Here is a 57,671-nt window from a genome sequence, read left to right as displayed (position 1 = left end):
GAAAATGGGGAAATGGCTCGTTTAACCCATTTGGGTGTAGAAGTTTATAGTTTTGCGGGAGAGCGTTTACATAAAGTTCCTCGGATTCTGAATTGGAGTCCCACTCTGGTTGAGAAGCATATCTTTAAACATTTTATGTTAAAAGAAATCCATGAACAACCGGGAGTTGTTCGGGATTGTTTGCAAGCCTATTTAGATCCAGAATTGGAGTTAGAACCGGAAAAAATAACTGAAAAATCTAAAGCAAAAAAACGCCCTTCACCGATTCATTTAAGTGTTCCTTCAAGCTGGTATCAAGATTTAGAACAAATTGAAATTCTAGCCTGTGGAACCAGTTGGCACGCTAGTTTAGTCGGGAAATATTTGTTAGAACAAATCGCCAATATTCCTACTGCGGTACAGTATGCGTCTGAGGCCCGTTACGCACCGACTCCCCTACGACCCCATACTTTAACGATTGGGGTTACGCAGTCAGGAGAAACGGCTGATACCTTAGCTTCCTTAGCTATGGAACAACAACGACGGGTTAATACCCCGGCAAAATACGCGCCTAAACTATTAGGAATTACGAACCGTCCTGAAAGTTCTTTAGCCCAATTAGTTCCCCATATTATTGATACCAGAGCCGGAATTGAAATTGGGGTAGCTGCAACCAAAACCTTTGTTGCTCAATTAGTTGCCTTTTATTTATTGGCTTTAGATATTGCTTGGCATCGTCAAAGTTTGCCGGAATCTCGCTTACTTGAAATTATCAAGGATTTGCGACAACTTCCGGCTCAAATGGAACAGTTATTACAGGGTCAAGAAAAACATATTGAGGAGTTAGCCTCTGATTTTAATGAAACCCAAGACTTTATCTTTTTGGGCCGAGGAATTAATTTTCCCATTGCTTTAGAAGGGGCATTAAAATTAAAAGAAATTAGTTATATTCATGCGGAGGGATATCCGGCGGGAGAAATGAAACATGGCCCCATTGCTTTATTAGATGAAAAAGTGCCCGTAGTGGCGATCGCCATGCCCGGAACAGTGTATGAAAAAGTGATTTCTAATGCTCAAGAAGCCAAGGCAAGAGATGCTCGTTTAATTGGGGTGATGCCCCTAGAAGAACTCGAAGCCAAGGAAACCTTTGATGATGTTCTAGCTGTTCCGATCGTGGATGAAATTTTATCGCCGATTCTAACCGTAATTCCTCTGCAATTATTAGCCTATTATATTGCAGCCCGAAGGGGTTTAGATGTGGATCAGCCTCGAAATTTAGCTAAGTCGGTAACGGTTGAATAAAACCTCTGATCTTCAGTTATCAGTTAACTTTTAGACTGATAACTGATTAATGATAACTGATTACTGATAATTAATAATTTATGTCTCAATTTTTATCTTGGCTTCCTGATAGCCCCATTGTTTCTTTTACGATTTTATTATTAGTTTCCTTAGCGATTCCTCCTTGGTTTGAACGATTAAAATTACCAGGACTGGTGGGATTATTAATCGCAGGAGTTGCCTTAGGACCCCATGGATTAAATTTACTAGAACCGACTTCTGAAACTATGAAACTATTTTCAGATATTGGTAAAGTTTATTTATTATTTGTAGCAGGATTAGAAATTGATCTCGAACAATTCCATAAAAACAAACATCGGTCTTTGGGCTTTGGATTGGCGACATTTCTTGTGCCTCTGATCACGGGTATATTAGTCGCCTTTGCTTTTGGATTTGGGCCTAATGCTGCTATTTTAATGGGTTCTATTTTATCCTCCCATACCCCTATTGGTTATCCAATTATTCAACGGTTAGGATTAGTTGATGCCGAATCCGTTGTCGTTAGCATTGGGGCAACTGTCTTTACAGATATTAGTGCTTTATTTGTGTTAGCTATCTGTGTTTCAATTCATGCTGGTGAGTTTACTGTGCAAGGATTGATTTGGCAATTTTCATTATTAGGAATTTATTCAGCGATTGTTTTATTGGGATTTAGTCGCTTAGGAAAAATCTACTTCCAACGCACAGGAGATGATGAAAGTAATCAATTTCTCTTTGTTCTAATGGTTTTATTTGTGGCATCTGTGGGAGCGCAAATCATCAAAGTTGATATGATTGTGGGGGCATTTTTAGCGGGGTTGGCAATTAATGAAGTGGTGGGAAATAGCCCCGTTAAAGAAAAAGTGGAATTTCTCGGGAGTGTATTGTTTATTCCCTTTTTCTTTGTGGCTATGGGACTATTATTAAATGTTCCGATTTTTATTTCTACATTAATTAATAGTTTTGAATTGACTTTATCGATTGTTTTAGGATTGATTGGGAGTAAATTTATTGCGGCTTGGATTGCGAAAAAACTTTATCGTTATAACTGGAATGAAACCATGGTGATGTGGTCGTTATCCCTACCACAAGTCGCCGCCACTTTAGCCGCCACCTTAGTCGGTTTACAAGTGGGATTACTCACAGAAGCTATCTTTAATAGTGTGATTGTCATGATGGTGGTAACTTCCACTTTGGGGCCATTATTAACTCAAAAATTCGCCCCGAAATTGCGCTTAGTAACTCCCTTATTAGAAACCTCTGAATCGCTGTTATGGTGGGAAAATCGCTCTCAAGTTTCTCTACTCGAATCCGCCACTCCCTTTCGAGTTGTTGTTCCCGTTTCTAACCCTAATACAGAACGCTATTTAATCGAAATGGCAGCGTTAATTGCCCGTCATGAATCCGGGGGAATTATCCCTTTATCGATTGCAACTCAAGCCCAAATTCATCTGGATGAACCGGAATTACAATCAGCCCTAATTAATAGTCGAATTTTACTAAATCAAGCCTTAAAGGTTGGGCGAGAATTTAATGTAGAAACTAAACCCCAACTGCGGATTGATAGTGATGTTTCCACGGGAATTGTGCGTACGGCCTGTGAACAAAATGCCAGTCTAATTGTCATGGGATGGGGTCATGATCTGAGACTGCGAACCCGACTCTTTGGAAATGTGATTGATAGTGTTTTTTGGTCTAGCCATTGTCCGGTCGCAGTCATGAAATTATTAAAAGAACCTACTGCAATTAAAACAATTTTAGTTCCGGTTAAAACCCTAACACTACCAACAATTCGTACAATTCGTTTTGCTCAACTTTTAGCAGATACTAACCAAGCAAAAATTACGGTATTACACGTTTATTCTCCTCAAGCTCAACCGGAACAAATTGCCACAATTCAAGCCGAACTCAATCAAGTTATACAGAATGCGGACTCTCAAGTGCTATCGGAGATTAAAATTATTTCTTCTAATGATATATCTTCTGTGATTTTGTCAGAAACCCAACAAATTGATCTGATTATCTTGCGATCGCAACGTCGTCGCACCGCCGGAGGATTGGAAGTTAGTAGTGTCACCAGCGAAGTGATTCATCAACTCCCTTGTTCAATGATTCTATTTGGAGAACCCCACGAATAGAAAAAGAGATGGGCTGTGGCTCATCTCTATAGGGAAAATGAATAAAAATTAATGGTCTTAATTTTCAGGTTGCTGTACAATTAACACAGAACATTTAACATGATGAACAACATAATTACTCACGCTCCCTAAGAACAATTCGGCTAATTCTGAACGATTGCGTCTGCCAACAATCACTAAATCAGCACCCCATTTTTGGGTCATTTCTCGAATCCAATACCCCGCTTCTCCCACTTGATATTCGGTTTCAATTGTAACTCCCTGCCGTTCGGCATAACTGATAAAAGTTGACAACCACCCCGAGACTTCATCAATTTCTTTGTCAATTAATTCGTGTTGAATTTGGGCTACTTGATTTAACCGTTGACCATATAAGTCCCCCGGGGAACCCAAAATCATCGGTGATACACTAATACAATGAAACAGTTTTAACTGACTTTCGTACAGTTTCGCTAGTTCTACACCTTGACGAAAAACAAACTCTGCTTGGGGAGTTCGATCAATTGAAACTAAAATTTTTTGATAGTCCATTTTTTTGTCCTGCTTAATTGGTTTTAACTCCGTTATCGGTGTGGTAAAATGCAAAAAATTTTTATGTAAAAGGAATTAATTCCCTGTCCCTATCTTAAACTATAGATTAACATTTTTGGTTCAAGGAATGCTACATTTGAAGGTTGGGCGATCGCTGACCCGGTTCAACCTCGCCTCAACTAATCTGTTTTGTTAATACATGAAGATTATGAGTCAAAACTACCGCATTACTCTACTTCCTGGCGATGGAATCGGCCCTGAAATTATAGCGGTGGCGGTCGATGCGTTAAAAGTCGTTGGCAAGCAACTGAATATTACCTTCAATTTTCATCAAGCCTTGATGGGAGGAGCCGCCATTGATGCTACCGGAGAACCCCTACCGCCGGAAACCTTAGAACAGTGTCTCAAGAGTGATGCGGTGCTGTTAGCAGCAATTGGGGGATACAAATGGGACAATTTACCCCGGCATCAACGGCCAGAAACTGGGTTACTGGGGTTACGGGCTGGATTAAAATTATTTGCTAATTTACGTCCAGCTACAATTTTACCCCATTTAATTGATGCTTCTTCCTTGAAAAAAGAGATCGTGGAAGGGGTGGATATTATGGTTGTCCGCGAACTCACCGGGGGAATTTATTTTGGACAACCCAAGGGAATTTTTCAGACGGAAACGGGGGAAAAACGCGGGGTGAATACCATGGCCTACACCGAATCTGAGATTGATCGGATTGGCCGGGTTGGGTTTGAAACGGCCCGGAAACGTGGGGGTAGACTCTGTTCTGTAGATAAGGCCAATGTCTTAGATGTGTCTCAGTTATGGCGCGATCGGATTATCTCACTTTCTTCCGAATATTCCGATGTTGAACTATCTCATTTATATGTTGACAATGCCGCGATGCAGTTAGTTCGTGCCCCCAAACAGTTTGATACGATTGTGACGGGGAATTTATTTGGTGATATTCTCTCCGATGTGGCGGCCATGTTAACCGGAAGTATCGGAATGTTACCTTCTGCGAGCTTAGGAGAATCTGGCCCTGGGGTGTTTGAACCCGTGCACGGCTCGGCCCCCGATATTGCCGGACAGGATCGGGCTAACCCCCTAGCTCAAGTCCTGAGTGCGGCGATGATGTTACGCTATGGCTTAGATCAACCCGTGGCGGCGGAAAAACTAGAAAATGCGGTTTTAAAAGTCTTAGATTGGGGATATCGTACCGGAGATATTATGTCTGAAGGGATGAAATTAGTCGGTTGTCAACAAATCGGAGAAATGTTGTTAAAAGCCCTAGAAGAAAATTAGTTCACAGCCCCAATAATAAAGAGCGCTCTCCCCCTTTCAGTTCAACAGAGCGCTCAGTCCCCAAAATTTCATCACAAAAGTATTTTATCACAACAGTCTCAAAAACGATAGTACCGTGGGGTAGAAAAGTTTACAGGATAACACGAGAACACCAGAACACCAGAAAAACAATTTTCAAACATCGACTTCTTGAACACAATAACGGGCGCGTCCTTGCTGTTTAGCATCATACAAAGCCAGATCCGCAGCGGCAATTAAGCTGGAGGAGGGGACTAGGGACGAGGGGATGGTACAGGCTACTCCTAAACTCAAAGTTAGCCATTGACTCACCCTAGAATCGGCATGGGGTAATTGCAGGTGGGCAATCGCATTTTGAATGTGTTGCGCCAGATTAATCGCCTCATCCCTAGTAGTATTCGGCAAAATAATGGCAAATTCTTCACCGCCATATCGAGCTAATAAATCCGCAGAATTGTGTAAAATCTCCTCAAGGGCTTGAGCGACTTTTTTCAAACAGCTATCTCCAGCCAAATGTCCATAGTAATCATTGTATTGTTTGAAGTAGTCAATATCACATAAAATCAAAGCCAAATCACCTTTTTCTACTTGTAAACGTTGCCATTCCTGTTCTAAATATTGGTCAAAACGACGACGATTAGCAACTTGAGTTAAACCATCAATGGTAGCTAGGCGGAGTAATTGTTGGTTAGCGACTTGTAATTCTTGATAGAGTTCAGACTGTTGAATCGCGATCACTAATTGATCCGCGATCGCACAAGTTAACTCAATTTCCGACTCTTTCCAACCCATGGCATCCTGATGTTTCAGTAATCCCAAACAGCCCCAAATTTCCGATCCCACCCGTAAAGGAATCGGTAACCAACTTCCTAAAATTCCGGTTAAACATTGAATTTCCTCACAATTAGGAAGATCAAAATCATCAATTTCTAAACAATAGAGTTGTTGAATCTCAGACAAAATCGGAGAATTAATATCACCATCATAACTACAGGAAGCCACCTCTTGCCATTGTTTAGTTTCGGGAAGATATTGCAAAATACAAGCTCTCTCCAAATGGAATAAATTGATAATTTCAGTAATAGCCATGGAAAAAATTGTATCCAAATCCAAAGATTGGCGAATCACTTGAATTACCTGATTTAAGATTTGGGCGCGACGGGCTTGATCTTGAGTTTCTTGATAGAGTTGACTTTGTTGAATCGCAATCCCCACCTGTTCGGAGATTTGTCTAAGTAAGTTAGCCTCCCATTTTAACCAACGGCGTAAACCTTGATTTTGATTAACAATTAAAAGTCCCCACAGATGATTCCGTTCAAATAAAGGAACCATAATCGCAGAATCAATGTCCCAATATTTTAAAAACTCAAACATTTCTGGATGAATCGGATCATGATTGATATTATTGATTACTCTAAGCCGACCTTGACTAAATTTTTCATAGGATTCTAAAGAAATTAAAGGCGTCTCAGATTGTTTGGTTTTCAACAATTCATTCGAGTTGGTTTGGGCAATAATTTTGCCTCGATAATCTGGAAAAATTCGATAAATAAAAACTTGATCACATTCAAGTAATTGTTGAACTTCCATAACTGTTGTATTCAGAATATCGTCTAAATTCAAAGACTGACGAATTTTATGAGTAATCTCCCAAATTAAATGTTCTTGAACAATCAGTTGACATAAGGTTTTTTCGGCTCGTTTTAGGGGAGTAATATCTTGATAAGTCGATAAAAACAACGGGTTTTCCTGATTTTCCATCATTACCGTAGATAAAAGCAAGGTTTTTAACTCTCCCTTTTTAGTGGGAATTGTCGTTTCTGCATTAAAGATTGAACCGGTTAAAGCTACCTGTTTTAATCGGCTTTGAGCCTGACTATAGGATTCAGAACTCGGATATAATAAGGCCAGAAAATCCTGATGAGATTGAGCATCTTCTAAAGAGTATCCCGTGATTTCTGTCATTTTAGAATTAAAAATATAAAAATTACCTTTTTGATCACTCAGGGTAATTCCACTACCAACGGTTTCAATGACTGTTTTTAAACGATTTTCGGTGGTTAATAGTTGTATTTCCGCTTCTTTGCGATCGGTAATATCCACGAAGTAACCAACAATTTCAGAAACATTTTTTGCTTTATCTTTGATTAGGCGCATTTCCACTCGTAACCAGCACAAGTTTCCATTAGCGTGTACAAATCGAGCTTCATGAATATGGCTTTCTTTCGCTAATAATTGCCCAAAAGCATTTTGCCATTGATCTTGATCAGAAGCAGGAACATAGGTATGCCAAATATCCTTTTCCCTCAACAATTGCACAACATCATATCCTAATAAAATTTTAACGTTGTCACTAATAAATGTGATTTGGTAGTTGGGTTGAGGTTGACAACTGAAAATTACTACCGGACTGTTATGCAGAAGTTTGTTAACCCGTTGTTGAGTTTTTATCCCCGAATTGGTAAGCTTCTGATTGTTCGGTGTTGGTTTGATCGAATCTGATTTTTTAGTTGGAGAACATTGGTACTGCATAGAATTAAGTTGATGAATAATCCACCCCATTCAAGTTCTGATCAAACTCATACTTTTCTCGGCTAATCAATACGAATTGATCTACTGTCATTATTTTCATTTTCATTAATGTTAAAAATGTCAGTATTTTAGAGAGTAATCAATCTTAGCCTAAATATTCTTGAGTTTTCCTCTGTCTATGGCTAGGAAAATTGGCTTATTTTTTTTAAAATAATACATTTTCCGACGAGGATTATTCCCCCGTGTTCACCGTTCAACATGGGGCAAAAAATGGGTTGGTATGCAAAAAAGAATTGATGTGGCAGGCAGTATTATGATCAAACTTCAAGCTGGGCTTGATGAGGTACTGGAGATTTTATCCCGATAAACTCCCGGTTTTTTTGACAGCAGTTATCGTTGAACTGATACGCTATCGTCAAAGTTTGCAGGTGGTTGGACAAGAGCAAAATCAGGATGTTCTACCTTTGATTCAAACCGGGTTAGTTACCGTTCCCAACAGAGTTTGGCTGTTTTGAATATTAGAGTTTGACTTAACTGGCTCTGATCCTAGCATATTGTGGGTCTGTTGGCATCTATTCTGACTTTGGGATGGAGTTGATTCAAATTAGGATCAAGATAATCGTCACGCTTCTCAGTTTTTATCCGACTTTTTATCCTGTGGTCATGTTCCCAAAGATGGGAATTTATATCGAAATTGTAATCTTTCATTTGAGGGGTTATACCCCTCAAAAACCTTTATTTTTTCACAAATTCTAACGTTTTAATAATACCTTTATCTTGATCCTGATCAGTTGATATTCTCCTTGATCTTTTAATAATTGATAATCAGAATTTTGTAATCCAAGTTTGGTTATATCTTTGGGTCTGGTAATAATTAAAACCGTATTAACCGGAGTATCTAAAGGAAATAATTTTAATAATCTTTGCTGAATATCATAGGTCATAAATTCTATAGTTTGTTGGGTATAATAGACCAGACTTGGTTTAAATACCCCAATCACTAATAGGGGTTCATTTGGTTGATGAACTTGGCGCACCGTAGTTGATAATTGTCTCAGGGGTAAGTGTCTTTGAGTATCTAATAATTGACCCACAGGTAAAGCTGCTAAACCCATAAAAGCAAAGAATCCTAGGGCATTTCCCGCCCAAACTGCCCGTCGCCATTGGGGTTTTAATAAGCAATAGAGAGTAATTCCACTAGCAATCAACCAGATAATTCCTGATACGGTTGTTAAATGACTGCTTTCTAATATTTGAGAAAAATTAGGGGTATCATCTCCGACTAATTGATGACTAATAAAACTGGCGATCGCTAATACCAATAAAATTAGAACATTAACAAAACCTGTGATTAAAAACGGCAAAGAAATTTTATTTTGATTAGACTCAATATTATTTTGTTGATTTCCCCATAAACTAATTAAAATCACTCCTGCCGGGATCGAAGGTAAGATATAACTAGGTAATTTCGTCGCCGAAAGACTAAAAAATCCAAAAATAATCACCAACCAAAATAGAGCAAATAAACCTAAATGTTGTGACCGATCCTGCGATCGCCAATCTTGGATTTTCCAAAATTTAACTTGATAAATTGCTACAGGTAAATACACCGACCAAGGTAATAAAGCCACTAAAATCACGGGAAAATAATAAAACCAAGGGCCAGGATGATTACTGACAACACTGGTAAACCGGGCAAAATTATGATGCCCAAAAAATGTATCTAAATAGGCTTGACCATTAGCCATAGTCACTAAAACAAACCAGGGGACAGCAATGATTAAAAATACCAGACTTCCCTTTAATAACTGCATTTCCCAAATAACTCTTTGCCATTGTTTTGTATAAATTAGAAATCCCCCAATAATCAAAATCGGCAAGACAATTCCAATCGGCCCTTTAGCTAAAACCGCTAAAGCTGCAAAACTATAAAATATAAAATACCACCCCTTTTGTTGACGGGTTTTCGGTTGAGCATAACCCAAGAAAAATGCCAATAATGAAATAGTCAGACAGGAGGCTAGAAGCATATCAGAAACCCCCGTCCGCCCCCAGGCAATCCAAGCCGGATTTAGAGTCATCATTGCCATTCCCCACCACGCTCCTATCCAACGCTGACGGGTGCGAGAAGATTCTGTTTCTAAAGATATCAACCCACCGAAATAACGCAGGGTATAAAATACTAAAAAAGTAGATAATATTGCGGCTATGGCGGAAGGTAATCGCGCCCCCCATTCATTCACCCCGACGGTTTGAAACCCTATTACTATTAACCAATAAATTAAGGGCGGTTTATCAAAGCGGGTTTCCCCATTCCAATAGGGGGTAATCCAATCACCTGTTAGGTGCATTTGTCGGGCGGCTTCGACAAACATCGGTTCGGTTTTATCGATTAAACCAATATCGCCTAAATGAATTAAAAATGCGATCGCACTCAATAACAATAATCCCAAGATTGAAACACCCCAAGTCAGCTTAGGGTACTTTTCCCAGGATTTCCAAATTTTTTTAAAGGATGAGTTTAATTCCGATTTTTGACTGTTCATTATTCCCTCACTTTTTGATTTTCACGGGAAACTTTTAACCAAGCCAAACTAATCGTTAAACAGATATAACCTAAACCATAACCTGCAAGGATATCACTGGGCCAATGACATCTTAAATAAACACTACTAAACCCAATAATTAATAACCAAATTGTCGCCAATCCGTAAATATAGGGAGTAGCTTTGGGATAACGTTCTGCTAACAGATAAGCGACAAAAAAATAAAATAAAATATTCCCCGTCGCATGACCACTGGGAAAACTTCTCCCGACGGATTTTACGAGTCGATCTAAAGGGCGACTGCGCTCAATCATTGGCTTGAGAATTCTATCGACTAAAATCAAAATTCCCAAGGTAGAAAAAGCCAAAACTTTAGCTTCTATCCAGTACCGTTTCCAAGCCAAAAAACCCAAGGTTAAAGCCACAATTATCGCTGTGCCTTTGACCCCCGTTAATAAATAGAGAAATCTAAAAAAATCATCCCAACTATCAGGAAAAATCCGATGGGGAACTTGAATTAAAACTTGATCTAAAACTAGATTTTCATTAATCGAGACTCGAATCGAAAGTAAAATAAATGAACATAAAATAGCCAGACAAATCCAAAGTTGCCGTTGAGGAATTGCTTTTTTAAACGAAATGAATTGATGAGTTAAAGTCAAACGCATTATTTTCTACGTTCACAGATCAGCAGTTAAGGAATTTTCGATTATACAATAAGTTGAGATCCGGGGTTAATCCTGAAAAAACAGAAGTTAAAAAAGTTGTTTAAGTTTTCGAGGTATCGGAGAAAAAGAACTAGAATATCTAATCAGGAATTAATGAGGATGGGAAAATCGATGCTAGATACCCTGGATCTAACCTTATCGCTGGATAAAGAAAGCTACAAAAGCCAAATAGAAGCGTTAATGAAGGAGTTGCGATCGCTTCAGCATACCTGTCGAGAAAAAAAATTACCAATTATTATTGTTTTAGAAGGCTGGGCCGCCGCTGGAAAAGGGGGACTGGTTAAGAAAATGGTGGGATATATGGACCCGAGGGGATTTGCTGTCCATCCGATTTGGCCATCAACCAATGAAGAATCCCGCTATCCGTTTCTCTGGCGGTTTTGGCAAAAATTACCCCCCCAAGGCAGTATTGGCATTTTTTACCATAGTTGGTATACCTACGTTTTAGAGGATCGCTTATTTGGGCGACTGGAAGAACAGGAAGTCCCGATGGCGATGCGACAAATTAACGCCTTTGAACGCCAACTGGTGGACGATGGGGCAGTGATGGTGAAATTTTGGATACATTTGAGCAAAAAAGAAATTAAACAACGGCTGAAAAAAGCCTCCGAAGACGAGTTAGAAGCGTGGCGGGTGCGCTCTGAAGATTGGCAACAGGCAAAAAATTATGATACCTATAGAAGCCTAGCCGAAGAAATGGTAATTCATACCGGGACAGGTTCGGCCCCCTGGACATTAGTAGAGGGAGATTGTAAACGCTGGGCTAGGGTGAAGGTATTATCAACGGTGGTGGCATCGATAAAAGAAGCCTTAGACCGTTTAAATATTCAGTTACCCCCCGTATTTACACCGTCCCAAACCCATTTAGAACCCACGGAACCCCACCCCCTAGCGGCGGTTAATCTGAAATTGGCTTTATCCCCGGAAGACTACAAAAACCAACTGCGTCATCAACAAGCTAATTTAGGTCAACTCCAACAAACCCTATATCAAAAACAAATTCCGGTTTTAGCTCTGTTTGAAGGTTGGGATGCGGCGGGTAAGGGAGGCGCTATCAAACGATTAACCGATATTTTAGATCCGCGCAGTTATGAAGTGAACACCTTTGCAGCACCCACGGATGAGGAAAAAGCTCGTCATTATCTATGGCGCTTTTGGCGACGGTTGCCGGCGGCGGGTAAACTGGGGATATTTGACCGCAGTTGGTATGGTCGGGTTTTGGTAGAACGGGTTGAAGGTTTTGCTACAGAATTAGAATGGCGACGGGCCTATCAAGAAATTAATGAATTTGAAGAACAGTTAACCAGTGCGGGCTATGTATTAGTTAAATTTTGGTTACATATCGATCCCGAAGAACAGTTAAAACGGTTTGAGGAACGAAAAGAAAACCCCTATAAACTCCATAAACTCACGGAAGAAGATTGGCGCAACCGGGAAAAATGGCCCTTATATGAAGTCGCTGCTAATCAAATGGTTCAACGCACCCACACCCCCTGCGCTCCCTGGACGTTAGTAGAGGCTAATGATAAATATTATGCCCGGGTCAAGGTTGTTGAAACTGTTGTTGAGGCGATTCGCCATCATTTAAAACATCATTAACGGGGAATTACGAATTACGAATTACGAATTACGAATTAGTGGATGGGGAGGCTAGGCACGGGGGCACTACCCCTACAAAACCCTGGTTTCCCTGAGAATGAAACGGCCCTGGGGTTTGACCATGATCCCATACCCAATTGAGAGGCGCAAGCAGTTGCCTATTGCCCATTCCGGCGTTCCTGAGTGATCTTTGATGATTCTGTTTATAACTTCATGTTTGTCATCTTAACTCGAGTTTTATTTCTGTTGCTAGTTGCTGCCATTATTTTTAAAGCCTGGGAAATTTTGGGTGATAAGAATAATGGCTTATTTAATCGCTTATTATTTGTTCTGTTTTTAATTTTAATTGTTGTCGCCTTCATCTCACCTGATAGTCAAGTGGGAGCAGTGGTACTGGGGATATTATCTATTCTGTTTCGACCTCTGGGATTATCAATTTTGCTGTTATTAATTGCTTCTATTTTTATTAAAAATGGTAAAATTGATAAACCCGGCCCGAGTTTGATTTTAGTAGCATTATTAATTTTAATTGTCTCTAGTACCCCCGTCTTTGCCAACTGGTTAGCTCAACAGGTGGAAAGAGTGGCATTAAAAACCGTACAAACGGATTTATGTTGTGGAGAACGGGCGGGAGCAATTGTATTATTAGGACAGGGAACCACAGAACCTAAATTATCCTATCGCAAACAAATTCAATTAACCGATACAGGCGATCGCATTCCCTATGCAGCCCAACTGTTTCGACAGGATCGCGGGCCGTTTATTATTGTTAGTGCTGGCCCCCGTCATGAATTAGTCAATCCTTTAATTGAAGCTAATGATGTTAAACAGCTTTTAGTTTATATGGGGATTCCCTCCGATAGAATTGTATTAGAAACCCATGGGGGAACAACCCATAATAATGCCGTTGAAATTTACCGAATTATGCAAAACCACCGTTTAGGTCGAACCATTATTCTGGTAACTTCCGCCTTAGAAATGCGTCGAGCTAGTCTGGCTTTTACCAGAGTTGGGTTCAAAGTAATTCCAGCACCCACTAATTTTTATACATTTGTTCATCAGAAAAAATATCTGCGTCACATCACCGGGGCTGATTTTGCTCCCAGCGCTGAAGCCCTATTACTTACCACTAGAGTCATAAATGAATATTTTTTAACCTTCTATTATTTTATCCGAGGGTGGTTAGCACCAATGATTTAAAATTGAGAATCTTGATTATGGGGACGGGGTAACAAGTCATGATTGGGAGATGAACCTAATTCGGTACCCTGACCCACAATTACAATCAAAAAAAATAGAATCAGAAATAAAAATCCCAGGGTTTCCCAATTGGAATTAGATTTTTTCTCCTGTCTTATGGGCTTAACATCAAATTGAATTTCTATCTTTTTACCCTGAATTGGGCCAGCTAGTTTAATACTTCTACAGGTAATTTGATCGGGGATATGCTCTTTTTGTGACATGATGCTTACCCAAGTATAAGTCTTGTACTGATTCGCTAATCAACTACAACTGGGTTGACTCAGATTCGGGATTAAATCCTAATGGGACTTAAACAAAAATAAGGAGGGAAATAGATGATAATGATTATAGAGCAAGCAGATAACGTTAAAGAATAACCCATGAAAGAGACAACCCCGGCAGCAATGCCCCCTTGCTTCGATAGATGGTGTGGTCGATTTGACGATATTTTCAGCCATCAAGCGCAAAAACGGGAATTTAGGAACTATTTAGGGGGATTATTGGGAGAAAGTGAGCGAAAAAACCTGTCGCAAATGGCGAATAACGCCGTAGGAGTAACTTACCACCGATTACACCACTTTTTAACCGAAGCTCCTTGGTCAGCAATGAAACTAAATCAGCGTCGGCTGGAGGTGATGAATCAGTGTAAGCAAACCCAGATTAGTCGGGGATTTGCTCTAATTATTGATGATTCAGGACATCGAAAAAGCGGAAATTTTACCGATGGAGTCGGACGACAATACATCGGAGAAATCGGAAAAACCGACAATGGAATCGTAGCAGTAACGAGCCATCTATACGATGGCAAAAAAAGCTTACCATTAGATATAGAATTATATCAAAAAGCCGAGTCATTACCCTTAGGAAAAGCCGACCCCGAATTTAAAAAGAAACCAGAAATAGCATTAGAATTAATAGAGAGGAGCTTAGACAGAGGATATCGACCGGGAATTGTGCTAACAGATGCCGGGTATGGAAATAACACAAGTTTTTTACAAGAGTTAGAGAAAAAAGGATTAAAATATATAGGGGGAGTCGCCAAGAATCGAAAGGTAATCCTCAAAAAAGGGGAAGATGAAACCGAGGAAACTCGATTAGATAATTTAGCTAAATCGTTGCCCCAAGGAGCTTTTAGTGAAATTCAACTCCAACTGGAAAAACCCAAAACTGTGTGGGTAGCAACAAAAGAAATTGAATTATCAAAGTATGCAGGGAAGAAAGTAATAGCCATCGTCATGAATGCTGCTACTTTCGACCAAGCCAGTGATATTGATTATTTAATGACTAATGTTGAAGCTTCAAAAGCTACAGGAGAGTGGATAGTAACGACCTATTCACAAAGAAATTGGATAGAAGTTTTTTACAGGGAAGCAAAGGGCTGGTTAGGGCTAAAAGAATATCAAGTCCGAGATAAAAGAAGTCTAATCAGACATTGGATTTTGGTATTTTGTGCCTATACTTTTATTCTCTGGCATAGTTTAACTGGAGGGTTAAGACGTCGATGGGCGAACAAACCCTTAAACACATTTGTTGATGCCCTTGAAGCCTTTCGCACAGCGATTTCTTTTCGATTTGTGGAGTGGCTCCAACATAATAGGGATGTATTTGCAGCTTACAAAGCAAGTTTAGGCTTGATTTGGGCTTGATTTTTGTTTAAGTCCCACTAAGCAAAAAAAATCTGTAGAGTTTTGGAAACCAAAGCCCTACAGTCCAAGATTACAAATTGTTTCAGAAGATCAAACAGGACTTACGCACAAGACCAAAGAAACCGGGTTTCTGGCCCTGATTTTGCGGATGAAATCTGGATTTCTCGTTCAGAAACCCGGTTTCTGGGTAAGTCCTATCAAACTTAAATCTAGTTTCAGGCAGAACCCTGGGACTAGATTTAACCCTAATTAATCGTTGCGGAATTTAGATAGGAAATTGCGAAGTTGTTCCCCCGCCACATCTCGTCCACCTAAACCGAAAGCAATGGCGATTGCCACCGCCACGGCTCCTAACAACAAACCAAAAGCTAAATTGACAATATCACTGGCAATTCCCATTTGTTGTAGGGCCATGGCACCGACAAAGATAATAATGGCAATACGAGCCGCCTGGGCTAACAGACTCGATTGACGAGTCCCAGAACTTACAATTAAATCGTGGGCTAAATTGGCAAAATACAACCCAATTGCAAACACAATCACGCCAATCAAAACTTGACCCGCGATCACAATGATTTGATTGATAATTAAAGTTAAGGCAGCTAACCCCAAAATATCCGTTGCCGTAACCGCCGCAAACAACATAATACCGACCAACACCACAATTCCGATTAACTCAGAAGGAGTCCGTTGGGTTAATGGGGCAGAAACGGGAGGAACTGTATACTCGTTAGTATCCGGGGTTTCCGTGGGAGTGTACTCGTTAACAATAGGAGATTCGGGAGTATGAATCCCCAACCAGCGAAACACATTATCAAACCCCACACTGGTCAAAATATTCGTGACCAAATTGGCGATAAAACGGCCAATAAAATAGGCAGCAATTAAAACTAAAATTGCTAAAAACAGTTGGGGTAAGACGTTAAAAATTTCCGTCAGCATTAAAATTGCTGGGTCGGAAATTGCGGTAACTTGCAGGGCTTCTAAGGCAGAAATCGCAGTGGGGATCAAAATTAAAACATAAACAATCAATCCAATAATGGAAGATGCTTTTTGATTCCCTGCGACCTGATTTAAGCCGAAACGAGTTCCAAATTGATCAATTCCTACCGCGGCTAAGAGGTTAGTAACAATTCGACTCACCACTTGAGCTACCAGCCAACCTGCACCCGCAATTACTAATGCGGCCACAATATTCGGCAGAACTGCCAGGATTTGATAGAGCATATTTTGGACAGGCTCTAATAATCCTTGTAGCTGAAGGGTACTCAGAATTGCTGGTAAAAATAACAGCACCACAAACCAATACAGGGCATTCCCTAGGGTTTCACTTAGGGAAAATTGGTCGGGAGAGACAACCTGATTATCATTAACTTGTTGATTTAAGCGTTCATCAAGACGAAGTGTTCGGAACAATCGAATCAATAAAGTTCGGGCAATAGTGGCTAAAATCCAAGCCGCCGCAATTAAAATCGTCGCCCCAAAAATTCGGGGTAAATAACTGGTGACTTGGTTGAGTAAATTGGTTAGGGGTGTGGATGCTGCGGTCAACTGAAGCTTATCCAGAAACGCAACCACCGCAAAGATAAAAATAATCCAGAAGGCGACGGTTCCCGCCCAAGATTCTACCGGAAGTTTGTCTTCTGGTCTTGTTGAACCTGAAACCCAATCGGCAATTTGGTTGTCTAAGCCTGTTTTTTTAAACAAGCTTTTAACTAAAGATTGAGCAAATAAGGCAATTAGATAACCAACCAGTAGAATGGCACAAGCTAAGGCAATATCCACCACGGAGGCTTGACCTAACTTTAGGTCATTGATATTGGTGGGGAAGGCTAAGGGGTTATCCTGGGCAAAATAAAGGGGGGATAGGGAGGATAAGTCCTTTCCCCAAAAGGGTATTAATTGATCGATTCCATTCATAATCGTTCCAGTAACTTATTCGATGTTTTGATACTCGTGCGGTCTGGTTTGAACGAGAGTGCATCTTAAGTCTGGTTAAAATGGCAGAAAAAACCGCTAAAATTTAAGGTTTTTTTTGTTTTTTGATGCGCCCCTCGTTTATACTAAGACTCTTTCATGTTTTTCATGAAATTAATCTGCCTATAGCTTGAAGGTTATAATGCCATATCGTCAAGTTTTTGAACAATCTATTTTAATTTCCGCCAATTCCACGGTGGTGGAACGCTGTTTTACAGATTTGGAACTGATGCACCAATGGTTGAATCCGATGTTACGCTGTGAACCAATTGATAACTGGGATACAAATGTGGGTGGGCGATGTCGATTTGTTATTCAAATTCCGCTATTCCAACCGACTTTGAAAACGGTGGTTTTGGAACGGGAACCCGGATTAATTGTTTGGGGATTTGAAGGCTATTTTAAAGGATGCGATCGCTGGGAGTGTATACCAGAAGCCGCAGGAACTACACTTTTAAATCGATTTGAATTTGAAATCCCCAATCCTCTGATTAAATTCGGTTTTAATCTATTTGCAGCCGCTCTCACTAAAGCGGATATGGAAGCTCAATTAAGACGCTTAAAACAAGTAGCAGAAAGGCTTTAATCAGTTATCAGTCATCAGTTATTACCCATTCGTAATTCGTAATTCGTAATTACTTAGGGCCTTAAAATAAAAAGGGGTTTTTAACTTCATAGTCAAAACCCCTTTGTTACTGTTTAAAAAATTAAAGGTTCAATTATTTGCAAAGCCGCATTTGAACAGCCGGTTGAGCTTTGAGGAAAGCGATCGCTTGATCTCCTAGACCCGAAACATCATTGTAGAGATTGATCAGATCTTGAACATTAACGGTAATTGCGGTAACTCCTCGGTAGCTTAGGAGCAATTCCAAGATTGAAAGTTGACCATCACGGGAGGATTCGCGTAAAGCGGTAATCACTTTATCAACCGCTAGATCAACCGTGCTTCCCGTAGAAACAAATTGATTAAAAGCTCCTACCAATAATCTGCCATAGGTGGAATCTAGCAGATCATTAACAATATTATTAGGAATTTCTAGGGAGAAATTCAGTGCTTTCTGGAATTGTTCAACCTGAGCGGGAGTCAGTTTCGCTAAGGTAATCATAGAACGCAGTTGATTAGACTGTTCTCCCGTTTGAGCAAAGGTTTGTAAATCAGCAGTGGCTAAGGATATATTTGCTGGGCCATAGATTAATCTTAATTCATCAATAGCCGGGGACGGTTGGGCGAATATTCCCAAACTAATTGTTAATCCCAATACTATTGCTAACCCTAGGGATATATATTTAGATAGACCCTGAGTAAAAAATTGATAGGGGTTACGAATGCCCCGCAACCAACGCCCTGAATTTGAATTCATTTGTTCATTCCTCACAAGTTAAATTGATTAATACAGTTCTGTTGTTGTCCCATACTATAAGTCTGTTTTACCCCTATTTAGGTTCCTTTAGATAGAGACTTCTCAAACTGTTAGATATTCTGGCTCATTTGAGCCAGTATTTGCCGAATTATAGCAGCATCTTGAGCCGTCGGTAGAATTTCCAAATAATTCTCTAAATCTTGCGGTGCTTCTGCTTAGGTTTATTAAGTTAAAACTCCTCGGTTAAAAAAGGATTTTCTTTCGGAAAAGAGGGTAAATCAATAGATGCTAAAGACTCTAATTTTTTACGCCGTTGAGGATAAACTAGGGGGGCTGGCCAATTAGTGCTATTTTCTTTCTGATCAGGTTCTTGTACAGCTACAGCACTCGCCATTTGAGATTTTCCGCCACTTAAATTAAAGGATTGTCCCCCCATTGATTTTGTGGATGGGGGTTCAATGGTTGGATCTTCGGATATTGGTTTGAGTGAAAATAGATCCGCATCTTCTGAAATAAAAGAGGCATATTCTAGGCGAATCCGTTCTAATTCTCCTTCTAAAAATCGAGGTTGAGGCAATTCTTCTACTGGAATCTGATCGCCGGAAACTGTTAACTCTATGGGGAGGGGAAAACCGGGATCGGAATTGGGATGGGATCTCAAGGATTCTAAGCCTTTAGATAGATGTAAATCCTGCCCTAATTCTGAAGATATGGAATCAGAATCCGTCGAGGAAGTGACCCCATCCTCAATCAAATTGAGCGGGTTATGATGGGGATTTAAAGCATCTGACCAAGGTTGCACAGGAGGTGCTTTTGGGGTTAGAAAAGCAGACGATGGCGAGGGGGATTGTTCTTCCCTAATTGATAGGGTTTCTAGGGTTTGTTTTCCGGTTTCAAGTGAGATTTTATTTTCTAAACATCGTTCTAAAGCGACTTTAAATTGAAGGGTTTGGCGCTGTTGACGATGTAGCCGCGATCGCAATTCTCGATTACTATTTTGAAATTGAACTAACTCATGGAACTGTTCATTATAGCGCTGTTGAGTTAAGGCCGTATCCCGTTCCATTTGGGCCAGTCGAGTTTGGGTTACTTCCCATTGTTGGGTTAAGGTTTCGACTAAAACCTGTTGTTGTCGAATAACTTGATTAGCAATTTCTAACTTTTTAAACAGTCGTTTAACTTGATCTTGGGTCGCCCCTAATTCTTGGTTATGTTGTAATAATTGTGTCTGTTGATCCTGTTGATTTTGCCGACTTTCATCTAATTCTGCTTCTAATTCAGTGACTCGATTAATTAAGTCTCGGTTACATTCATGGAGAATTTGCACCACTTTTACCGGATTTTCTTCCCCTTCTCCTTCCACTGACATCAGGGAAGCACTGGCCATTTCATTCCCCTGGGAACCCTGAACGAATATCTCCTCTGGAATCACCGACTCCTCTGGTTTGGACTGGGTTTCTGCTTGTTCTAACTCAGTTACGAACTGGGTCAATAATTCCTCCAGGGGGATCGCGTTGGGAAAGTTGACCGTTTCCCACTCCTGATCCCTGGTCGCATCGGGACTCACGGATTCCTGCGATGGGGGAGGATCTGGGGATAAACAGGCTTCAGTAGGCTGATCCAACGATTCAGGAGTGGGGACATCGGCTTCAGACATGGCTTTATTTATTGGGGTGATGATTGGAAATTCTTGAATACAGGGCGAAATGTATTGTCACTGATATTAAGGGAAATGCCAAATTAAGTCAAGTTAGAATGACTACAGCCTGTTTAAATCCGTTATCATAATTTCAGGCGTTTTTTAACTCGATCAATTCTCGGCAAAGCCAAAAAGTAGGGCCGTTTCATTTTAATAAAAAAGCTAAAATAAAACAGCCCTTGAATAACGAGTTATGGGGAATTTTAAAACTCTACTGGAATTAACTGTAATCGCCCTAAATCTAAATCTTCCGAAGGAATAAAACGCACTTCTAATAACGCCATCATATCCTTAAATTGCGGTTGACCCCGGGAAGCTCCCGTTAATCCCATCGCAATAATTAAACCACACCAACCCTTGGTTTTTTTACAGCGCTGTTCCCATTTTTTTCGTGCTTCTTGATGAACCGGATCATCTTCTACAAACTCTCCAAATAAATGCAAATCTCCATCTTCTGTTTTCAGAATTCCCAGGTCATAATTGCAGCCACGGGTCGGATCTTCCCCCGGATTAAAACAAATTCCTTCGAGTCCTCCAGCTTCTTGTAAACTACGAATTAATATCTCGGCTTTCGGTTTAGTTGTTTGAATCACAACCACGGGTAAACCGTCCCCGCCCTCTGCAATTTCTGTTTCTGCGGCTTGATGAAATTGGGTATTACTCCGCAAATATTTAGTCGTTTCCCAAGGGATAACCCCCAAACTCAAGAAAGACTTGGGCGGGACTAAATCATCGCGTAACCGAGGAACATCAACTTCCATTTCGTCATCATCATCCGAGTCATCGTCTGCTACCATTGACGCCAACTCATCGGCAATATCGGGTAAAGTTTCTACCTTCACCGACACTTGTTTTTTCTCCCCATCGGGTAAATCAAGGGGAATTCGATACTTACGGTTAAGACTGGGGAATTGATATTTAGCTAGTTTTTGACGATGATCCCGTAAAAAGCGATGCAGGGCTTCCAAGGCAATTAAAACAATCGCCGCTTCTTCATCATACAAAATTGAACGTAACCCTTCTAAGGGGTGAAGATTGCCAAAATTCGGTTCAATTTCTGAGGTTGATAAACTGGCGATACTGACAAAATCATCATCATCTTCATCCTCATCCTCATCAAAACCATCGGTGCGATCAAAGGTGACAAATAAACAATCTTGAGTTAAAAATGCTTCCTCTAAATTTTCATAGGATTTATTGCGAACAATTCTTTCTCGAAACCTTCTTAATGAGTCCAAAGAACGATATAACAATACCCCATAATCCATCCCCAGTTTCCCCAGGGTGGAAATATATAAAGTATTAATTCCAAATAGATTTAATTCAACCGAAATAATCTGATGATCTCCTAAATGTTCCCAAGGAGCATCTTGCCAAATTTGATAGGCTTTTTCCGTCACAACTTTCGCATATTGGGCCGGGAGTTGGGGAGGACGACTTTGGGCCACTTCCTGTAACCCCCGAAAAATTTCATCAATCAGAGGTAAATCCGGGACATATTCAATGACTATTTCTAAATCTTGGAGAATCCCCCGCAGGAAAAATTGAATTTCCCGATCTTTGACCACTATTTTTTGGGGACGGGCTACGGGCGCCGGACTTTGGGGATGTTCAATGGCTCGGAGTAACGTCCGAACAATTGCTTCTGGCCCCATATCGGGTGCAACCATATCCATTGCTCGCACCATCCCCTGAGAACCATCTACCCAGATAATACATTCGCCCGCCGCTTCAGAATCTGTGTCGATATTAGAACGGGTATCGGTCGCCATTGGACGCCGATCTCCTTCCCACACACTGGGAATTTGAGGTAAATTTTTGAGTCTACGAACGGTTGAGTGATTGAGAGTTGCCATCAAATTAATCTTAATCTTGGGGTAGTTTCACCAGTTTCGATGGTGCCGCACAACGAATAGCTTAAACTCGCCATATTGTAATGCAATGCTTTGTCTACATTCTAATATAAAGCTGTCCTAGAAGGATGGGGCTTTAGGCCCAATTTTTCCAAATCCTGCTGGCTTAATCGGACTCTGATTCGGATGGGTATGAAATTGACTGATTAACCCCAAGGTTCCTTCGTGGTTAGAATAACACAAACTGGCTAAAACCAACTTGACCCCAGTTTTTACCGCTATTCCTGGCTAAATTGGCGGTGAAAAACAAATTTTTGATTTTGATTAATCGAATAACCTGTGGCAGAATTCATCAGTTGATATACTTTTTCATTGGCGGCAAAACCTTGCTGTTTGAGATTGGAGAGTGTAACCTGGGTTTTTTCAACTGCTTCGGCCACGGGTTCTAATTTTTCAGACATTGATCTTTGTCGTTCTAAACGTTGGGTTGAGTTAAATAATCTCCCTAAACCATTAATTAAGTTTTTGATGCTATTTTGCAATTGTTCATCCCCGGTTAATTGGTTCAAATCCGCACTAATTTTTTCCAGGGTTTGTAAGGTATTCCGGCTAGAATTTAAAGTTTCTTGAATTAGGGATAAATTTTCAGGATCACTCACTGCTTTTGATAAATCTCTGAGGCTTGCTGAGGCGGCTTCGGCATTGACTGAGGCGGCTTCCAGGTTTTCAATAATATTAGCCTGTTGTAACTGAGTCATGATCGGGGTGAGAGTTCCAACTAAAACACTCAATTCCTTGGTGGTTTGATTGATATTTTCTAAAGTGGAAACTAAACTGGAGCGATTATTGGCTAATAATCCACTAAATTGATTACTAAGAGCACTGACTTGATTCGCCGCCTGACTGACGGAATTGGCAGAATTAACCGTAGCTTGAGCAACTTCTTTTGTATCTCTTTGAACAAAAGTTGAAAGATTAGTCATTTCTGAAGTTAAAGCATTAACTCCTTGACTAACTGATTGATTTAATCCGCCAATTCCTGTTCCTACTGATGTATTTAATTGTTCAATTTCTGACTGAGTAACCGCCAAAAAATTTGATATTTCTCCACTCAATTTTACCGCTTCTTGAGCAGCACTTGCACTGGTTTTAGCTGCGGTATTTAAGTTGGCAAACAGTTCGGGATTGCCATAGATTTCTGAAAATTGATATAAACTCCCAATCAGTTTCATCACATCAATCCCAATTTCTCCAGAAATTCGTGTATTATTACACAAAATTACTTCAGGACAATCGGGACTCAGAGGATCAGCATTTTCCAGGGTTAGGGAAAAATTTCCTTTGGGAATAATATCAATATATCCTTCATTTAATAGACCAATTTGGTTAGATTGGATGATGACATTCCGAGGAATAATAAAACTACTGGGTGTAATTTCTAAAATGGCATCAACGGAATTTAAGGAGGCTTGAAGTTGAATCACTCGACCAACCTTAACCCCTCGATATCTTACCACGGTTCCGATTTGTAAGGCAGAGACGTCTGGAAATTCTGCAATAATTGTATAACTACGACTTCCTAAGCTAATATTTTTCAGCCATAAAATTACAGCCCCAAGCAAACCTAATCCTAACAAGACTAATAACCCAACGGAACCTTCTCGAATTGCTCGCGATCGCATACTTTTCTCTCTCAAAATCAAGGTAAACTTTTAACATGATTAATCTGGTATTTCCCTTTAACTTAACTGGACAACAACTTGATTATCTAAAAGCAGTTTATCGGTTAATAAGTCTTCAACCGTAATTCGTAACAATCGTTTTTCATCCACTTGAAATAACACCTTAATCCGATCACTTCCCGGGTTTCCAGGGGGGGTTAATTGAGCAATAGTTCGACCGCCTGGAGTATCATTCAAAGATTGAACAATTTGGCTTTGATCTAACCGACGAGTGACTAAGCGATCGCCATCAAAATAAACCTCTGTTCCTCCAGTCTCATCCCCCAATTCTCCTAAAATCAACTCAATACTAGGTTGATTTTCTAAAGATGCACCCAACAATAATTCTATGGGTGTGGTGATCGGATAGGGTTGACCTGATCTTATAATTGAATGCCAACTATGGCAATTATCCTGACGATTCCAATAGCGAACCCCATAACTATGATATAAAAAATCTTCTATTTTTGTCCCTTGATTTAGTTGTAAAGCTCCATGGGAAATTGCCTCAAAAGGTTTTTCACAGCGAATTTTAGCACTATCAAAATACTGCTGAATCCAAGTTTGTACCGATGGAATTTGGGCACTTCCTCCCACTAATAAAACAGCATTAATATCAGAAATTTCAATTCCTTGACGGCGAGCTTGTTGGAATACTTTACCAATAGAATCATCTAAGGTTTCAAAAAAATTAGCCCGGCTCAGAATACTTTCAAATTGATTACGGGTTAAGGTCAATTCATAGGTTTCTAAGGTTTGGTCATCGAAATAAACTTCCGTTGCTTGGGTTTGTAAAGATAATTTAATTTTCAAGCGTTCAGCTAAACGAGTTGTTAGGGCTGTTTTGGGTAAACCTTGGGTTTTAGCAAAATAATCCAATAACCAATAATCAATATCAGAACCGCCTAAATTTTGTCCTGCTTTGGCTAAAACCCTAGCTGTTTGTACCCGTTGTCCTGATGATTCTGCAAAGGATTTTTGCCCCCATTTTAAAATAAATCCTAACGGTTTTTTATTACTATTAGCTTCTAAACGAACTAGGGAGAGATCTAAGGTTCCTCCGCCTAAATCAATTACCAGTAAAAGCTCCCGATCGGCTAATCCATACCCTAGAGCCGCCGCCGTTGGTTCATCTAATAGTTTTACCTGTTCTACATTCAGGGATTCAGCAACTTTTCCTAACCAATGACGATAGGATTCAAAGCTATCAACGGGAACCGTAAAGACTAAGGAATCAACCTCTATTGGGATTTGACGAATAGCATTCACAATTCCAATTAAAAATAACTCTCCTACTCGTTCAAAGCTAATAATCTGACCATCAATTTCTGGCAAAAATCCCTGAATATTACTCCCAATTCCCCGTTTAAAATTCCTAAAAAATCGAGGATCGTTACTAATATCATATCCTCCATCCCGTACTTGCTGACCCAATAAAATTTCGGGTTGAATCCCATTTTGTAGATACACTAAACTCGGAATTAGGGGCGGATTTTGGCTGGAAATTTGGGATAAATCAGCCAGTTTTAAAGTTTCGGGTTTTTCTGTCGCCAAATTCCAACGGGAAATCACTGTATTACTGGTTCCAAAATCAATCGCAATAGTCATTTTTCTAAATACTTTATAATAGAAATAACTAAGAAGTTGCTTCTTTTTCTAAGATTAACGTCACCGGGCCATCATTTTCGATCAAAACTTCCATCATGGCGCCAAATTTCCCCGTTTCTACTTTTAAATCACTCAAGCGCAATTGTTCAACAAAGTGTTGATAAAGCTTTTCAGCCCTTTCTGGCGCTGCTGAACGATCAAAGGACGGACGCCGACCCTTGCGACAGTCTCCATACAGAGTAAATTGACTTACCACTAATAATTCACCCTGAATTTCTTGGATGGATTTTTCCCACTTTCCGGTGTTGGTTTGGGGATCGGAAAATAATCTTAATTCTAAACATTTTCGCACCATCCAGTTAATTTCTATTTCGGTATCTGTTTGAGAAATTCCCACTAATAGGTTAAGTCCTCGCCCAATTTGACCGATAATTTCACCCTCGATAGTAACTTGAGAAGCATTAACTCGTTGAACAATTACCCGCATATCAGTCATCAGTTATCAGTTATCAGTCATCAGTTATCAGTTAAGACTTAGGGTTAACCATTTCTTTGTTAACTGTAAATCTTAACTGTCAACTATTAACTGTTACTATTTGCCAAAGCCTTTTCCTCGACTGGTAGAGGGAAGACATAAACAATGATTGAGTTGCGATCGCAGGGTTTCATGATCTAACTCTTGACCAATTAAAACTAATTGGGTTTTGGGTTCAGTTTTCCACTCATCATCATCAATAGAAAACCGTTTTCCGCTTAGATGAAAAATATGGCGTTTGGGACTTTCATCAAACCATAAAATTCCTTTAGCGCGAAATACACTCGCGGGAAGTTGGTTATCTAAAAAGTATTGAAATTTTCTCAAAGAAAGGGGTTGATCACTTTGGAAAGAAAGGGAGGTAAAACCATCATTTTCTAAGTGATTAGAATGATCATGATGGTGGTGATGCTCATGGTCATGATCGTCGTCGCAATGGTCATCACAGACATGATCTTCATGGTCATGGTCGTGCTCATGTTTGTGCTCATGATGGTCGTGTTCATGGGATTGATCATCAAAATATTGATCAGATTGAAATAATCCCACACTCAGAATTAAAGGTAAGGAAACTTGAGAGTTTTGGGTGCGTAAAATTCGGGCATCTTTTTTCATATCCCGAATTCTAACTTCTAATAAATCCACCTCCGCTTCATCGACTAAATCGGTTTTATTTAAAACAATAATATCCCCATAGACAATCTGACTATTAGCGGCTTGGCTATTGAACAAATCCAAACTAAAGTTAGCACAATCAACCAAGGTGACAATAGAATCTAAACGAGTCATATCGCGTAATTCTGTACTTAAAAAAGTCAGAGCGACCGGAAGCGGATCGGCGAGTCCGGTGGTTTCTACCACCATGTAATCCACTTTTTCAGGACGTTCTAAAACCTTATAAACCGCATTAACTAAATCTTCATTAATGGTGCAACAAACGCAACCATTACTCAACTCAACCATCGTATTATCTTCATCGGTACTGACAATCAATTCATTATCAATACCAATTTCACCAAATTCATTCACCAGGACGGCGGTTTTGATTCCCTGTTGATTCGATAAAATATGATTCAGCAGGGTGGTTTTTCCACTTCCCAGGAACCCGGTAATAATGGTAACAGGCATTCCCCGCTTGGGGTCATCGATGATTAATTCTGTCTTAGGTGTCGCGGCCGATTCCATAGGGGTACTACCAAAAACGTCAAAAACTCAAACTTATAATTTTCAGTGTATCGTATTATTCCTACGATGACAAAGTTTCTACCTGGAAATCTCAAAAAAATTTTTGCTTAAAATTTCAAAATTAAAGCTGATGGAATAAAACCTTTAATAACTGCTCAACCACAATTTTCCAGGTGAATTTTTTTGAGACAAAATCAGGCCCAATTGTTTGTAAGGATTGATAAAGGGTTTCTTTTTGAATCACCATTTCCATTAACTGTAATAAATGTTCCTGGTCGGGTTCTAAAAAGAATCGAGTTTCCCCTGTATTTAAGGTTATTTGCTCGAACTTACTTCTAATTTTATAGACTAATGTGTCATCTGTAAAATCATCCGTTGGCCCCCCATCGGTGCAGATAACGGGAATACCCGAGGCGATCGCTTCTAATACCGGAAGATTAAAACCTTCAGCAGCATAGGGAGAGACATAGGCATCGGCGGCTTGATATAATTGTGCCATTTCTCGGGAGGATAAATTCTTACCAATATAGACCATTCGAGAGGAAATCCGTTGTATTTCTGTCTCGTTTAATGTGTCTTGTGTAGCCTGTTTTAGATAGTCTTTAGAAGGAAAAATAGCATCTCTACCTTTTAAAACTAATCGAGCATGGGGATATTTTTCTGTAATCTGAGCAAAGGCTTTTAAAATTCGATCAATTCCCTGACGTTCATTCCACATTACGCCAATATTTAGGAAAATAAAACAATCATTCCAGCCTAATCTTGTCCTGAGTTCCTGTCGTTTTTCTTCCGGTAAAGGATGATAAATATTAGGATCAATTCCTAAAGGAATAACGACTACTCGTTCTGGAACAGCGCCACTGCGAATAAATCCTTCCCGCGACCAATGGGAGGAGGTAATAATCAAGGTATCAGAATTACGATGGGCTTCTCTAAAACATTCAATTTTCATCCCATTAACAATAGAACGGGGTACAATTCCCCATTCTGTACAGCCAAAAATGGCGGTTTTTTTACTATTAGAATCAGTAGTTAAATTAAAGGGACAATAAACCCGCAGGGTAACATCGGCTTGTTGATCGGTTTGAGGAGCCGGAATACGGTCTAATAAATCTTCGGCTTCGACACTTAATAAATGTTTGCTCGGTTTCCAATCTGAGGTAACATATTGAATATCTTTATGAAAAACTTTTAACGCAGGATATTTGATCATTTCCAACAGTTGATAACTGTTAATAAAAGAATAGGAATGGGGAATATCTCGCCATCCTTCCACAATAATGCTGTGGGGAGAGGATAAAGAAACAGAATCTTTACTAACAGGATTTGCCCAGGAGCGGGGTGAGGTTTCTTGACAAACTTCTAAGAGTTGATCCACGGTATGTTTCCAGGTATAATGTTGATTAACCCATGGAGGAGCCGTTTTTCTCGCCTGTTCTCGCCAGGGAGAATTATTAATCACTTGTGCCATTAATTCTGTCAGATGTTCCCAGTTGGGATGCAAGAAAAATCGACTTTGATTTTGAATAACTTTGGTTTTAAATCGAGTCTCTATTTTCAAGCTAAACTCTGGATTAATAATTTCTTCTGTGGCCCCTCCTGGGGTATAAATGATCGGTAATCCCGATGCTGCTGCTTCTAATACGGATAAATTAAATGCTGTAGCAATATCCACCGCTAAATAAGCATCAGAAATTTGGTAGAGTTGGGCTAGGGATGTACAGGATAGGGTTTGATTAAAATAGGCAACTTTCTGTTTTACTTTAATCACTTCTTCTTCGGTTAAAACCTCCCGACTGGCACGGGTTAACCATTGATTAGAGTCATAAAAAAAATCCGATCCTTTTAAGACTAATCGAGCTTGGGGATATCGTTCTATAATATTAGCAAAAGCTCTTAAAATAGGTTTAATTCCATCTTGATCCTGTAAACTTCCGACATGAAAAAATATAAAATAATCTTCCCATCCCCATTGTTTTCTGAGTCGATTTCTTTCGGTTTCATCTAAGGGATAATAAATTGTGGGATCAACACCCCAAGGAATCACCTTTATTTGTTCAGGATTTAGACCACTACGGATTAGTCCTTCCCGTGACCATTGGGAGGGTGTAATAATAGTAAGATCGGGATTAATAATTTGATTTTTTAAGTGAAATAGGGGTTTCAGTTGGGCGGAAGAATCAATTAAAATTCCCCAGGGTGCGGTGGCATAGACCAGGGTTTTTTGACTGTTAGAGGCTTTAAAATTAAAGGGTTGGGAGATACGAATGGTCAGATCAACCGGGGAATTAATAGCTTGAGGAATTTGTTGTAACTGGGTTTCTAATTCCGTTGGAAATAATCCGTTTAAATGTTTCCACTGGGGTTTTAAACCCGGAATATCTTGATGGGTTATTTCTAATTGCGATCGCTTCAACAGTTCTAACAGTTGGAATTGATTAGTGATACTATAAGTATGGGGAATAAAACGCCAACCTTCAATACGAATTTTCATAGATATTTTTTTCCTTAAATATAAACTAGGTAATTATGAATTACGAATTACGAATTATGAATATGGACTATTCCCCCTCTTTTTAATGAATAATTTCTCTTGACGAATGTTCCCTTAATGATTAAACTAAATCAAGTCAATGAATAGAATTAAAACATAGTTTTCGATCAGGATCAACCCCAGAGACTAACTCACAGTCATCCTATGAAATCTGAACGACGTATTTCATTTTCCCTCTCTAGTCTACTTCTGATTTTAGCATCAGTATTCTTACTTATTCTGCTCTGGCAACTACGGAGTTTAATCGTTCTATTAATGATTTCTGTGGTTTTAGCAGCCTCCATTGTTCCGATTGTAAATTGGGCGCAAACCAAACAGATTCCGCGATGGTTAGCTGTTATTTTAGTCTATTTAACCTTAATTGCCGGATTAACCGGATTTGGATTAGTCATTGGGCCGGCTGTGGTGGATCAAATCACCTTATTAGTTAGTCAATCTCCAATTTTTGTCGAAAAAATTATTGAAATTACAACGGATCTAGCGGGTGGATTAGGAGGGGATACCTCCGCTTTTATTGAACAATTAATCGATACTCAATCCTTAACCAGTTGGGTAATTCGTTCGAGTCAACAATTAATTTTACGGTCTTATGGAATTACCCGAGGAATTTTAGGCGCGGTTGCCAGTTTAATTTTAGCCCTATTTATTTCCGGTTATATGGTGGCTGATAGTAAAACCCTAATTCATAGTTTAATTCAATTTTTCCCCTATCCTTGGAATCAACGATTAGCCGCCCAAGTAAATCCGATTAGTCAACGGATGGGAGGTTATATTCGCGGCCGAATTTTAGTCTCGGCAATTTTGGGGATTGCCACCACAACGGTATTAGGATTTTTAGGATTAAAAGACTTTGCCATTGGTTTAGGAGCGATCGCTGGAGTCACTAATTTAATTCCCTTTTTGGGCCCCATCTTAGGGGCAATTCCTGCCTTAATTGTAGCTGTAGCAAAGGGGGGATTTTTAGTGGTTTGGGTGTTATTATTGTATGGAATTATTCAAAATATTGAAACCTACATTCTCGATCCTTTGTTAGTCGGTTCTTCCGTTGGAATTCACCCCCTATATCAGCTTTTATCCGTCTTGGGCGGAGTACAGGTTATGGGAATTTTGGGGGCCTTAATTGTACCCCCTTGGTTTGCGGGAGTGGCGGCATTAGTTGAAAATCTGTATCTACAACCCAAATTAATCGCCGAACAACAAGAGGAAAGTTCTGCCCCCGGTGATGGGGTATCGTCGCCCCAAGGCAACTAATTTTTCAATTTTGATAACTTCCCAATTCCAGAGGCTAAACTAGATCCGTTGCCCCAAAAAAATATTCGGAAAACTAGCCGCCCTAGCTCTGTTTTCCCCAGGACTTAAGCATCATCGCCATAGAGATAGAGAGTTGGGGTAATTCATGAATTACCCCGAGTTATGGGTTCAAATCCCCGTAAGTCCTGTTCCTATGACCGCATCCCGAATTCTTCAACCCTGAGATTCTATGCACTACGCGCTCCAACGCCAACTCAAACGCCTGGGTCTTGATCGACAAACTCCTCCGGTTGATATCGCTACATGGCAAGAATTTCTGGAAGTGGTTAACCACAGCTACAATGAAGCCGATCGGGAACGAAATTTAATCGCGCGATCGCTCACCCTATCTTCCCGGGAAATGTTGGAGTTATATAACCAACAAACTCAAGAATCAGAAGCCCGTTTACAAAACGAACGGAATCGAGCTAAATCGGTGATTAGTTCCCTGGGGGCGGGGTTATGTATCTTAAATCCCCAGGGCCGTTTGTTATCGATGAATCCCGAGGCGGAAAGGCTCCTAGGATGGTCGGAAGTCGAATTGGTAGGAAACCCGGTTTTAGAGTGGATTGGAGAGCGATCTCGATTATCCCTAGATAGGTTTCAACGGCTGACCGAATCCGCCCCTAACCCCGGAGAGTTGACATCACTCCTGGAACCGATCAAATCCAGTGATGATCAATTTCTCTGTGCCGATGGTAGTATTTTACCCGTTTCCTATGTATTAACTCCGATTTTAGAACAAAACACTTTTATCGGAGCCGTCTTAGTATTTTTAGACATTACCGAACGCAAACAAGCCCAGTTAGAAGCTGAACGATCGCTCTCCCTCCTGCGCGCCACTTTTGATTCCACCGATGCGGGAATTTTGGCCGTGGATCGCACGGGTAAAATCTTAAATTTTAATCAGAAATTCGTGGAAATGTGGCAAGTTCCCACTAGCCTATTCAAACCTCCCCATGATCAATCTGCCTTAGCCTTTGTGTTAAGACAATTGAAAGATCCACCTCGATTTCTGAAAACGGTAATGCAGCTTTCTTCTGAACCGCAAATACCAACTTATGATGTCGTAGAGTTCAAAGATGGCAGGATTTTTGAGCTATATTCCCATCCTTCCCAAATGGGAGAAAAATTAGTGGGCCGAGTCTGGAGTTTTCGAGATATTACCCAACGCAAACGAGTGGAAAAAGCCCTACAATATCGAGTAGAATTTGAACAATTAATTACCCATTTATCGACTCATTTTATTAGTTTAACCACCGATGGGATTGAAAATGGTATTCAACAAGCTTTAGAACGAATTAGTGTATTTATTGGGGTAGAACAAAGCTATTTATATTTATTCGCCGATCAGGAAATCCAGATGAATTCGATTTATCAGTGGTTGGCGATCAAAAGTCTCAATCTGGGCGCACCAGAAAACTCCAGATTAACTGATTTATTAAAGAAAATATTACCCTCAAAACTCTATCTCTGTGATCTTCCTTGGTTGGAAAAACAACTAAACCGCTATGAAAATATTTATTTAGCTGTTCAAGATTTACCCTCAGAAGCATTGAAGGATTTAGAATATTTACGACAACTTCATCAAAGTTTAGGATTATCCTCCTATTGTGAAACCGATACTTCTCCTGCAATTCAATCGATTATTCTAATCCCTTTAGTCTGTCGTCGCTCCCTTGTGGGTTTTTTGCGGTTTGATTCCATCTATTCTAGTTATACTTGGTCATCGGATAATATTGCCCTTTTGAAAATGGTGGGAGAAATGTTTTCTAATGCCATTGAACGCAAACAAACGGAAGAATTTTTAAGAAAAACCGAAGCTAAATATCGCAGTATTTTTGAAAATGCCGCCGAGGGAATTTGTCAAACCACTCCCGAAGGAAAATACCTCAGTGCTAACCCGGCATTAGCCAGGATTTTAGGCTATAATTCCCCCGATGATTTATTACAGACCATCACCCATATCGGTCATCAATTGTATGTAAATCCCCACCGTCGAGCCGAATTTATCGCAGCGATTCAAGCCCATAATTCAGTTTCGGGGTTTGAATCCCAAGTTTATCGCCAAGATAAAAGTATCATTTGGATCTCAGAAAATGCCCGGGCGGTTCGGGATCACACCGGACAACTCCTCTGTTTTGAAGGCACAATTGAAGATATTACCGAAAGTAAACAAGCCGCAGAAGCCCTGAAACAAGCCAAGGAAGCCGCCGTTGCCGCCAACCGAGCTAAAAGTAGCTTTTTAGCCAATATGAGCCATGAACTCAGAACTCCTTTAAATGCGATTATTGGCTATAGTGAGATTTTGGCAGATGAAGCGGGAGACTCGGGTTATGAAGATATTGTTCCTGATTTAGAACGGATTCGCACGGCTGGACGGAACTTATTATCTCTGATTAATGATATTTTAGATATTTCTAAAATTGAAGCGGGGCGCATGGATTTATATTTGGAAACCTTTGAGATTCCGATGTTAATTGAAAGTGTGGTAGCCACGGCTCAACCCCTGGTGGATAAAAATCACAATACATTGGAGATTCACTATAATCCCAATACCCCCACCACCATGCTGGCGGATTTAACTAAAGTTCGACAGGTCTTATTGAACCTGATTAGTAATGCGGCTAAATTCACATCAGAAGGCCAAATTACCCTCGATATTTGTCTAGCCCAAACCCTGCCCTGGGGAGAAATTCACCCCCAGAATTTAACCGTCGATCCCGAATCCGACTACATTGCCTTTCAAGTCAGAGATACCGGGATTGGGATTACTCCCGAACAACAAAAACAACTGTTTCAACCCTTTACCCAGGGCGACGCCTCCACCACTCGCCGTTATGGGGGAACGGGATTAGGACTCACGATCAGTCAGCGCTTTTGTCAAATGATGCAAGGCTATATTAGTGTCAATAGTGAACAGTCCAAGGGTTCCACGTTTACCGTCTACCTTCCCCTATTGGTTCCCTGCCTCTTACCAGATTTGGAAAATCAGGGTTTAAATCCCGAGTCCGACCCCGGGGAACTCTTGAACGAAATTGAGCCCATCAGGGTTGAATCCACCTTGACAGTTAATAACTCATCGGCAACGATCTTAGTGATTGATGATGATCCCGATACCCGCAATTTGATCGAGCGATCGCTAATTCGAGCCGGAATGCAGGTACAAACCGCAGCAACCGGGGAAGAAGGACTTCAGCGCGTTCGAGAATGGCGTCCCGATGCCGTGATTTTAGATATAATTTTGCCTAAAATGGACGGTTGGGCGGTATTATCAACATTAAAAGCCGATCCGAATCTAGCTGAGATTCCAGTGATCGTGTTATCGTTCATCAGCAACAAAAATCGAGGGTTTGCTTTAGGTGCATCGGACTATTTGACAAAACCTTTTGACGGGAAGCGTCTGGCTACCCTCCTGGGCAAATATACGCCCGACCCCAAGCGGGATATGCTGCCCCTGGCTAATCATATTTTAGTCGTTGAAGATGATCCGATCATCCGACAAATGTTACGCGGATTATTACGGAGACAGGGTTGGATAGTTCAAGAGGCGGCCGATGGTCAGGTAGCGTTGCAACTGATTCAGCAATCCCCGCCTAGACTGATTCTGCTTGATTTAGTCCTGCCTCAAAAAAGTGGTTTTGAGTTAATCCATGACCTTCAAAAATCCGACCAGTGGGCAAATATCCCAATTATCGTAATTACGGCGGCGGAATTAACCCCCACAGAATGGATGCAATTGCGCGGCTATGTGGAGCAAATTCTTCAGAAAGGTAGTTATAGCAGTGAAGATCTTTTGAGAGAAATTCATATCTTGTTAAATGCCAGTCTGAAAATGTTTCCATTCCGCTCTACATGATCAGATTAGGTATATCGCTTGAGCAACTCACTAGACGATATGCCACGATTGTAGCCACAATTAAGTTAGATTAATTCTGTCCGCAAAATCGAGCGTGTCTAAGCCTTACGGCAGGTACTATCAACAGATCTGAGAGTGTCCACAACATTCTAAGGCTAAACCATCAACATTGAGATCAGATCATGGTAAAGATTTTGCTAGTTGAAGACAATGAAATGAATCGGGATATGCTCAAACGACGCCTATTCCGAAAGGGATATGAGGTATTTATTGCCGTAGATGGGGCTGAGGGGGTGGAACTGGCCCGTTCTCTGGTACCCGATTTGATCCTGATGGATATGAGTTTACCCGTGATGGATGGATGGGAAGCTACTCGACAAATTAAGGCAGATGCTAAAACTGAAGCTATTCCTGTGATTGCATTAACGGCCCATGCAATGGCAGGCGATCGGGAAAAATGTTTAGCGGCCGGATGCAATGATTATGATACCAAACCCGTAGAATTTCCCCGTCTCTTGGAAAAAATAGAAGTCTGTTTAAAGAAAGCCACCGCACCCTAAATAGTTATCAGTAAACAGTAAATAGTTATCAGTCAAGAGAAAATATCGATCTCTAATCTGAACTCTTACACTGATTTGATAAGAACCCTAACTGGAGGCGTGGTACTTGTTGTTAATATCCCAGGACGATAGTAGGAGCCACGAATTAGAGATGGACGCCCAACCCGATCGCGTGCTAATTGTTGATGATAATGAAGTAAACCGTGACCTACTTGCTAAACGACTTCAGCGCCAAGGTTATGGCGTGATCGTGGCTTCTAATGGCTTTGAAGCTCTGGAAATGATGGCATCGATGTCCCCAGACTTGGTGTTACTAGATATTATGATGCCTCAAATGAATGGCTATCAAGTCTTGGAAACTTTAAAAGCTGATCCCGCCCTGCGTCATATTCCTGTGGTGATGATTTCGGCGGTTAATGATATTGATAGTATTGTTCGTTGTATTGAATTAGGGGCTGAAGATTATTTATCCAAACCTTTTAATCCGGTTTTATTAAAAGCTAGAATTAATGCCTGTTTAGAAAAAAAACGCTTACGGGATCAAGAACAAGCCTATTTAAAAAAGTTAGCGGAAGAACAGGAAAAATCCGAAAGATTATTATTAAATATTTTACCCGAAGCGATCGCCCAACGTCTAAAACGCGGAGAAAGCACCATTGCCGATAGTTTCGCCGATGTGACGGTTTTATTTGCAGATATTGTTAATTTTACTAAGTTATCCGCTAATTTATCCCCCGCTCAATTAGTGGAAGTTCTCAACGAAATTTTTTCGGCTTTTGATGAATTAGCGGAAAAATATGGCTTAGAAAAAATTAAAACTATCGGAGATGCTTATATGGTGGTTGGCGGACTTCCCACTCCTCGCTCTGACCATGCAGAAGCGATCGCAAATATGGCTTTAGATATGCAAAGCATTATCGGTCAATTTCGTCTCCAAGACAATGAACCTGTACAAATGCGAACCGGAATTAATATCGGTGCGGTAGAAGCGGGAGTCATTGGTACCAAGAAGTTTACCTATGACCTCTGGGGAGATACCGTAAACACCGCTAACCGCATGGAGTCCCATGGAGTCGCAGGCAAAATTCAAGTCACAGAAACCACCTACCAACGTTTAAAAGATAAATATATTTTTGAGGAGCGCGGCATCATTGAAATTAAAGGCAAAGGCGAAATGTTCACCTATTTCCTCACAGCCAGAAAAGATTAAATTGGGTAATTACGAATTACGAATTACGAATTACGAATGGGTAATGGGGATCGCGGATTTAAGAGGATTTCACGGATTTTAATCTGTGTTAATCTGCTTAAATCCTTCGTCGTAAAATAGTTAAACTTAATCCAAATAATCCCAAAGATAGAGATACGGCGATCGCTGTAACTAAAATTAAAGGTTGGGTAGCTTGACGAACTGCGATCGCACAAAGTGCCCACATAATAACAAACGGATAGGCAATTTCATTCCGTTCAATAATTAAAATAGCGGCTAAGGTTCCGGCAATTACTAATAAAATAGCTGTCCATAATTCCGGTGAAATTCCCCCGCCTTGCCATTGCCAATTTTCCAAGACTAAAGCTACATTTACAATGGTTGCAACACTAATCCAACCCAAATAAATACTAATCGGAAGATCAACATACCAGCGTTCTTGTTTAGATACTCTAACTTTTCCAATATTTAATCGTAAATAAGCCACAATTAAGGAATTTAAAATGGCTATCATTGCCCCCAGGGACAAAAAAAACATCTGATATTGAAATAAAACTACCCAAATTATTTGGGCAATACTGGCTAAAACCAAGGCAAAACCTAACTTCTCTAATCGCGGATTTTCCTGGTTTTGAGGTAAAAATTGATATCGGGCAAAAGCGAATAAACCTAGATAAATTAAGCCCCAGATCGCAAAAGCATAATTAGCCGGAATAATTTTAACTTCTCTAAAAATTGTATTAGAAATTTCTCCAATGGTTAAGCCATTGAATGGTGCTAAATTAGCTAATACATTAACTGCAAATGCGAGGATTATGGCGATTAAATTTGCCCATTGTCTGAGGTAACTAAGATCAGAGTCAGAAGAATTAGTCTGCATTTCGCTTGGAAAATAAAAACAAAAAAATCCACCAGACACGATCAATTGCATCTGGTGTATCTATTTTAATCGGTAGAAACCGTTATTCGTTGAATCCTATTCAACGCCCTGGGACACCGAAGGGCGAGGAACCACCCGACGATTTAATTTGGGTTTAGAGGACGGGAGTGGCATTTCTTCCTCCTCGGCCGGGAAGTCGGAATCTAACCAACTGGGGCGAGTTTGGTCGTAGGCCAGTTGTAAGGCCGCCGCCGCGATCGCTTGGGGATCGTATTCCTCACTCAATTGGGCCACAATCGGAAGGAAAGAGGCAACTCGTTCACCAGTTAAGGCTTCTTGCACTCGTCCTTGTAACCGTTCAATATAACGGCCTTCAATTTGCGATCGCTTAGGAATCGACAACACCGTAAAGTTATGATTCAAATGGCGCTCAATTAACCGCAGTTTCCGGCGATCAATCGGTTGAATCAAGGTAATGGCAATGCCTTCGCGTCCCGCCCGACCTGTCCGACCAATCCGGTGAACATAACTCTCGGCGTTATCCGGTAAATCGTAGTTAATCACGTGGCTGAGATGATCTACATCTAAGCCCCGGGCAGCGATATCCGTGGCCACGATCCAACGTACCTGACGGCGACGGAATCGTTGCAGAAGCCGTTCCCGTTGGGTTTGGTTCAAGTTACCATGATATTCGTCAACACTGTGACCTGCGGCTTGCAGGAAAGTGGTTAACTCCGCAGCAGCTTGTTTCGTGCGGACAAAAATAATTGCTGATTCTGGATCTTCTAATTCTAAAATCGGTTGCAACGCCCGGGCTTTTGACCACCCACGGGGAGCCATATAAGCACGCTGTTCAATGCGTTTGGGGGTAGCTTTGGGGTTTTCCGCTTTAATGGTGACTGGATTTTTGAGGAATTTCTTCACCAGTTTCCAAATCGAAGGCTCCATGGTAGCCGAGAAAAACGCCGTTTGCCGATCTTCAGCTACGGATTCCAGAATTTTTTCTACATCCTGAATAAAGCCCATGCTTAACATTTCATCGGCTTCATCCAACACTAACCACTTAATCCGATCAAATTTCAGATTACCTCGGTTGAGTAAATCTAAAATCCGTCCAGGTGTGCCAACGACAATCTGAACGCCCTGTTGTAACCGTTGGATTTGTCTGTCAATGGACTGACCACCATAAACGGTTAACACATACAAACTGCGATCATCGGTCATTTTCCGAATCGCTTCTTTAACCTGCATGGCTAACTCCCGAGTTGGGGTCAGGATTAACGCTTGTACGCCCTTTGCACTTGTATCCAGTTGCTCCAGAATGGGCAATGAAAAGGCGGCTGTTTTGCCCGTCCCGGTTTGAGCCAGTCCCACCACGTCCCGTCCAGACAAAATATGGGGAATTGCTTCGACTTGAATGGTGGTTGGCTCGCTAAAGCCTATTGTTTCCAGATAACTAGCACGTTCTTCGGAAATTCCTAAGCTTGCAAAAGATGGACTCATTCATTCTCCTATCTATGTTTTTTTGCCCGGTTCCTGACCTTGCCCTATTCATTTGAGACACTTTTACTACAATGCAGAGGTTTATTAGTTTTGCTATAACGCTTGACGTAGCTCTCTACAAACGTTGAGTTACGCTGTCTCTCGGGCATCTTGGAACCTATTTACATTCCAAGGTCTTCAAAAGTTCCTGAACTCACTTTTCGTCACAACCGGTGAGGTTGTTTAGTCAATCAGACTCTTTATAGACCATCTCTCTCTAGGATAACGCTTAACATTCAGAAATATAACAACAAATTTCTTAAAATTTGCGGCGATTTCGGTGAAATGCCTTAACTGTCAGCTTTTAAGGGCTAACGTTTTATTCTAAGACGTAACCATAGAGATCATAAACATCGGCATCAGTGATTTGGACTTTCACCATTGAACCCAAACGAGCATCGCCTTCAATATAGATTAAACCATCTACTTCGGGGGCGAAACGGGAAGAACGACCGATCAGTTCTCCGGTTTGCGGATTTTGTTGTTCAATGAGAACGTCTACCACCTTGGCGATCGATTTTTGATTTTGCTTGAGGGAGATCGGTTGCTGTACCTCCATTAAGGCATCCCGACGGGCATCCATAACTCCCTGTGGCAGTTGATCCGGCAATTTATAAGCGGGGGTTCCTTCTTCGGGAGAGAAGGTAAACACGCCAACGTGATCGAATTCATGGCGTTGCACAAATTCGCGCAGGTGTTCAAAATGTTCCTCAGTTTCTCCTGGGAAACCAACAATAAATGTGGTACGAAGCACCGCATCCGGGATAGCGGTTTTCAGCGTTTCGATAATTCGATCGTTGACTCGCCCTTGCCAAGGACGGTTCATCGCCCGTAACACATCGGGGTGTGAATGTTGCAGCGGTAAATCTAAATAGGGTAAAACGTTGGGGGTGTCTTGCATTGCTGCAATTACTTTTGGGGTTAACCCCGTTGGATAGGCATAGTGCATACGTATCCAGGGAATATCAACTTTTCCTAATGCCCTTAATAATTCTGCCAGTTTGGGTTCACCGTAGAGATCCAGTCCGTAGTTGGTCGTGATCTGAGAAATGAGAATTATTTCCTGAACCCCTTGCTCGGCTAATTGCTGGGCTTCAGTAACAATTGATTCTATAGTACGTGATCGTTGGTTTCCGCGCAAGTGGGGAATGATACAAAAAGCGCAACGATAGTCACAACCCTCTGCGACCCGCAGATAGGCAACGCCTTCACTGGTGGTACGATAACGGGGGACGGTTTCATCGGCGATATAGGTGGGTTCGGCAGAAACTTCTTTAACTCGTTCTCCCTGTTCCACCCGTTTGATCACATCGACAATTTTATGATAGTCTCCGGTTCCAACCACCGCAACGGCTTCGGGGAGTTCATCTAATAGTTGTTCTTGGAAGTGCTGCGCCATGCACCCGGTAATCACAATTTTCTTCTTGGCGTCGGCTAATTCTACCAGGGTGCGAACCGATTCTTCCCGGGCGGCTTCAATAAAACTACAGGTATTGACAATAACGTAATCCGCTAATTCTTCGTTAGAATCAACCTGATAACCGGCCTGCACCAATAGACCCAAGATGTGTTCGGTATCAATGCGATTTTTTTCGCATCCGAGGTGAGAGATTGCAATAGTTGGCTGAGTTGCCATTCTAATAAAATTCTGTATGAAAATTACACAACGAATCTTGGATTATACCATATATTTCAATCTTTGGTTAAAATCCGTAGGGTGAGGCTATCCCCGCGCACGCACCAAAACTGTTGTTGACAAAAAAACCTTGTTTCTGAATCAGTCGGTGACTATTTCAAACTAGGCGCAATTAAAGTTAACTGAATTTCTCGAATAACTGTTTCTAAGTTAACTGGATTAAGACCAGATACTTTTTGGTAAACTTCTACAATCTTTTGAGAAAAACTGTAGACTAATTTATTCTCCATATACAAAGGATGACCAATATAGTGAGAGTCTTTCAATAATTTATTCATTTTACTTAATCGTTTAGGAGGAATAATTAAAACCAGACTTTTAGCCAGATTTGGAAATATTTCTAATAATTCCATAAACCTTTCAATTCCGGTTGTAATTGGGGTACTTGTTTCGACTTCAAAAGCAAAAACGGGATCACCTTGATTGTCAAACCAAATTAAATCAATTTGCTGAATTTTATTTTTTTGCCAATCTGTTAGAGGTTTCTGAATCGGCAATTTATTCAAAGATAGCTGATTAAAAGATTCTCCATTCCAGTGACTTGTAGCTTGTTCTTTTTTGCCTATATGAACTTTTAAACCTGCCGATAGAGCTATCTTAGCTAAAATATAAATTATACAATCGTGTTCTATTTTATTAGGATCTTTAGGAAAATCGAGACTTGGAAATAAAGGATTTTCAAAGGAAATTCCTAAATCTAATTCCATTTGAATGATATCAGATTTACCAAATTGCCAGTGTTTACCATCGGGGGAATACGCAATTTTTTCTAAAACATTTAAAATGGTTTGATTGGCCGGGGTTGTGCCATTAATTAGATTTGGCATTACATTCAATATAATTTGATCGAAGGTGGCTGATTTTTCTTGTCTTTCTAGGAATTGTAAGTAATCTATGAGATAAAAACGAATCCGATCTTCCAGAGGAATAAAACAGCCTATTTTTGTATTGGGTTTAATCTTCCAAAGATGATCCAATTCAGAAAATATAAATTCTTCATTGAGAATAGGTGTAATATCATCTAATTGTTTTTTAACCTGATTCAATAAGCCGTTTTCTAACAATTTAGGAATTAAAGCATTATAAATATCTTCTGTAGAAGCACCGGAATTTTTGACAATGATTAATTCAGCTACTTCTTTAATTAATTGTACAACATCAGTACCGACTTTAGTAATAGCGATTGTTTTAGGATTTCTAACTTTTATGAAATTTAATACTAACTCACCCGATAAAACTTTGAGGGGGTTTTGTCGTTTGTATAAAGAAGGTGTACTTGAGGTCTGAATCGCACAATTAACATACTGAAATCCTGAATCTTGTGCTGATTTAACAATAGCATCCCAAAAAGCAGGATCTTTGTGAGCAAAGACAATACTCATCCACCGATCAAATTTAAGAACTTTGAACATTTCAGCAATAGAAGCATGGAGCAAATTAATATAATCTTGTTTGGATTTGTTTAAATCTCCGCCTTCAATAACTTCTAATTGTCTAGCTTCATCACTGACTTCAAAACCTAGCCAAGCATTCCACATTGTAGACAAATCCAGATAGGCGATATGTTTACCATAAGGGGGATCAGTATAAATATAATCAATAGACTCTGGCTGAATTTTATCAGTTAAATTTGTAGCTGAAACATTAAATATAGAGAAGTTATCTTGATAAAAATTTCCAATTAATAAGTTAGTTTCTAGTTTCGCCTGAACAATATACTTAAATTTTTGTTCAAAAACTTCCCAAACATTTAGATCAAGGGTTTGTGGCGGAATCCAATAACTATAACGGTGCATAATTCCACTATTTCCCCTGCTGGCTTTTCGGCCATGAGTAGAACTAAATGTTAAGTTAGTTTTGTTTAAACTGGCGGAAAAAACAAATTTCATCAAATTTTTAATGGTTAAATCTTGAATTATATTAATTTCATTTAATAATAATGATAAACAGAAAAATTGACGTTTAGTAAATAGTTGTTCAATATAATCTGGCTTGCCATTTTTAGGCATTTTCACGTTTTGAGGATACCAATATTTTATTTCTAAATTTTCTGCTTCTTCGTCAGAAAGTGAATAAGCTAAATTAATGGCATCTTTGCATTTTTTTTCTATTTCATCGAAAGCAATTCTAAAACTCTCGATATTAATTGGACTAACAGCAATTTGAGAACAGATAAAATTAGCCATTGGGTTAATATCACAGTGAATTGCTTGGCGACGCAAGACCAAAGATTCAACGGCTGTGACTCCTGACCCCCCAAAAGGGTCTAAAATAATATCTCCGGGTTGGCTAAAAGTGCGAATATATTCTTGAACAACATTCCACGCACGTCGAGTAAAATAGGGATGGCTACCCCAATGACGTTTTGCACCTTGTTTCTTAGGTTCGATGGGTTGACTAATAGGTTGAATGTTCTGATAATCAAAATATTGTGAGGGTGTCATCGTTAATTTGAGAGAATATTTTATTTTCTGTAAAACATTATACCTGTTTTTAAGACTATAATATTTTTTCTAAAGTTACCAATCTTGTATCCCAAAGTATTACCTTTGATTTAGAATTGCCAGACCGATAGATATAAATTAAATAAGGCAGTGGCTACGCGATCGCATTTTTGGTAATATAATCTCAAAAATCAGGAGAGTTTTTTATGTTCTTAAAGCAAATTTTATTACTCGGAACTATTTTATCTTTAGGGGTAACTTTCCCCACACCTGTCAAAGCAGAATCTACTCCCAAACCTCAATTAGAATTATCTCAAGCATCAGTTTCGGAAAGCAAACGCAAACTGATCAGAGAATTAATAGAGATCACCGGAGGAGAAAAACTATTTAGACAGATTAGCCAGATTACATCTGCCCAACTTCAACAAGAATTTGGGGGCATTTTAGAATCTATTGTGCCAGAAAGATCAGGAATTTCCCCAGAAAAAAAACAAGAAATGATTAATCAAATTAACCAAGATATGACTCGAATTATGACCAAATATAATCAACGGTTAATGGAAAAACTTGATTTTAACGAAATTATGGAAAAAGTTTATTATCCCCTGTATGATAAATTTTTTACAGAAGAAGATTTACAAACCCTGATTGACTTTTATCAAACACCGACAGGCAAAAAAACTATTACTGTTATGCCCCAATTACTCCAAGAATCAATCCAACTATTCTCCCAAATTATTCAACCTCAAGCTACCCAAATTTTTAAAGAAATATTTCAACAAGAAATAGACCGTTTGAATTCCAAATAATTATTTTTTTTATTGAACACAGCGATCGCCATTTTCCTATCCCTTTTTTAATTCAAGAGCGATCGCTACCAATTAATTATCGTTAGCATTCGTATCCAAAACATAGCGATTACCACTCATCCCGTAGATGCCTCTGTATTATAACTGCTTCTCCCTGCCAATTTAACCGCCCTACCAAATCAGAGAAATCATAGTTTGATTTTTGCTTACCCTCTGATAAAACTGGATTCATAACCGCTAAAATTTCCTGTTCTTTTAGTAATTGTAATGCTGCTAGTATGACTTCAGAAGCCGATGAATATTTGCCGTTTTTGACCGTTGACTGAACAAACTGCTCAAGTTCAGGAGTTAAGGAGATATTCATAATAATTTAGAGGGTTACATCTTAGGGTTTACAATAGAAAATGAAACAGCCCTACCCTAATAAATCTAACATGAAATCCGATCTTTTTTCCATCTTAACTCACGGATTAATTGTCTCCTGTCAAGCACCCATTGATTCCCCCCTCCATGATCCAATTGTCATTGCAGCCATGGCTAAAGCCGCCGTTAACCAAGGAGCATTAGGGGTGAGAATAGATACCCCAGACCATGTTCAAGCAGTGCGTCAACGGGTTTCTCAACCAATTATTGGGTTATGGAAACAACAAATTCCTGGGTTTGATGTGTATATTACGCCTCGATTTGAAGACGCTGTGGCGATCGCTAACTCCGGGGCCGATATCATTGCAATTGATGCTACTTTGCGAGAACGTCCCCAAGGAGAAACCGTCAGGAATTTAATTGCTAAAATCCATCAAGAATTAGGTAAATTGGTGATGGCGGATGTGGATAGTTTAGAAGCAGCTATAGAAGCCTTAGAATCGGGTGCAGACTGTGTGGGTACAACCTTATATGGGTATACAAAAGCCACCCAAAATCAATCTCCTCCCGGTTTTGATTTATTATCCCAAATGGTTAAACAATTGCCGATTCCTGTAATTTGTGAAGGAGGAGTTGCTTCCCCCCAAATGGCTAGAAAAGCCCTAGATTTAGGAGCCCATGCTGTGGTTGTAGGTACGGCAATTACGGGAATTGACTTATTAGTTAAAGCCTATCAATTAGAATTATCTAAAAATCTTTGATCGAGTTTTGCTAATAATGCGCCTAATGTTTCAGAAACAATACTAACTAAACGGTAAAATGCGATCGCACCGAGTAAAATACCTGGGGAAAATTGTTGACTCAATAGGGCTAAAATAGTGGCTTCAAATACCCCTAACCCCCCCGGTGCGCCCGGAATTAATAGCCCCAATAACCAAGCAAAACTATAGGCTCCTAATAACATAGGAATTTGCTCGAAGTTGAGGGGAGTTAGGGCGAGTAAAGTCAACATAAAACCCGACCATCTTAATAGAATAAAACCCACTCCTCCCAACAGGGGTTTGAAGGGATAATAGTCTAATTGACAGGAGGCTTCCTTGGGAAAATTAGAGAGTTGTTTTTTAAATTTTGCGGTTTCTAAATATTTCAGAATTGGGTTTAAAATTCGGGGATGAGCCCCAATTCCTAAAGCGATTAAACAGATAATTTGGATAATCCAATAGGGGGTATGATAACTGACTAACGCCACGCCTAACGCGGCGGCTGCCATCATTAAGGGTTCGAGTAATACACTCAAAGCGGCGGCTTCCAGGGCAATTCCAGAGTCTTTCAGTGCCACAATTCGACCATAGAAATGCCAAATATTCCCCGGCAAATATTTAGCAATATTAGTAATTAAATAAAGTCGTACTCCCCAACGGGATCTAATGGGTTGCTTAAATTCTTTAATAATAATCAACCAGACAAAAGCTGACCAAACATGGGCAGAAAGGGTAACAAAAAGAGCTAAACCGAAATAAATCCATCCCGTTGAAGTAATATTAATTTCAGAAATTTCTTGCCAATGTTTTCTGAAGTTCGCAGCCAAGAAAAATAAAGTTCCTCCGAGAATTAACCATCGTAAATAAGGTTTAACCAAGCTGAGTAAAACTTTTGCCGCTTGCATGATTCCCTGTAAAAATTGAGGTTTTTTATCGGGTTTTGATGGCTGAATTTTAAGTTTTGTAGGTTGCATTTTAAAGTGAAAATAAAGATAATTAAACAGTAGGTTGATAACTGGAAATTATTCGTCCTGCTCCTCGCAATTGTTTAAAATAATACTGAATACACGCATCGCCTTCGAGTGATAATTCATCAATTTTAATTCCATTGCGACCGTGTTGACTTCCTGAACTATGGATATATTGTTTATCTCCCAAATATAATCCAACATGGGTGGCTTTTTCAACTGTTCCAAAAAATATTAAATCTCCGGGTAAAAGACCAGAAAAATCTAATTTTTCTCGATCAAAAGCTAAGGGTTGAGCAAAGGCTTCCTGTTGATAGGCATCCCTAGGAATCCAAATCCCAACGGCAGCAAATGCGGCTTGCATTAAACCCGAACAGTCATAATTAGGGCCGATTGTTCCACCCCAAAGATAATAATTAGGGGTTGCCATTGCGGCTTGAGTAAACTCAATAATTTTAGGAATTATAGCTTGAATTTCAGCCTCTGACCAAATCGAGGGGAGATAGGGTTGAGTGGCAATATCTAAATGATTTTGATCCTCAGTGCGTAACCAAGCGGTATAATTATCTTCACATAATTGAACTAAAATATTAGGTGAATTATGAGTGTGATTATTTTGTTTAGGAAGTAGACGTAAATGACGATATGCAGCCACTTGGGTTGCTAAAGTTTGGCAATCGGCTGCATCATAGAGATCTAAATTTTCTCTACAGGAATACTCCATCGGATCTGATAAAGGTTGGGCAATCATAAATTAAGTTAATAGATATTAACAGTTAAGGGTAGGACGAGTGACCCTAACCTAAAACCTGACCACTGACACCTGAAAGCTAAAATGACTTTTTTCCATTCCGATGAACAACTACAAAATCAAGGCATTGGCATTATAGATGCAACTCGTACCCAATTTCCAAGTTTAGCCGCCAATCAGGTAGCCATGACTTGGTTAGTCTATGACCCGCCGATTTCAGTCAATACCGGGGGCGCCTTAACTCCGGAGGAATTTTGGAAATATCCTGTTCGGGGATTTAACTATCGGGGGATTGAACCCATTTATCCGGCTAGTATTGTGAAGTTATTCTATCTCCTAGCGGTTTTTGAGTGGAAAGACAAGGGAATGTTACGCACAACCCCAGAACTTGAAAGGGCGATTCGAGATATGGTCATTGATTCTAGTAAGGATGCCACCAGTCTAGTGGTAGATGTCCTAACTGGAACCACAAGCGGGCCAGAATTATCCCCAGGGCCCTTTGAAACCTGGAAAAGTCAGCGAAATTTGGTGAATCGTTATTTACAAACCCTGAATTGGCCAGAATTTGAATCGATTAATGTCAATCAAAAAACTTGGTCTGATGGCGCCTACGGTCGAGAACGGATTTTTTTAGGAGAATTAATGGAAAATCGTAATATGTTAACCACGAATGCTACCGCTAGATTATTGCATAGTATTATTGGAGGGGTGGCGGTTTCTTCTGTCGCTTCGGGTCAGATGATGGAATTAATCAAACGCAGTCTTGACCCCAAAGATTTAGCCGAAAATCCTGATAATCAAGTCACGGGTTTTTTAGGGGGTGGATTGCCTAAAACGGCAAAACTCTGGTCAAAAGCCGGACATACAAGCCAAGTTCGTCATGATGCGGCTTATATTGAACTTCCCTCGACTCGACCCTATGTATTAGTGGTATTTACGGAAGGAAAAGCCCCAAGTCAGAACCGGGAGATTTTACCATTTATTTCTCAAAAGGTGGTAGAAGCAATCAAAGGTTTATAAATTCGTATCAAAAGCTACAGTGAACCGTTCTCTAAAACTCCTATATCTCAAGTAAGTTTCAAAAAAACAGGGGAAAAAGGCTGTGCGATTTCAATTTTACGATCCAGGTGAATTCTACGATGAACTTTTTGTCGCGAAAGGACAACCCCGTCCCCACGCCGTACCCTTAATTGATCGGATTAATTCTTTATCCCCCGGGGATTTAGAAATTCGACAGGAAGCGGCCAAAACAGCAATGATGAAATTGGGCGCGACCTTTAACGTTTATAGTGATAGTGAAGGGACGGAAAGAATATTACCCTTTGACTTAATTCCTAGAATTGTTTCCGCTTCAGAATGGTCTCATTTAGAACGAGGATTAAAGCAGCGTATCCAAGTCTTGAATCTATTTATTGATGATATTTATGGAGAACAAAAAATTGTCAAAGATGGAATTATTCCTGAAGAATTAATTCTTTCTTCTAAAGGGTTCCTGAAGCCTTGTATCGGGTTAAAACCGCCTAAAAATATTTGGTGTCATATTACTGGGACAGATTTAGTTAGAGATCGAGAGGGAAAATGGTACGTTCTGGAAGATAATTTACGCTGTCCCTCGGGGGTTTCTTATGTTTTAGAAAATCGCCGGGTGATGAAAAGCACATTTCCCCAACTTTTTGCTAAATTAGGGATTCAACCCGTTGATGAATACCCCAGTCATTTATTAGATACTTTGCTCAATTTAGTCGGAGATCATATTAGTAATCCGACGGTAGTTGTTTTAACTCCTGGGATGTATAATTCTGCCTACTTTGAACATTCCTTTTTAGCCCAACAAATGGGGGTAGAATTAGTCGAAGGACGGGATTTAGTGGTGAGTGATGGCTATGTGCAAATGCGAACCACGAAGGGATTAAAACGGGTGGATGTGATTTATCGTCGAATTGATGATACTTTTATTGATCCGTTAGTGTTTAATGCCGAATCAATGTTAGGAGTTCCGGGGTTAACAGAAGTCTATCGTAATGGTCGAGTTGCTCTGGCGAATGCGTTGGGAACTGGAATTGCGGATGATAAAGTGATTTATGCTTATGTTCCCCAAATGACTCAATATTATTTAGGAGAAGAACAAATTTTATCCAATGTTCCTACCTATTTATGTTGGGAACCCAAACAATTAGAATATGTGCTAAATCATCTGGATCAATTAGTTGTTAAAGCGGCGAATGAAGCGGGAGGATATGGGATGTTAGTGGGAACCCAATCTACCGAATTAGAACGTCAAGAATTTGCTGAAAAAATTAAGGCGAATCCCCGAAATTATATTGCCCAACCGACATTAGCATTATCTCGAGTTCCCACCTTATTAGGAGATAGTTTTGAAGGGTGTCACGTTGATTTAAGACCTTATATTTTATATGGTGAAGATATCTATGTTCATCCGGGGGGATTGACCCGGGTAGCGATGAAAAAAGGGTCATTAGTTGTTAATTCTTCTCAAGGAGGAGGGAGTAAGGATACTTGGGTTTTATGTGAATAAATCTGGATCACGGATTTTGATGGATTTCATGAATTTTTTTGGGGTGGGTTCATCCTATTCAATAGTAAACCGTTAACCATTTTTAATATGTTAAGTCGTGTTGCAGATTCTATTTATTGGTTAAATCGTTATGTGGAACGGGCGGAAAATATTGCTCGTTTTATTGATGTTAATCAAAATTTGTTATTAGATTCTCCCTCCGGTGTTCAACAACAGTGGAAACCGATTGTGGTTACAACGGGAGACTTAGAACTATTTAAAGAACGCTATGGAGAAGCGACGGCAGAAAATGTGATTCGGTTTTTAACTTTTGATAGTAATTATCCCAGTTCTATTTTATCTTGTTTACGGGCTGCCCGGGAAAATGCTCGTTCAGTTCGAGAAATTATTTCCTCGGAAATGTGGGAACAGGTGAATGAATTTTATATGATGGTTAGAGATGCGGCTTTAGGAGATAGTTCCTATCAACTCGCGGATTTCTTCTATCAAGTGAAAATGCGCGGACACCTGTTTGCTGGGGTGATGGATGCTACGATGTCCCATAATGAAGGGTGGCATTTTGGCAATATGGGGAGATTATTAGAACGGGGGGATAAAACCTCTCGAATTTTAGATGTCAAGTATTATATTTTGTTACCTTCGGTACAGGATGTGGGAACAACTATTGATGAAATTCAGTGGATTGCATTATTAAAATCTGCCAGTGCTTATGAAATGTATCGGAAACGCAAACAACACCGAATTACGCCTTCTCGGGTGGTGGAATTTTTAATCTTAGATCGGGAGTTTCCCCGTTCAATTGAATATTGTTTGTTACAAGCGGAGCGATCGCTTCAATGTATTACCGGAACTAGCCCCGGAACCTGGCAAAATCCCGCCGAACGGGAGTTAGGACGGCTACGTTCTGAACTCGATTATCTGACTATTGAAGAAATTATGCAAAGGGGAATTCATGAATTTTTAGATGATTTACAAAATCGGATGAATCATGTCGGTGAGCGAATTTATGAAGATTTTTTTGCCCTGAAACCGGTAGTTAGTCCCTTTGTCCAGACTCAGACTCAAGCGAGTTCCTGATGATCCCATTCGGTGATTTTGCTCTGGTGCAACCCCCCAGACTTTCAAATCTTATGTTTCAATGGCCACAACTATTCCAGGCTGATCCGATCTGAAATTGACCGTGGCGATCGCCAGAATTAAGCCTGAGCAGCAACTTTTAAAATTCGTGAGTTGCCATGACCGCGCGTGGTAAAATGTGTAAAAATTCGCCCACATAATTTTTCCCAGAGGTATATTAATTCATGGAAGCAACACTGCTGTTAGCAAAGCTACCCGAAGCTTACTCTATTTTTAGCCCGGTTGTTGACATTCTGCCCGTGATCCCCGTATTTTTCCTGTTGTTGGCTTTTGTTTGGCAAGCCTCCGTGGGATTCAAATAAGAAAACAAGTTTAAGCTATCAGCGTCCAGTTAGAAACTTGTGGGGTTTTCTCAACCCGATCTAGGGTTTAACCTCCCAATCTTTTTAACTTCACGCTGATAGCCTTTTCTAGTTAATATTACTTGCTTCCACCCATGGCTTTTTGGAAAGCGGGTCTTTCGTTTAAACGTTGAATATATTCTAAAACCGCCGGATAGGGGCTTAAATCCAACTGCAACATCAAGGGAATATAAGCCAAAATCGAACCTACTGCAATATCAGCTACGTTTAATTCATCACCCATTAAAAAGGGTTGTTGACTCAAAATTTTATTTAAAGGATTGAGTAAACGAGGGGTTTCTTTTTCCCGATTCGCTTCTATAAAAATCCCCGTTCCCAACGTAGCATTACCAAATAATACCCATTGTGTAATGATAGCTCGTTCTTCAACAGAACTGGGTAGTTTACCGTGTTTGTCGGCTAAATATAATAAAATCGCGCCCGACTCCCAGAGTTGAAAATCATCTTCTACAATAGCAGGAACTTTACCAATCGGATTAATTGATAAAAATTCAGGTTGCAGGTGTTCTCCCGCCGCCATATCTAACAAAATAAACTCGTAGGGAACCCCAATTTCTTCTAAATACCATTGAACAATTGAAGCCCGACTGCGACCGCCACCATATAGTTTTAACATGAATCTTTATCCTTTTTTAAGATGAGAACTTTCTAAAAAAGTTTATCATAAAATTAGAAGGAGAAAACATGATTAATATTCAGACCCAGGAAAAAAACCGTGTTTGATAATATCTGCAAATTTCTAGCGGAGAATTTTTCCGAGGATTTAGCCAGTTGGTTATTAGGTTTTCCGATTCAGTTAACACAACTGAGCCCAACGGAGTTATCCTTAGAACCAATTCGCGCAGATTCCTTAATTTTACTCCAATCTGATGAGTTGGTATTGCATACGGAATTCCAAACTCAACCGGATGCGATGATGCCATTTCGGATGTTAGATTATCGAGTTAGGGTATATCGACGGTTTCCTCAAAAGTCAATGCGTCAGGTGGTGATTTATTTACAGCCAACAAAATCCCCTTTAGTTCAACAAAATACCTTTAGATTAGAAAAAACCTCCCATGAATTTGAGGTGATTCGTCTTTGGGAACAGCCAACAGAGGAGTTTTTGAGAATTCCTGGGTTATTACCTTTTGCGGTATTAAGTCAGACTAATGATCCCGCCCTGGTATTAACTCAAATCTCCCAAATAACTGAACAAATTGCAGATCGGCGAGTTCAAAGTAATTTAATGGCTGCATCTGCAATTCTCGCCGGATTAGTGTTAGAACCCGAAGTCATTCAACGGATTATTAGGAGCGATATTATGCAAGAATCCACCATGTATCAAGAAATTCTACGACAAGGGAAAGAACAGGGTCGTGCTGAAGGTCTTACCGAAGGTCGTGCCCAAGCCTTAAAACAAGTGGCAATTCTATTACTCAAAATGGGCATGAGTTTAGAACAAATTGCCGCAACAACACAATTAACTGTTCCTCAAATTCAAGAGTTACAACAAACCCAAGAACAGGAAAATCAAAATAATTAAATATGGGGGCAAGTTCCTAGATATTCAGTGAATACCCTAGAACTTCGCCCCGATTAAAATCTCTTAAATATAGCAATCGTCAAGGCAGTTAGGACAAAGACGGATGTACCGAACCTAGACTGTGAAGTCTTTTCTTTTCCTCCCTATTCACTGTTCCCTGTTCCCTGTTCCCTGTTCCCTGTTCCCTGCTATAGAATTACAGAACTTGGTGAGTATAAGCGTGTTGTTTGACATTATCTTCAGTCCGAATCATTCGCTCGGAATTTAAAACCCGTTTTCGTTCTAAGGAGTAATTAAATTCTTTAAAACTGGTTCCTAAAGGAATATGAAGTTTAGCTTGGGGTCGATTCTTGTAAGTGCGAGTTGCGGCGATCGCGCGATCGCTAAAATTCTCACAAAAATGGGCATCTGTTGTTAATTCTGCGGGAATTTTAGCCTCTGCGTTCATCAAAATAGAACCTAATGTCACCGCCAAAGCTACCTCATAGGAAGTCGGAACTCCTTTAAGAATTGCTTCTAAAGCCGCTGAGGGAATGGGTTCAACCACTTTCACTTGATGAACTTCCCCATCTTCTTTAACAAAACAGGTCGCTAAACCAATGACGACATAATCATCAGTCGAGAGATCAGGGGCGTTAGGATAAGCTGTTGCAGTTGTCATAAAAATTAAAAAGTTCAGAATTCCAAGAATCATTCGCTGGTTGCATTGTACCAAGTTCCGATCTTCCCCACCTGAACCGAATTAGACCCGGAAAGTGTCTAAACCCTTACCTGAGTTTAACAACAGGGATATTGTTAAACTCATCGAGCTTCACATTTTGCTAAAATATTTAACCAAACTTTATCAAAATTCCCCTGGGGTTTTCCGTTGGGCTTGAGCAATGGCCACTGTTACCGCCTGTCTGATCTGAGGCGTTGATACCCGATAAATTTGCTTAGAAACCAGTAAGGTTTTGACTCCAGCAGCTTGTAAGGCGGCAGCTTCGGCCACACTCGGCGTTCCGACTGCTGTTCCCACCCGATCAGAAGGGTTAGGAACCTCCACAGACCGCAATAACTCCGAGGAGAAGGTGCGTAAGGGCCAATTTTTGACTTGGCACAATTCCACTAACCCGGGTTCCTCGCCTTTGATATCTAAAGTGGCAATACCAGCGATCGCATTTTCCTCTAAATTATACTGTTGTAAAACCTGCTGAATGGCTGTTTCAATCAAACTTCTGGGGGTTAAATGTCCACAACCGACACCGACCCACAACACCTGGGGAAACCACGGAGTTTCAGGAGTATCAAATTTTACCATTTTCTGCAATTGGGAAAAATTCATCGGGTAACAGTAATCGATTAAGATAGAGAAATTGTTTCTTTGATGATCATTAATGGAAAAAAACTCCTATTTATACAATTATCGGGTATGGGGGCATCCTTAAACAGACCAAAACTTCTGAGCCAGTTGTCAATTTTTCTTTTAGGTAAAAAGGCGGAGCATCTATAATGGATCAGAGAACAGAATTATTATTAAAACTCGATATTTTTAAAGAATTTTATACCGAAGAAATCGAAACAATTAGCGAATATTTTTCGATTCATAAGTTCTTTGATTTACAAGTGATTATGCCCCAAACCGGTAAGGATTCCTCCTTTGGGATTATTCTATCTGGGGAAGTCAGCATCAGTGATGACCAGATAGAAAATTCCAGTCGTACTAAAGGAGATATCCTGGGGGAAATGGCATTTATTCATGGTTTTCGGTCGGATTTTATTGCCGCGAGTGATGGGGCGATCGCTATTATGACCTTTGATGATATTGAAAAGCTCAAACTCAAACAACCTTATTTAGCGGTTAAATTAGTGGATTTTGTAACCCATAATCTTGTTAATAATTTACGCAAAAATGACAAAAAAGACAATACAGAAATCCTAGTATTATTAGCCGATGATCATTTATTTTCAGATTTAATTAATTTAATCAAGGATCATCTTCATATTATCAATAACTTTTCCATTGTCACCTCCGAAAAATTAAAAACAACCTTAGAAGAAAGCACAAATTTAACTATTAGTCAAGTGATTGAACCCGATAGTTTGATTTTGGGTGAAACCGCTATTGGTCATCAAATTCTGTTAGATCAAGTTAAAGCAATTATGTATCTTCGAGATCCGGTGAAAGTCGAATCCAATCCCGCATCCGTTGAAGCCCTATCGCGATTATGTGACTTACAACAGGTTTTATTTGCAACTAATTTATTAACGGCAAATGCTATTTTTCAGTATTTAGAATAAAATTGATTAAGCACAGGAGATCATCCCATGAATCAACGAGTTTTAATCCTAGGAGGCAGAGGCAGAATAGGTAATAGTGTTGCCGAAGATCTTGCCCAACATACCGCAGCCCAGATTACCGTTACGGGACGAACACTGACGGAAAATATAGGAATTAATCCCCGATTTCAACAGTTAGAATTAGATCTGAGTGATCAAGCTAAATTAGAAACAGCGATCGCTAATTCCGATTTAGTCATCCACTGTGCTGGGCCGTTTCAATATCGAGATTTAGGAGTTTTAAAAACCTGTATTCAACATCACGTTAACTATATTGATGTCAGTGATAATCGAGGCTTTACCCGCCGGATGTTAGACCATTCTGAAGCGGCAAAAAATGCCGGAGTTACGGCTATTATTAATACGGGTATTTTCCCCGGTATTTCTAATAGCATGGTGCGTCAAGGTGTGGAACAATTTGATCACGTCGAAAAAATCCACTTAAGTTATGTAGTTGGCGGGTCTGGCGGGGCGGGAATCACCGTTATGAGAACCACCTTTCTCGGGTTACAATCTCCCTTTCCAGTGTGGATAAACGGACAATGGCAAACGATTAAACCCTATAGCGAACGAGAAACCATTGAATTTCCTCCCCCCTACGGAAAAACCGGGGTTTATTGGTTTGATATGCCAGAATGTTTTACCTTGGTTGACTCTTTTCCCGTTAAAACAGTGATTACCAAATTTGGCACTATTCCCGATTTTTATAATTATTTAACTTGGAGTGTCGCCCATTGGTGGCCAGAAAGTTGGCTGAAAAATCCCGCCGTGATTGAGTTTTTATCCCAGGTCAGTTATCGGATGACTAATGTAACCGATCTTTGGAGTGGAATAGGGGTAGCAGTTCGTTCCTGTGTGACTGGAATTAAACAGGGAAAAACCATTGATTTTTGTTCTACAATTGTTCATGAAAATACTGCTAAAATTGCCGGAATTGGCACCGGAACGATTGCGGAACTTTGCTTAAAGGGTAAACTGCAAAAGCCCGGAGTTTGGCCTGTAGAACAGGTACTTTCGACTCCCTTATTTGAAGCCGCCTTGAATCAACGTGGCGTTAATATTCAAACCAATTTTAATTAGAAATTAAACAGACTAACGCAAAAACGGAGGGCGTTTAGTATCCGTGTCCGTTTTGTTTTTAGCCGACTCAGCCAGAAAACGTTTTAAAGCTTTTTCACGGTTTTTCATAAACGCCCCCCAAAACCCCGGTTGAAACTCATCCATCGTTTTCGCTAAAGCCCAAACATCGATGGCCAGGATGTTATACATTCGTTCATCTTCGCACTTGAGAGTATTAATCTGTTCTAGCAGCTTGCGTTTGATACTGGCAATCGATTGATCTTCATCGTTGGTGGTCATATTGAACGTTTAATAAAATGGCGTAGCAGTTTAGAATCAACAGAGTGAGTTCTAGCAGAATACTTTTGATTAATATGTTACGTCAAACTTCTTTGGGCACCCTGGGTTTAGTGGTGGGTGGAATCTTAACTGTAGTGGGTTTTGCCGCCTATTTTGCGGATAATGCCACCTTAAACTTAGCGGGATTTTTCTATGGAATTCCCGTCTTGTTAGGGGGTTTAGCCCTGAAAGCGGCCGAACTCAAACCCATCCCTTTTACTCAAGAGACATCCCCGGAGGTCTTAGCCCGCCGAGAAAAACAGGCTACAGACACCCAAAATCAAGTCCGCAAGGATATCACCCGATATCGCTACGGCCAAGAAGCCCATTTATCCGATGTCCTCGAACGTATGGGACTAAGCCCCAACCGTGAAGAACGTCCTCTCCTGCAAGGTGTGCGAGAAACCTTAATTAATGATTCCTATTCGTTAATTTTACAGTTTGATTCTCCATTTATGTCTCTGGAAAATTGGCAAAAAAAACAAGACAAAATTGCTAAGTTCTTTGGCCCTAATTTACAAGTTGAAATTAGCCAACCCCAAGCAGAACAAATTGATGTGGCTTTAATTTCCGATCAGCATTAGTTTTTATTTCTGGAAAAGATAAAATATCTAAATGTCCGGGCGGGTTCGGTAATATTTTTTATTCTTAACCACAAATATTATAAACTCGCCCAACTCTCTCTATTAATCAATCAGTACCAATTTAACCAGAAAATCATTATTGGAGGGAAGGGGAGAAACTTTAAAATCTGATGATGTTATAATTAAGGTGGCAATTTTCACAGATCATATATGTCTGAAAGATTAGAAACTTCAAGACTTCAACAAGCGATTGATACAGTAGAATCTCTATCCTTTGAGGAGCAAAACCTAATCGTTGAAATCTTAGTTAAGCGCCTACAAAGAAACCGTAGAGGAAAACTACTACAAGAACTTCAAGAAGTTCGACAAGAAGCCTCAGAAGGCATGATTAAAGTGGGTTCTGTAGATGATTTTCTTAGGGAGTTAGATACTTGACAAGAATTGCTTGGACTCCTAAATCTTTAAGATGCTACATCTAAAAATATAATTTTACTGTTAAATATTGGCAACCCTGATGATGTCTACTAGACTTGAATAGGACTTACGCAGAATACCCAATTATACACCATCTGTAGGGGCGAACGGCCGTTCGCCCCTACTAGATATGG

The 57,671-nt window shown here is 40.1% G+C and carries 46 protein-coding genes and 1 pseudogene (1 of these 47 running past the window's edge); 22 read left to right on the top strand and 25 right to left on the bottom strand.

Features of this window, described 5'->3' with window-relative positions:
- Positions 1-1,281, top strand: the 3' portion of a protein-coding gene (gene glmS, locus PL9631_RS07255) for a glutamine--fructose-6-phosphate transaminase (isomerizing) (protein WP_083618507.1). 636 nt of this gene lie to the left of the window's left edge; only the last 1,281 of its 1,917 coding nucleotides appear in the window; the start codon falls outside the window, past its left edge; its stop codon occupies positions 1,279-1,281.
- Between the two features lie 80 nt (positions 1,282-1,361).
- Entirely contained in the window at positions 1,362-3,437 is a 2,076-nt protein-coding gene (locus PL9631_RS07250; RefSeq protein ID WP_083618505.1) for a cation:proton antiporter domain-containing protein, read from the top strand.
- A 57-nt stretch (positions 3,438-3,494) separates the two neighbouring features.
- On the opposite strand, the gene PL9631_RS07245 is transcribed toward PL9631_RS07250, so the two are convergent.
- Positions 3,495-3,968: a universal stress protein gene (locus tag PL9631_RS07245; protein ID WP_083618503.1), complete on the bottom strand. Its 474-nt coding sequence runs from the start codon at positions 3,966-3,968 to the stop codon at positions 3,495-3,497.
- 208 nt (positions 3,969-4,176) lie between these two features.
- Between PL9631_RS07245 and leuB the strand changes: the two genes are divergently transcribed.
- The gene (leuB, locus tag PL9631_RS07240) at positions 4,177-5,265 is read left to right on the top strand and encodes a 3-isopropylmalate dehydrogenase (RefSeq protein ID WP_083618501.1); all 1,089 of its coding nucleotides are present in this window, start codon (positions 4,177-4,179) and stop codon (positions 5,263-5,265) included.
- 174 nt (positions 5,266-5,439) lie between these two features.
- Here leuB and PL9631_RS07235 read toward each other — a convergent pair whose 3' ends face one another.
- The 3 genes from PL9631_RS07235 to PL9631_RS07225 all read right to left on the bottom strand — a co-directional run bounded on the left by PL9631_RS07235 (position 5,440) and on the right by PL9631_RS07225 (position 11,029).
- A complete protein-coding gene (locus PL9631_RS07235) occupies positions 5,440-7,845 on the bottom strand; it encodes a diguanylate cyclase domain-containing protein (protein ID WP_083618498.1) in 2,406 nt (801 codons plus the stop codon).
- Positions 7,846-8,567: 722 nt separating this feature from the next.
- Positions 8,568-10,361 (bottom strand): ArnT family glycosyltransferase, encoded by a 1,794-nt coding sequence (locus PL9631_RS07230; protein WP_083618496.1) that lies wholly within the window; start codon positions 10,359-10,361, stop codon positions 8,568-8,570.
- On the bottom strand, positions 10,361-11,029 hold the full coding sequence (locus PL9631_RS07225) for a phosphatase PAP2 family protein (RefSeq protein ID WP_083618494.1): 669 nt from the start codon (positions 11,027-11,029) through the stop codon (positions 10,361-10,363). Before PL9631_RS07225 ends, PL9631_RS07230 begins: the two co-directional genes overlap by 1 nt.
- A 171-nt stretch (positions 11,030-11,200) precedes the next feature.
- Between PL9631_RS07225 and pap the strand changes: the two genes are divergently transcribed.
- Complete coding sequence (gene pap, locus PL9631_RS07220) at positions 11,201-12,688, top strand: polyphosphate:AMP phosphotransferase (protein ID WP_083618493.1); 1,488 nt, start codon at positions 11,201-11,203, stop codon at positions 12,686-12,688.
- Between the two features lie 213 nt (positions 12,689-12,901).
- Entirely contained in the window at positions 12,902-13,888 is a 987-nt protein-coding gene (locus PL9631_RS07215) for a YdcF family protein (RefSeq protein ID WP_083618491.1), read from the top strand.
- Here PL9631_RS07215 and PL9631_RS07210 read toward each other — a convergent pair.
- Positions 13,885-14,151: a hypothetical protein gene (locus PL9631_RS07210; protein WP_083618489.1), complete on the bottom strand. Its 267-nt coding sequence runs from the start codon at positions 14,149-14,151 to the stop codon at positions 13,885-13,887. The genes PL9631_RS07215 and PL9631_RS07210 overlap by 4 nt on opposite strands.
- Before the next feature lie 159 nt (positions 14,152-14,310).
- On the opposite strand from PL9631_RS07210, the gene PL9631_RS07205 reads away from it, so the two are divergent.
- Positions 14,311-15,576: an IS701 family transposase gene (locus PL9631_RS07205; protein WP_083618487.1), complete on the top strand. Its 1,266-nt coding sequence runs from the start codon at positions 14,311-14,313 to the stop codon at positions 15,574-15,576.
- A gap of 249 nt (positions 15,577-15,825) precedes the next feature.
- Here PL9631_RS07205 and PL9631_RS07200 read toward each other — a convergent pair whose 3' ends face one another.
- Positions 15,826-17,496 carry a mechanosensitive ion channel gene (locus PL9631_RS07200; RefSeq protein ID WP_083618485.1) on the bottom strand — a complete coding sequence of 557 codons (1,671 nt, stop codon included), beginning with the start codon at positions 17,494-17,496 and terminating at the stop codon, positions 15,826-15,828.
- Between the two features lie 199 nt (positions 17,497-17,695).
- On the opposite strand from PL9631_RS07200, the gene PL9631_RS07195 reads away from it, so the two are divergent.
- Positions 17,696-18,139: an SRPBCC family protein gene (locus PL9631_RS07195; protein ID WP_083618483.1), complete on the top strand. Its 444-nt coding sequence runs from the start codon at positions 17,696-17,698 to the stop codon at positions 18,137-18,139.
- Positions 18,140-18,272: 133 nt separating this feature from the next.
- Here PL9631_RS07195 and PL9631_RS07190 read toward each other — a convergent pair whose 3' ends face one another.
- From PL9631_RS07190 to PL9631_RS07155, 8 genes are all read right to left on the bottom strand, one after another.
- Positions 18,273-18,914: an alpha/beta hydrolase gene (locus PL9631_RS07190; protein WP_083618481.1), complete on the bottom strand. Its 642-nt coding sequence runs from the start codon at positions 18,912-18,914 to the stop codon at positions 18,273-18,275.
- A 229-nt stretch (positions 18,915-19,143) separates the two neighbouring features.
- Entirely contained in the window at positions 19,144-20,571 is a 1,428-nt protein-coding gene (locus tag PL9631_RS07185; protein ID WP_083618479.1) for a hypothetical protein, read from the bottom strand.
- A gap of 245 nt (positions 20,572-20,816) precedes the next feature.
- A complete protein-coding gene (locus tag PL9631_RS07180; RefSeq protein WP_083618476.1) occupies positions 20,817-22,469 on the bottom strand; it encodes a DUF6930 domain-containing protein in 1,653 nt (550 codons plus the stop codon).
- Between the two features lie 275 nt (positions 22,470-22,744).
- On the bottom strand, positions 22,745-24,148 hold the full coding sequence (locus PL9631_RS07175; RefSeq protein WP_083618474.1) for an MlaD family protein: 1,404 nt from the start codon (positions 24,146-24,148) through the stop codon (positions 22,745-22,747).
- Between the two features lie 57 nt (positions 24,149-24,205).
- Entirely contained in the window at positions 24,206-25,795 is a 1,590-nt protein-coding gene (locus PL9631_RS07170) for an Hsp70 family protein (protein ID WP_083618472.1), read from the bottom strand.
- 28 nt (positions 25,796-25,823) lie between these two features.
- Entirely contained in the window at positions 25,824-26,282 is a 459-nt protein-coding gene (dtd, locus tag PL9631_RS07165; RefSeq protein WP_083618877.1) for a D-aminoacyl-tRNA deacylase, read from the bottom strand.
- A 105-nt stretch (positions 26,283-26,387) separates the two neighbouring features.
- On the bottom strand, positions 26,388-27,515 hold the full coding sequence (locus tag PL9631_RS07160; RefSeq protein WP_083618471.1) for a CobW family GTP-binding protein: 1,128 nt from the start codon (positions 27,513-27,515) through the stop codon (positions 26,388-26,390).
- A gap of 121 nt (positions 27,516-27,636) precedes the next feature.
- Positions 27,637-30,009 carry a glycosyltransferase family 4 protein gene (locus tag PL9631_RS07155; RefSeq protein ID WP_083618469.1) on the bottom strand — a complete coding sequence of 791 codons (2,373 nt, stop codon included), beginning with the start codon at positions 30,007-30,009 and terminating at the stop codon, positions 27,637-27,639.
- 204 nt (positions 30,010-30,213) lie between these two features.
- Between PL9631_RS07155 and PL9631_RS07150 the strand changes: the two genes are divergently transcribed.
- From PL9631_RS07150 to PL9631_RS07135, 4 genes are all read left to right on the top strand, one after another.
- A complete protein-coding gene (locus PL9631_RS07150; RefSeq protein ID WP_083618467.1) occupies positions 30,214-31,320 on the top strand; it encodes an AI-2E family transporter in 1,107 nt (368 codons plus the stop codon).
- A 229-nt stretch (positions 31,321-31,549) separates the two neighbouring features.
- Positions 31,550-35,218 (top strand): response regulator, encoded by a 3,669-nt coding sequence (locus PL9631_RS07145; RefSeq protein WP_083618465.1) that lies wholly within the window; start codon positions 31,550-31,552, stop codon positions 35,216-35,218.
- Between the two features lie 182 nt (positions 35,219-35,400).
- Entirely contained in the window at positions 35,401-35,778 is a 378-nt protein-coding gene (locus tag PL9631_RS07140; protein WP_083618463.1) for a response regulator, read from the top strand.
- A gap of 151 nt (positions 35,779-35,929) precedes the next feature.
- Positions 35,930-36,988 (top strand): adenylate/guanylate cyclase domain-containing protein, encoded by a 1,059-nt coding sequence (locus tag PL9631_RS07135; protein WP_083618461.1) that lies wholly within the window; start codon positions 35,930-35,932, stop codon positions 36,986-36,988.
- 97 nt (positions 36,989-37,085) lie between these two features.
- On the opposite strand, the gene PL9631_RS07130 is transcribed toward PL9631_RS07135, so the two are convergent.
- The 4 genes and pseudogenes from PL9631_RS07130 to PL9631_RS07115 all read right to left on the bottom strand — a co-directional run.
- A complete protein-coding gene (locus PL9631_RS07130) occupies positions 37,086-37,868 on the bottom strand; it encodes a hypothetical protein (protein ID WP_083618459.1) in 783 nt (260 codons plus the stop codon).
- Between the two features lie 96 nt (positions 37,869-37,964).
- Positions 37,965-39,371, bottom strand: coding sequence for a DEAD/DEAH box helicase (locus PL9631_RS07125; RefSeq protein ID WP_083618458.1), 1,407 nt, complete (start codon positions 39,369-39,371; stop codon positions 37,965-37,967).
- Positions 39,372-39,729: 358 nt separating this feature from the next.
- Complete coding sequence (gene rimO / locus PL9631_RS07120; protein ID WP_083618456.1) at positions 39,730-41,046, bottom strand: 30S ribosomal protein S12 methylthiotransferase RimO; 1,317 nt, start codon at positions 41,044-41,046, stop codon at positions 39,730-39,732.
- A gap of 152 nt (positions 41,047-41,198) precedes the next feature.
- Positions 41,199-43,592: pseudogene (locus PL9631_RS07115) on the bottom strand (DNA methyltransferase); the annotation flags it as partial.
- A 164-nt stretch (positions 43,593-43,756) separates the two neighbouring features.
- Between PL9631_RS07115 and PL9631_RS07110 the strand changes: the two are divergent.
- Complete coding sequence (locus PL9631_RS07110) at positions 43,757-44,359, top strand: DUF2059 domain-containing protein (RefSeq protein ID WP_083618451.1); 603 nt, start codon at positions 43,757-43,759, stop codon at positions 44,357-44,359.
- 109 nt (positions 44,360-44,468) lie between these two features.
- On the opposite strand, the gene PL9631_RS07105 is transcribed toward PL9631_RS07110, so the two are convergent.
- A complete protein-coding gene (locus tag PL9631_RS07105; protein ID WP_083618449.1) occupies positions 44,469-44,723 on the bottom strand; it encodes a type II toxin-antitoxin system ParD family antitoxin in 255 nt (84 codons plus the stop codon).
- Between the two features lie 70 nt (positions 44,724-44,793).
- Between PL9631_RS07105 and PL9631_RS07100 the strand changes: the two genes are divergently transcribed.
- The gene (locus PL9631_RS07100) at positions 44,794-45,483 is read left to right on the top strand and encodes an N-acetylmannosamine-6-phosphate 2-epimerase (RefSeq protein ID WP_083618873.1); all 690 of its coding nucleotides are present in this window, start codon (positions 44,794-44,796) and stop codon (positions 45,481-45,483) included.
- On the opposite strand, the gene PL9631_RS07095 is transcribed toward PL9631_RS07100, so the two are convergent.
- Both PL9631_RS07095 and PL9631_RS07090 read right to left on the bottom strand, forming a co-directional pair.
- Positions 45,456-46,457, bottom strand: coding sequence for a lysylphosphatidylglycerol synthase transmembrane domain-containing protein (locus PL9631_RS07095; protein ID WP_331281252.1), 1,002 nt, complete (start codon positions 46,455-46,457; stop codon positions 45,456-45,458). The genes PL9631_RS07100 and PL9631_RS07095 overlap by 28 nt on opposite strands.
- 22 nt (positions 46,458-46,479) lie before the next feature.
- Positions 46,480-47,202, bottom strand: a complete 723-nt coding sequence (locus PL9631_RS07090) for a C40 family peptidase (RefSeq protein WP_083618447.1) — start codon at positions 47,200-47,202, stop codon at positions 46,480-46,482.
- 84 nt (positions 47,203-47,286) lie between these two features.
- Here PL9631_RS07090 and PL9631_RS07085 point away from each other — a divergent pair, with 84 nt between their 5' ends.
- The 4 genes from PL9631_RS07085 (at position 47,287) to PL9631_RS07070 (ending at position 51,177) form a co-directional block, all read left to right on the top strand.
- Entirely contained in the window at positions 47,287-48,222 is a 936-nt protein-coding gene (locus PL9631_RS07085; RefSeq protein WP_083618445.1) for a serine hydrolase, read from the top strand.
- An 82-nt stretch (positions 48,223-48,304) separates the two neighbouring features.
- Entirely contained in the window at positions 48,305-49,738 is a 1,434-nt protein-coding gene (locus PL9631_RS07080; RefSeq protein ID WP_083618444.1) for a circularly permuted type 2 ATP-grasp protein, read from the top strand.
- 87 nt (positions 49,739-49,825) lie between these two features.
- Positions 49,826-50,815: an alpha-E domain-containing protein gene (locus tag PL9631_RS07075; protein WP_083618442.1), complete on the top strand. Its 990-nt coding sequence runs from the start codon at positions 49,826-49,828 to the stop codon at positions 50,813-50,815.
- A 224-nt stretch (positions 50,816-51,039) separates the two neighbouring features.
- On the top strand, positions 51,040-51,177 hold the full coding sequence (locus PL9631_RS07070; RefSeq protein WP_071782508.1) for a photosystem II reaction center protein K: 138 nt from the start codon (positions 51,040-51,042) through the stop codon (positions 51,175-51,177).
- Positions 51,178-51,295: 118 nt separating this feature from the next.
- Here the strand turns inward: PL9631_RS07070 and PL9631_RS07065 are convergent, their stop codons facing one another.
- The gene (locus tag PL9631_RS07065) at positions 51,296-51,853 is read right to left on the bottom strand and encodes a glutathione S-transferase family protein (protein ID WP_083618441.1); all 558 of its coding nucleotides are present in this window, start codon (positions 51,851-51,853) and stop codon (positions 51,296-51,298) included.
- A gap of 99 nt (positions 51,854-51,952) precedes the next feature.
- Here PL9631_RS07065 and PL9631_RS07060 point away from each other — a divergent pair, with 99 nt between their 5' ends.
- Positions 51,953-52,762 carry an Rpn family recombination-promoting nuclease/putative transposase gene (locus PL9631_RS07060; protein ID WP_083618439.1) on the top strand — a complete coding sequence of 270 codons (810 nt, stop codon included), beginning with the start codon at positions 51,953-51,955 and terminating at the stop codon, positions 52,760-52,762.
- A 196-nt stretch (positions 52,763-52,958) separates the two neighbouring features.
- On the opposite strand, the gene PL9631_RS07055 is transcribed toward PL9631_RS07060, so the two are convergent.
- Both PL9631_RS07055 and PL9631_RS07050 read right to left on the bottom strand, forming a co-directional pair.
- Complete coding sequence (locus tag PL9631_RS07055; RefSeq protein ID WP_079679580.1) at positions 52,959-53,423, bottom strand: hypothetical protein; 465 nt, start codon at positions 53,421-53,423, stop codon at positions 52,959-52,961.
- 183 nt (positions 53,424-53,606) lie between these two features.
- Entirely contained in the window at positions 53,607-54,086 is a 480-nt protein-coding gene (locus tag PL9631_RS07050) for a cobalamin biosynthesis protein (protein WP_083618437.1), read from the bottom strand.
- 167 nt (positions 54,087-54,253) lie between these two features.
- Between PL9631_RS07050 and PL9631_RS07045 the strand changes: the two genes are divergently transcribed.
- Together PL9631_RS07045 and PL9631_RS07040 are read left to right on the top strand one after the other, a co-directional pair.
- Positions 54,254-55,042 carry a hypothetical protein gene (locus tag PL9631_RS07045; protein ID WP_083618435.1) on the top strand — a complete coding sequence of 263 codons (789 nt, stop codon included), beginning with the start codon at positions 54,254-54,256 and terminating at the stop codon, positions 55,040-55,042.
- A 27-nt stretch (positions 55,043-55,069) separates the two neighbouring features.
- Positions 55,070-56,161 (top strand): saccharopine dehydrogenase family protein, encoded by a 1,092-nt coding sequence (locus PL9631_RS07040; protein ID WP_083618433.1) that lies wholly within the window; start codon positions 55,070-55,072, stop codon positions 56,159-56,161.
- A gap of 12 nt (positions 56,162-56,173) precedes the next feature.
- Here the strand turns inward: PL9631_RS07040 and PL9631_RS07035 are convergent, their stop codons facing one another.
- Positions 56,174-56,440 (bottom strand): hypothetical protein, encoded by a 267-nt coding sequence (locus tag PL9631_RS07035; RefSeq protein WP_083618431.1) that lies wholly within the window; start codon positions 56,438-56,440, stop codon positions 56,174-56,176.
- 74 nt (positions 56,441-56,514) lie between these two features.
- Here PL9631_RS07035 and PL9631_RS07030 point away from each other — a divergent pair, with 74 nt between their 5' ends.
- Together PL9631_RS07030 and PL9631_RS07025 are read left to right on the top strand one after the other, a co-directional pair.
- Entirely contained in the window at positions 56,515-57,063 is a 549-nt protein-coding gene (locus PL9631_RS07030) for a DUF2854 domain-containing protein (RefSeq protein WP_083618430.1), read from the top strand.
- 210 nt (positions 57,064-57,273) lie between these two features.
- The gene (locus PL9631_RS07025; protein WP_083618428.1) at positions 57,274-57,498 is read left to right on the top strand and encodes a hypothetical protein; all 225 of its coding nucleotides are present in this window, start codon (positions 57,274-57,276) and stop codon (positions 57,496-57,498) included.
- The last annotated feature ends 173 nt before the right edge of the window (positions 57,499-57,671 follow it).

The sequence above is a fragment of the Planktothrix paucivesiculata PCC 9631 genome (assembly GCF_900009265.2).
GTDB classification, from domain to species: domain Bacteria; phylum Cyanobacteriota; class Cyanobacteriia; order Cyanobacteriales; family Microcoleaceae; genus Planktothrix; species Planktothrix paucivesiculata.
Note: the sequence above shows the minus strand (reverse complement) of the source record. Positions and strands in the feature narration are given on the sequence as shown.

Coding starts and splice junctions, on each gene's coding strand:
- PL9631_RS07170 (WP_083618472.1), bottom strand. CDS start 25,795: ATGACTATTGCGATTGATTTTGGAACCAGTAATACAGTGATTTCCCGT.
- PL9631_RS07040 (WP_083618433.1), top strand. CDS start 55,070: ATGAATCAACGAGTTTTAATCCTAGGAGGCAGAGGCAGAATAGGTAAT.
- PL9631_RS07205 (WP_083618487.1), top strand. CDS start 14,311: ATGAAAGAGACAACCCCGGCAGCAATGCCCCCTTGCTTCGATAGATGG.
- PL9631_RS07100 (WP_083618873.1), top strand. CDS start 44,794: ATGAAATCCGATCTTTTTTCCATCTTAACTCACGGATTAATTGTCTCC.
- PL9631_RS07110 (WP_083618451.1), top strand. CDS start 43,757: ATGTTCTTAAAGCAAATTTTATTACTCGGAACTATTTTATCTTTAGGG.
- PL9631_RS07070 (WP_071782508.1), top strand. CDS start 51,040: ATGGAAGCAACACTGCTGTTAGCAAAGCTACCCGAAGCTTACTCTATT.
- PL9631_RS07185 (WP_083618479.1), bottom strand. CDS start 20,571: ATGTCTGAAGCCGATGTCCCCACTCCTGAATCGTTGGATCAGCCTACT.
- PL9631_RS07075 (WP_083618442.1), top strand. CDS start 49,826: ATGTTAAGTCGTGTTGCAGATTCTATTTATTGGTTAAATCGTTATGTG.
- PL9631_RS07200 (WP_083618485.1), bottom strand. CDS start 17,496: ATGAATGGAATCGATCAATTAATACCCTTTTGGGGAAAGGACTTATCC.
- PL9631_RS07095 (WP_331281252.1), bottom strand. CDS start 46,457: ATGCAACCTACAAAACTTAAAATTCAGCCATCAAAACCCGATAAAAAA.
- PL9631_RS07140 (WP_083618463.1), top strand. CDS start 35,401: ATGGTAAAGATTTTGCTAGTTGAAGACAATGAAATGAATCGGGATATG.
- PL9631_RS07250 (WP_083618505.1), top strand. CDS start 1,362: ATGTCTCAATTTTTATCTTGGCTTCCTGATAGCCCCATTGTTTCTTTT.
- PL9631_RS07125 (WP_083618458.1), bottom strand. CDS start 39,371: ATGAGTCCATCTTTTGCAAGCTTAGGAATTTCCGAAGAACGTGCTAGT.
- PL9631_RS07050 (WP_083618437.1), bottom strand. CDS start 54,086: ATGAATTTTTCCCAATTGCAGAAAATGGTAAAATTTGATACTCCTGAA.
- PL9631_RS07150 (WP_083618467.1), top strand. CDS start 30,214: ATGAAATCTGAACGACGTATTTCATTTTCCCTCTCTAGTCTACTTCTG.
- PL9631_RS07135 (WP_083618461.1), top strand. CDS start 35,930: ATGGACGCCCAACCCGATCGCGTGCTAATTGTTGATGATAATGAAGTA.
- PL9631_RS07045 (WP_083618435.1), top strand. CDS start 54,254: ATGGATCAGAGAACAGAATTATTATTAAAACTCGATATTTTTAAAGAA.
- PL9631_RS07025 (WP_083618428.1), top strand. CDS start 57,274: ATGTCTGAAAGATTAGAAACTTCAAGACTTCAACAAGCGATTGATACA.
- pap (WP_083618493.1), top strand. CDS start 11,201: ATGCTAGATACCCTGGATCTAACCTTATCGCTGGATAAAGAAAGCTAC.
- PL9631_RS07210 (WP_083618489.1), bottom strand. CDS start 14,151: ATGTCACAAAAAGAGCATATCCCCGATCAAATTACCTGTAGAAGTATT.
- PL9631_RS07055 (WP_079679580.1), bottom strand. CDS start 53,423: ATGACAACTGCAACAGCTTATCCTAACGCCCCTGATCTCTCGACTGAT.
- PL9631_RS07105 (WP_083618449.1), bottom strand. CDS start 44,723: ATGAATATCTCCTTAACTCCTGAACTTGAGCAGTTTGTTCAGTCAACG.
- PL9631_RS07230 (WP_083618496.1), bottom strand. CDS start 10,361: ATGAACAGTCAAAAATCGGAATTAAACTCATCCTTTAAAAAAATTTGG.
- PL9631_RS07035 (WP_083618431.1), bottom strand. CDS start 56,440: ATGACCACCAACGATGAAGATCAATCGATTGCCAGTATCAAACGCAAG.
- PL9631_RS07090 (WP_083618447.1), bottom strand. CDS start 47,202: ATGATTGCCCAACCTTTATCAGATCCGATGGAGTATTCCTGTAGAGAA.
- PL9631_RS07245 (WP_083618503.1), bottom strand. CDS start 3,968: ATGGACTATCAAAAAATTTTAGTTTCAATTGATCGAACTCCCCAAGCA.
- rimO (WP_083618456.1), bottom strand. CDS start 41,046: ATGGCAACTCAGCCAACTATTGCAATCTCTCACCTCGGATGCGAAAAA.
- PL9631_RS07235 (WP_083618498.1), bottom strand. CDS start 7,845: ATGGGGTGGATTATTCATCAACTTAATTCTATGCAGTACCAATGTTCT.
- PL9631_RS07030 (WP_083618430.1), top strand. CDS start 56,515: ATGTTACGTCAAACTTCTTTGGGCACCCTGGGTTTAGTGGTGGGTGGA.
- dtd (WP_083618877.1), bottom strand. CDS start 26,282: ATGCGGGTAATTGTTCAACGAGTTAATGCTTCTCAAGTTACTATCGAG.
- PL9631_RS07195 (WP_083618483.1), top strand. CDS start 17,696: ATGCCATATCGTCAAGTTTTTGAACAATCTATTTTAATTTCCGCCAAT.
- PL9631_RS07145 (WP_083618465.1), top strand. CDS start 31,550: ATGCACTACGCGCTCCAACGCCAACTCAAACGCCTGGGTCTTGATCGA.
- PL9631_RS07085 (WP_083618445.1), top strand. CDS start 47,287: ATGACTTTTTTCCATTCCGATGAACAACTACAAAATCAAGGCATTGGC.
- PL9631_RS07160 (WP_083618471.1), bottom strand. CDS start 27,515: ATGGAATCGGCCGCGACACCTAAGACAGAATTAATCATCGATGACCCC.
- PL9631_RS07175 (WP_083618474.1), bottom strand. CDS start 24,148: ATGCGATCGCGAGCAATTCGAGAAGGTTCCGTTGGGTTATTAGTCTTG.
- leuB (WP_083618501.1), top strand. CDS start 4,177: ATGAGTCAAAACTACCGCATTACTCTACTTCCTGGCGATGGAATCGGC.
- PL9631_RS07190 (WP_083618481.1), bottom strand. CDS start 18,914: ATGAATTCAAATTCAGGGCGTTGGTTGCGGGGCATTCGTAACCCCTAT.
- PL9631_RS07225 (WP_083618494.1), bottom strand. CDS start 11,029: ATGCGTTTGACTTTAACTCATCAATTCATTTCGTTTAAAAAAGCAATT.
- PL9631_RS07215 (WP_083618491.1), top strand. CDS start 12,902: ATGTTTGTCATCTTAACTCGAGTTTTATTTCTGTTGCTAGTTGCTGCC.
- PL9631_RS07065 (WP_083618441.1), bottom strand. CDS start 51,853: ATGTTAAAACTATATGGTGGCGGTCGCAGTCGGGCTTCAATTGTTCAA.
- PL9631_RS07155 (WP_083618469.1), bottom strand. CDS start 30,009: ATGAAAATTCGTATTGAAGGTTGGCGTTTTATTCCCCATACTTATAGT.
- PL9631_RS07130 (WP_083618459.1), bottom strand. CDS start 37,868: ATGCAGACTAATTCTTCTGACTCTGATCTTAGTTACCTCAGACAATGG.
- PL9631_RS07180 (WP_083618476.1), bottom strand. CDS start 22,469: ATGGCAACTCTCAATCACTCAACCGTTCGTAGACTCAAAAATTTACCT.